This is a genomic window from Alteromonas sp. MmMcT2-5 (genome assembly GCF_022348315.1).
GTDB lineage: Bacteria > Pseudomonadota > Gammaproteobacteria > Enterobacterales > Alteromonadaceae > Alteromonas > Alteromonas macleodii.
This window is the reverse complement of record NZ_JAKRFB010000002.1, coordinates 173,014-230,684: the sequence shown is the minus strand read 5'-3', so window position 1 is coordinate 230,684 and position 57,671 is coordinate 173,014. Positions and strand designations below refer to the sequence as shown.

General features: G+C 46.2%; 56 protein-coding genes (2 of these 56 only partly in view). 34 read left to right on the top strand and 22 right to left on the bottom strand.

Translation table 11 applies throughout. The features are described from left to right. Positions 1-115, bottom strand: partial view of an amidase gene (locus tag MHN09_RS03035; RefSeq protein ID WP_239239076.1) — the beginning only. Its footprint begins 1,505 nt before the window's first position; the window shows 115 of its 1,620 coding nt (coding positions 1-115); it begins with the start codon at positions 113-115; the stop codon falls past the left edge of the window. Positions 116-244: 129 nt separating this feature from the next. Beyond that, positions 245-1,006 (bottom strand): transporter substrate-binding domain-containing protein, encoded by a 762-nt coding sequence (locus MHN09_RS03030; RefSeq protein ID WP_239239073.1) that lies wholly within the window; start codon positions 1,004-1,006, stop codon positions 245-247. 291 nt (positions 1,007-1,297) lie between these two features. Here MHN09_RS03030 and prmA point away from each other — a divergent pair, with 291 nt between their 5' ends. The 7 genes from prmA to MHN09_RS02995 all read left to right on the top strand — a co-directional run bounded on the left by prmA (position 1,298) and on the right by MHN09_RS02995 (position 9,218). Next, positions 1,298-2,176, top strand: a complete 879-nt coding sequence (gene prmA, locus MHN09_RS03025) for a 50S ribosomal protein L11 methyltransferase (RefSeq protein ID WP_239239071.1) — start codon at positions 1,298-1,300, stop codon at positions 2,174-2,176. Between the two features lie 370 nt (positions 2,177-2,546). Continuing rightward, a complete protein-coding gene (gene dusB, locus MHN09_RS03020) occupies positions 2,547-3,545 on the top strand; it encodes a tRNA dihydrouridine synthase DusB (RefSeq protein ID WP_239239068.1) in 999 nt (332 codons plus the stop codon). 30 nt (positions 3,546-3,575) lie between these two features. Continuing rightward, positions 3,576-3,869 (top strand): DNA-binding transcriptional regulator Fis, encoded by a 294-nt coding sequence (gene fis / locus MHN09_RS03015; protein WP_239239066.1) that lies wholly within the window; start codon positions 3,576-3,578, stop codon positions 3,867-3,869. 82 nt (positions 3,870-3,951) lie between these two features. Next, a complete protein-coding gene (gene purH, locus MHN09_RS03010) occupies positions 3,952-5,550 on the top strand; it encodes a bifunctional phosphoribosylaminoimidazolecarboxamide formyltransferase/IMP cyclohydrolase (protein ID WP_014977764.1) in 1,599 nt (532 codons plus the stop codon). Between the two features lie 311 nt (positions 5,551-5,861). Next, a complete protein-coding gene (locus MHN09_RS03005; RefSeq protein WP_049585484.1) occupies positions 5,862-6,677 on the top strand; it encodes a class I SAM-dependent methyltransferase in 816 nt (271 codons plus the stop codon). A 27-nt stretch (positions 6,678-6,704) separates the two neighbouring features. Next, complete coding sequence (purD, locus tag MHN09_RS03000) at positions 6,705-7,997, top strand: phosphoribosylamine--glycine ligase (protein WP_014951292.1); 1,293 nt, start codon at positions 6,705-6,707, stop codon at positions 7,995-7,997. 468 nt (positions 7,998-8,465) lie between these two features. After that, entirely contained in the window at positions 8,466-9,218 is a 753-nt protein-coding gene (locus MHN09_RS02995) for a glucosaminidase domain-containing protein (RefSeq protein WP_239239064.1), read from the top strand. A gap of 169 nt (positions 9,219-9,387) precedes the next feature. On the opposite strand, the gene MHN09_RS02990 is transcribed toward MHN09_RS02995, so the two are convergent. After that, the gene (locus tag MHN09_RS02990) at positions 9,388-10,149 is read right to left on the bottom strand and encodes a sugar-binding protein (RefSeq protein WP_101566374.1); all 762 of its coding nucleotides are present in this window, start codon (positions 10,147-10,149) and stop codon (positions 9,388-9,390) included. Between the two features lie 157 nt (positions 10,150-10,306). Between MHN09_RS02990 and MHN09_RS02985 the strand changes: the two genes are divergently transcribed. The 5 genes from MHN09_RS02985 to envZ all read left to right on the top strand — a co-directional run bounded on the left by MHN09_RS02985 (position 10,307) and on the right by envZ (position 16,059). After that, positions 10,307-11,242, top strand: coding sequence for an ion transporter (locus tag MHN09_RS02985; RefSeq protein ID WP_014977768.1), 936 nt, complete (start codon positions 10,307-10,309; stop codon positions 11,240-11,242). Positions 11,243-11,364: 122 nt separating this feature from the next. Next, positions 11,365-12,270: a phosphoribulokinase gene (locus MHN09_RS02980; RefSeq protein ID WP_014951296.1), complete on the top strand. Its 906-nt coding sequence runs from the start codon at positions 11,365-11,367 to the stop codon at positions 12,268-12,270. A 154-nt stretch (positions 12,271-12,424) separates the two neighbouring features. Beyond that, positions 12,425-13,570, top strand: a complete 1,146-nt coding sequence (locus MHN09_RS02975) for a DUF2855 family protein (protein WP_239239062.1) — start codon at positions 12,425-12,427, stop codon at positions 13,568-13,570. Between the two features lie 311 nt (positions 13,571-13,881). Beyond that, positions 13,882-14,604 (top strand): two-component system response regulator OmpR, encoded by a 723-nt coding sequence (gene ompR / locus MHN09_RS02970; protein ID WP_014951298.1) that lies wholly within the window; start codon positions 13,882-13,884, stop codon positions 14,602-14,604. Between the two features lie 135 nt (positions 14,605-14,739). Then, positions 14,740-16,059, top strand: coding sequence for a two-component system sensor histidine kinase EnvZ (envZ, locus tag MHN09_RS02965; RefSeq protein WP_014951299.1), 1,320 nt, complete (start codon positions 14,740-14,742; stop codon positions 16,057-16,059). A 26-nt stretch (positions 16,060-16,085) separates the two neighbouring features. Here the strand turns inward: envZ and MHN09_RS02960 are convergent, their stop codons facing one another. The 5 genes from MHN09_RS02960 to hslR all read right to left on the bottom strand — a co-directional run bounded on the left by MHN09_RS02960 (position 16,086) and on the right by hslR (position 23,413). Next, positions 16,086-17,258 carry an MFS transporter gene (locus MHN09_RS02960; RefSeq protein WP_049585472.1) on the bottom strand — a complete coding sequence of 391 codons (1,173 nt, stop codon included), beginning with the start codon at positions 17,256-17,258 and terminating at the stop codon, positions 16,086-16,088. A gap of 141 nt (positions 17,259-17,399) precedes the next feature. Beyond that, a complete protein-coding gene (locus tag MHN09_RS02955) occupies positions 17,400-19,823 on the bottom strand; it encodes a TIM-barrel domain-containing protein (protein WP_239239060.1) in 2,424 nt (807 codons plus the stop codon). A 253-nt stretch (positions 19,824-20,076) separates the two neighbouring features. Further along, positions 20,077-21,639 (bottom strand): phosphoenolpyruvate carboxykinase, encoded by a 1,563-nt coding sequence (locus tag MHN09_RS02950; RefSeq protein ID WP_239239058.1) that lies wholly within the window; start codon positions 21,637-21,639, stop codon positions 20,077-20,079. Between the two features lie 446 nt (positions 21,640-22,085). Next, the gene (gene hslO, locus MHN09_RS02945) at positions 22,086-22,985 is read right to left on the bottom strand and encodes an Hsp33 family molecular chaperone HslO (RefSeq protein WP_239239056.1); all 900 of its coding nucleotides are present in this window, start codon (positions 22,983-22,985) and stop codon (positions 22,086-22,088) included. A gap of 23 nt (positions 22,986-23,008) precedes the next feature. Continuing rightward, complete coding sequence (hslR, locus tag MHN09_RS02940; RefSeq protein WP_015000020.1) at positions 23,009-23,413, bottom strand: ribosome-associated heat shock protein Hsp15; 405 nt, start codon at positions 23,411-23,413, stop codon at positions 23,009-23,011. Between the two features lie 129 nt (positions 23,414-23,542). Here hslR and gspC point away from each other — a divergent pair, with 129 nt between their 5' ends. The 13 genes from gspC to MHN09_RS02875 all read left to right on the top strand — a co-directional run bounded on the left by gspC (position 23,543) and on the right by MHN09_RS02875 (position 36,526). Next, a complete protein-coding gene (gene gspC, locus MHN09_RS02935; RefSeq protein ID WP_049585461.1) occupies positions 23,543-24,460 on the top strand; it encodes a type II secretion system protein GspC in 918 nt (305 codons plus the stop codon). Between the two features lie 95 nt (positions 24,461-24,555). Further along, positions 24,556-26,607: a type II secretion system secretin GspD gene (gene gspD / locus MHN09_RS02930; protein ID WP_081106123.1), complete on the top strand. Its 2,052-nt coding sequence runs from the start codon at positions 24,556-24,558 to the stop codon at positions 26,605-26,607. Position 26,608: 1 nt separating this feature from the next. Beyond that, entirely contained in the window at positions 26,609-28,174 is a 1,566-nt protein-coding gene (gspE, locus tag MHN09_RS02925) for a type II secretion system ATPase GspE (RefSeq protein ID WP_275445276.1), read from the top strand. Continuing rightward, complete coding sequence (gene gspF / locus MHN09_RS02920; RefSeq protein WP_014977774.1) at positions 28,175-29,401, top strand: type II secretion system inner membrane protein GspF; 1,227 nt, start codon at positions 28,175-28,177, stop codon at positions 29,399-29,401. Next, complete coding sequence (gene gspG, locus MHN09_RS02915; protein WP_014951309.1) at positions 29,401-29,838, top strand: type II secretion system major pseudopilin GspG; 438 nt, start codon at positions 29,401-29,403, stop codon at positions 29,836-29,838. Before gspF ends, gspG begins: the two co-directional genes overlap by 1 nt. A 5-nt stretch (positions 29,839-29,843) precedes the next feature. Beyond that, on the top strand, positions 29,844-30,470 hold the full coding sequence (gspH, locus tag MHN09_RS02910) for a type II secretion system minor pseudopilin GspH (protein WP_187446234.1): 627 nt from the start codon (positions 29,844-29,846) through the stop codon (positions 30,468-30,470). Continuing rightward, positions 30,467-30,895, top strand: a complete 429-nt coding sequence (gene gspI / locus MHN09_RS02905) for a type II secretion system minor pseudopilin GspI (RefSeq protein WP_187446235.1) — start codon at positions 30,467-30,469, stop codon at positions 30,893-30,895. Before gspH ends, gspI begins: the two co-directional genes overlap by 4 nt. A gap of 1 nt (position 30,896) precedes the next feature. Further along, positions 30,897-31,523 (top strand): type II secretion system minor pseudopilin GspJ, encoded by a 627-nt coding sequence (gspJ, locus tag MHN09_RS02900; RefSeq protein ID WP_202941450.1) that lies wholly within the window; start codon positions 30,897-30,899, stop codon positions 31,521-31,523. Next, on the top strand, positions 31,520-32,566 hold the full coding sequence (gene gspK / locus MHN09_RS02895) for a type II secretion system minor pseudopilin GspK (RefSeq protein WP_239239054.1): 1,047 nt from the start codon (positions 31,520-31,522) through the stop codon (positions 32,564-32,566). The genes gspJ and gspK overlap by 4 nt, the downstream gene beginning before the upstream one ends. Then, positions 32,566-33,765, top strand: coding sequence for a type II secretion system protein GspL (gene gspL, locus MHN09_RS02890; RefSeq protein WP_039235770.1), 1,200 nt, complete (start codon positions 32,566-32,568; stop codon positions 33,763-33,765). Before gspK ends, gspL begins: the two co-directional genes overlap by 1 nt. After that, on the top strand, positions 33,762-34,241 hold the full coding sequence (locus tag MHN09_RS02885) for a type II secretion system protein M (protein WP_014977776.1): 480 nt from the start codon (positions 33,762-33,764) through the stop codon (positions 34,239-34,241). Before gspL ends, MHN09_RS02885 begins: the two co-directional genes overlap by 4 nt. Continuing rightward, positions 34,238-34,993, top strand: a complete 756-nt coding sequence (locus MHN09_RS02880; protein ID WP_239239052.1) for a type II secretion system protein N — start codon at positions 34,238-34,240, stop codon at positions 34,991-34,993. Before MHN09_RS02885 ends, MHN09_RS02880 begins: the two co-directional genes overlap by 4 nt. Before the next feature lie 99 nt (positions 34,994-35,092). Next, positions 35,093-36,526 carry a YdgA family protein gene (locus MHN09_RS02875; RefSeq protein WP_239239049.1) on the top strand — a complete coding sequence of 478 codons (1,434 nt, stop codon included), beginning with the start codon at positions 35,093-35,095 and terminating at the stop codon, positions 36,524-36,526. A gap of 58 nt (positions 36,527-36,584) precedes the next feature. On the opposite strand, the gene MHN09_RS02870 is transcribed toward MHN09_RS02875, so the two are convergent. The 4 genes from MHN09_RS02870 to yrfG form a co-directional block, all read right to left on the bottom strand. Next, the gene (locus tag MHN09_RS02870; RefSeq protein ID WP_239239046.1) at positions 36,585-37,640 is read right to left on the bottom strand and encodes an MBL fold metallo-hydrolase; all 1,056 of its coding nucleotides are present in this window, start codon (positions 37,638-37,640) and stop codon (positions 36,585-36,587) included. A 233-nt stretch (positions 37,641-37,873) separates the two neighbouring features. Next, positions 37,874-39,262, bottom strand: a complete 1,389-nt coding sequence (locus tag MHN09_RS02865) for an NAD-dependent succinate-semialdehyde dehydrogenase (protein WP_014951319.1) — start codon at positions 39,260-39,262, stop codon at positions 37,874-37,876. A gap of 280 nt (positions 39,263-39,542) precedes the next feature. Then, on the bottom strand, positions 39,543-40,088 hold the full coding sequence (gene yjjX, locus MHN09_RS02860; protein WP_239239043.1) for an inosine/xanthosine triphosphatase: 546 nt from the start codon (positions 40,086-40,088) through the stop codon (positions 39,543-39,545). A 13-nt stretch (positions 40,089-40,101) separates the two neighbouring features. Beyond that, entirely contained in the window at positions 40,102-40,815 is a 714-nt protein-coding gene (gene yrfG, locus MHN09_RS02855; RefSeq protein WP_239239040.1) for a GMP/IMP nucleotidase, read from the bottom strand. A 71-nt stretch (positions 40,816-40,886) separates the two neighbouring features. Between yrfG and nudE the strand changes: the two genes are divergently transcribed. The 3 genes from nudE (at position 40,887) to MHN09_RS02840 (ending at position 43,011) form a co-directional block, all read left to right on the top strand. Further along, positions 40,887-41,450: an ADP compounds hydrolase NudE gene (gene nudE / locus MHN09_RS02850; RefSeq protein WP_014951322.1), complete on the top strand. Its 564-nt coding sequence runs from the start codon at positions 40,887-40,889 to the stop codon at positions 41,448-41,450. A 3-nt stretch (positions 41,451-41,453) separates the two neighbouring features. Beyond that, complete coding sequence (gene cysQ, locus MHN09_RS02845; RefSeq protein ID WP_239239037.1) at positions 41,454-42,299, top strand: 3'(2'),5'-bisphosphate nucleotidase CysQ; 846 nt, start codon at positions 41,454-41,456, stop codon at positions 42,297-42,299. A 127-nt stretch (positions 42,300-42,426) separates the two neighbouring features. Further along, positions 42,427-43,011, top strand: a complete 585-nt coding sequence (locus MHN09_RS02840) for a YceI family protein (RefSeq protein ID WP_039228733.1) — start codon at positions 42,427-42,429, stop codon at positions 43,009-43,011. A 114-nt stretch (positions 43,012-43,125) separates the two neighbouring features. On the opposite strand, the gene mdoH is transcribed toward MHN09_RS02840, so the two are convergent. Further along, a complete protein-coding gene (gene mdoH, locus MHN09_RS02835; protein ID WP_239239034.1) occupies positions 43,126-45,117 on the bottom strand; it encodes a glucans biosynthesis glucosyltransferase MdoH in 1,992 nt (663 codons plus the stop codon). Further along, positions 45,098-46,723, bottom strand: coding sequence for a glucan biosynthesis protein G (locus MHN09_RS02830; protein WP_239239031.1), 1,626 nt, complete (start codon positions 46,721-46,723; stop codon positions 45,098-45,100). Before MHN09_RS02830 ends, mdoH begins: the two co-directional genes overlap by 20 nt. Positions 46,724-47,479: 756 nt before the next feature. Here MHN09_RS02830 and MHN09_RS02825 point away from each other — a divergent pair. Next, positions 47,480-48,034: an outer membrane beta-barrel protein gene (locus MHN09_RS02825; protein ID WP_239239028.1), complete on the top strand. Its 555-nt coding sequence runs from the start codon at positions 47,480-47,482 to the stop codon at positions 48,032-48,034. A gap of 53 nt (positions 48,035-48,087) precedes the next feature. Here the strand turns inward: MHN09_RS02825 and MHN09_RS02820 are convergent, their stop codons facing one another. Genes MHN09_RS02820 through MHN09_RS02805 form a run of 4 tightly spaced genes read right to left on the bottom strand, consistent with a single transcriptional unit; the run spans position 48,088 to position 51,870 of the window. After that, positions 48,088-48,324 (bottom strand): YheU family protein, encoded by a 237-nt coding sequence (locus MHN09_RS02820; RefSeq protein ID WP_239239025.1) that lies wholly within the window; start codon positions 48,322-48,324, stop codon positions 48,088-48,090. Between the two features lie 48 nt (positions 48,325-48,372). Further along, positions 48,373-49,407, bottom strand: coding sequence for a hydrolase (locus MHN09_RS02815; protein WP_014951329.1), 1,035 nt, complete (start codon positions 49,405-49,407; stop codon positions 48,373-48,375). A 20-nt stretch (positions 49,408-49,427) separates the two neighbouring features. Continuing rightward, complete coding sequence (locus MHN09_RS02810) at positions 49,428-49,937, bottom strand: TIGR02444 family protein (protein ID WP_231513130.1); 510 nt, start codon at positions 49,935-49,937, stop codon at positions 49,428-49,430. After that, positions 49,918-51,870, bottom strand: a complete 1,953-nt coding sequence (locus tag MHN09_RS02805) for an ATP-binding cassette domain-containing protein (RefSeq protein ID WP_069945207.1) — start codon at positions 51,868-51,870, stop codon at positions 49,918-49,920. Before MHN09_RS02805 ends, MHN09_RS02810 begins: the two co-directional genes overlap by 20 nt. 118 nt (positions 51,871-51,988) lie before the next feature. On the opposite strand from MHN09_RS02805, the gene MHN09_RS02800 reads away from it, so the two are divergent. Continuing rightward, positions 51,989-52,195 (top strand): YheV family putative zinc ribbon protein, encoded by a 207-nt coding sequence (locus MHN09_RS02800; protein ID WP_239239022.1) that lies wholly within the window; start codon positions 51,989-51,991, stop codon positions 52,193-52,195. A gap of 178 nt (positions 52,196-52,373) precedes the next feature. Further along, positions 52,374-53,486 carry a DUF748 domain-containing protein gene (locus tag MHN09_RS02795; RefSeq protein ID WP_239239019.1) on the top strand — a complete coding sequence of 371 codons (1,113 nt, stop codon included), beginning with the start codon at positions 52,374-52,376 and terminating at the stop codon, positions 53,484-53,486. Between the two features lie 22 nt (positions 53,487-53,508). On the opposite strand, the gene MHN09_RS02790 is transcribed toward MHN09_RS02795, so the two are convergent. The 3 genes from MHN09_RS02790 to MHN09_RS02780 all read right to left on the bottom strand — a co-directional run bounded on the left by MHN09_RS02790 (position 53,509) and on the right by MHN09_RS02780 (position 55,141). Beyond that, positions 53,509-53,667 carry a hypothetical protein gene (locus tag MHN09_RS02790; protein WP_012520154.1) on the bottom strand — a complete coding sequence of 53 codons (159 nt, stop codon included), beginning with the start codon at positions 53,665-53,667 and terminating at the stop codon, positions 53,509-53,511. Between the two features lie 283 nt (positions 53,668-53,950). Continuing rightward, positions 53,951-54,199 (bottom strand): SlyX family protein, encoded by a 249-nt coding sequence (locus MHN09_RS02785; RefSeq protein ID WP_156079025.1) that lies wholly within the window; start codon positions 54,197-54,199, stop codon positions 53,951-53,953. A 9-nt stretch (positions 54,200-54,208) separates the two neighbouring features. Further along, a complete protein-coding gene (locus tag MHN09_RS02780; RefSeq protein ID WP_014951334.1) occupies positions 54,209-55,141 on the bottom strand; it encodes a hypothetical protein in 933 nt (310 codons plus the stop codon). A gap of 197 nt (positions 55,142-55,338) precedes the next feature. Here MHN09_RS02780 and fkpA point away from each other — a divergent pair, with 197 nt between their 5' ends. Then, positions 55,339-56,124 carry an FKBP-type peptidyl-prolyl cis-trans isomerase gene (gene fkpA, locus MHN09_RS02775; RefSeq protein WP_014951335.1) on the top strand — a complete coding sequence of 262 codons (786 nt, stop codon included), beginning with the start codon at positions 55,339-55,341 and terminating at the stop codon, positions 56,122-56,124. Between the two features lie 266 nt (positions 56,125-56,390). On the opposite strand, the gene MHN09_RS02770 is transcribed toward fkpA, so the two are convergent. Beyond that, on the bottom strand, positions 56,391-56,660 hold the full coding sequence (locus MHN09_RS02770; protein ID WP_170826521.1) for a hypothetical protein: 270 nt from the start codon (positions 56,658-56,660) through the stop codon (positions 56,391-56,393). A gap of 174 nt (positions 56,661-56,834) precedes the next feature. Here MHN09_RS02770 and greB point away from each other — a divergent pair, with 174 nt between their 5' ends. Together greB and MHN09_RS02760 are read left to right on the top strand one after the other, a co-directional pair. Then, positions 56,835-57,320 (top strand): transcription elongation factor GreB, encoded by a 486-nt coding sequence (gene greB, locus MHN09_RS02765; RefSeq protein WP_014951337.1) that lies wholly within the window; start codon positions 56,835-56,837, stop codon positions 57,318-57,320. A gap of 178 nt (positions 57,321-57,498) precedes the next feature. Further along, positions 57,499-57,671: the beginning of a Tex family protein gene (locus MHN09_RS02760; RefSeq protein WP_239239016.1), read on the top strand. 2,176 nt of this gene lie beyond the right edge of the window; the window shows 173 of its 2,349 coding nt (coding positions 1-173); the start codon lies at positions 57,499-57,501; the stop codon falls past the right edge of the window.

The window sequence follows — 57,671 nt, the reverse complement described above, 5'->3', positions numbered from 1 at the left end:
CCTGAACGTGAGCAGGCTTATCTAACCATTGCTCAATCTTATCTGTATGATTTGCTTGAGAAACGCATGCAGTGCATAGCACGACTACGACCAGCAAAAAACCCTGTTTCGACATAAACCTTTCCTTAACGTATGATCCTAGCGCCTGTTACTCCTTCTTATTTTGCAGCTTTTGACGGCAATAGAAGGTAACGTAATGTTAGTTTCTTATACGTTGAATCAGAAATAGTTCACTGTCTAAGAATTATTTTGCCGTTTCCGCTACGGGAAGCTTATGAAGGAGGTTATCGAGCTTATATTCATCAAGCAGTAACTGATACCGCCCATCTTCAATAAATAGCCGAAGGGTGGCGTTAAACTTGGCTCTTAGCGCTGGGTCGGGGATTGCAGCACTGTAAGGCAATATAGGAAAAAGCTCATGAAAGACGATTGCGTCTTCGGCATAAGCACTGTTTGCAGATTTGAAGTAGTTGAAAATATTTCTATCGAGAATGGCAACATCGACACTGCCGCGCATCAGCATGTCCACTTGACGATCTTGTCGTGCCATTTCCATATAGGTAGTTTGCGATGCGATAGTTCGCCCAAAGTCCTCACCTAATACCGATTGAGCGGTTTGAAAAGCAATGACGCTTTTACCTTTCAAATCCTCGATACTGTCTATCGTCAGTTCTCTATCTGCTCGTGTTACCACGACGTTCTGATAGATAATATATGGCTCAGATAAAATGCTTTGATCGACCGTGTGTGCAGGATTAAGGGTAAGTCCAATGTCAACGGCGTCATCTTTTAATAACCTTGCCGTACGCCCGAAAGGAACATAAATAGGCGACAATCCATATCCCATTTCAGCTAGAATTGCTCGCACCAAGTCAACTTCAAAGCCTGTGTGTTCTTGTGAAATAACGTATGGAGGCTTGTTCCAGCCCACAACCACATCTAGCTCTTTCGCGCTAAGCGGTATGATAAAACACAGTAAACAAACAGCAGATAAAAGTGCGCGCATACAACAGATGAACCAAACTATAAATTAAACGATACCCTTCTCATAATATAAACTTATATTAGAATTTCACCAGTCGACAAAAGGTTAGTTTTTCTCGAGGCTTACGTAATCAATTGAGCAGCCAAGTTTTATTGGGTACTTGAGAGCCTGTTGAGAGCCAAAGTGGTTAGATTTGATCATGCCTCTGTAAGCATCGCATTCTCATTTACTGAAAGCTTTTCGCTTGCCTGCATTTTGTTTACTGCCAAGCAAAGGTACAATAATGCGCAAAGGTCTCAATGAACGATAACTATGGCTTGGCTACAACTTCGAATTAATACCTCCTCTGAACATGCAGAATCAATAGGCGACATGCTGACGGCCAACGGCTCACAAGCAGTGACCTATGTGGATGCGAAAGACACCCCTATGTACGAGCCCAAGCCGGGTGAGGTGTTACTGTGGCCCGATACACAAGTCGTCGGCTTATTTGAAGCTGATGCCGATATGAAAGGCATCCTTCAGCGCTTGGGTAAAGCCAAAGTCTTAGGCCCTGATTTTAAATATAAGCTTGAGCCACTTGAAGACAAAGACTGGGAGCGAGAGTGGATGGATAACTTCCATCCCATGCAATTTGGCGAGCGCTTGTGGATATGCCCAAGCTGGCGCGATGTTCCCGATCCAAACGCCGTTAACGTAATGCTAGATCCTGGGCTTGCCTTTGGTACTGGCACGCACCCTACCACTGCGCTTTGCTTGCGCTGGCTTGACGGCATAGAGATGACGGATAAAACCGTCGTCGATTTTGGCTGTGGTTCAGGAATTTTGGCGTTAGCTGCGCTGAAGTTGGGCGCTAAGCGCGTCATCGGCATTGATATCGACCCACAAGCGCTACAAGCAACAAAAGAAAATGCACGACGCAACGGCGTTGAAGACCGTTTGGATGTATACCTTCCTGAAGACCAGCCTGAGCTTGAAGCCGATGTCGTGATGGCGAACATCTTGTCAGGTCCATTACTAGAACTTCAAAGCGTTATTACAAATTACTGCAAATCAGGCGGTTTGTTAGTCCTTTCTGGCATTTTGGCGGAGCAAGTTACGCGCATAGAAGAAGCGTACGCTCAAGATATTACACTTGAACCCAGTGCCATTGATGGTGAATGGGCGAGAGTGTCGGGCAAAAAACACTAAGTTTGAGCGATAAACCGACCAGTCGGTGAAAATTACGCCCAGTTAGAATAGTGTGTTTTCGGTAAACCACCTCAAAATTGCGACGAAAATTTGTACGGCAAAGCACGTTGTAGACTAACTAATTGTTAATTTTTTTCACATTACAGCCCTTTCAAATCGGGGGCTGTAAGACTTTCGTACAATATTTAAACTAAAAATCGACGTTAGCTTACTAATGTGACAGATTTTTTTCACTGTCAAGACCACGTAGTGAAATTTTGTGCGATTTTTAGCCTTTTCAAGCCTTGCGAAAACACGTACACTTAGCGCCCCGTTTTAGCCGGGTGTATATTTTCTGTGCAGTTTTAGATGGTGAGCTATACATTTTACAATGCGAATTGGACCTTACGAGTTAGAAAACAATTTGATGTTGGCCCCCATGGCTGGCGTAACAGACAGACCGTTTCGCCAACTTTGTAAACGCTTAGGTGCAGGGCTTGTTGTTTCAGAAATGCTTTCGAGTAATCCGAAAGTTTGGAACACAGCTAAATCACAAGCGCGTATGAATCATGAGGGTGAAGAAGGCATTCGCTCTGTACAGATAGCTGGGGCTGATCCTGAGCTCATGGCTCAAGCAGCACAATTTAATGTTGAGAACGGTGCGCAAATCATCGACATCAACATGGGTTGTCCTGCTAAAAAGGTCAATAAGAAGCTGGCAGGTTCTGCATTGCTTCAATACCCAGACACAGTGGAAGCGATTATTAAAGCAGTAGTTAATGCTGTTGATGTACCCGTGACACTAAAAATTCGTACCGGCTGGAACCCAGAAAATCGCAATGGGGTAGAGATTGCCCGCATTGCAGAGCAAAACGGCATACAGTCGCTTGCTGTTCACGGCAGAACACGAGCTTGTATGTATAAAGGAGAAGCTGAATACAGCACCATACGCCAAATTAAGGCGGCAATTTCAATTCCTGTTATTGCAAATGGTGATATTACTTCTCCAGAGAAAGCACAAGAGGTGCTGAATTACACCGGTGCAGATGGCGTAATGATAGGTCGCGGCGCGCAAGGTAAACCTTGGATATTTAAGCAAATTCAACATTATCTTGAAACGGGCGAGAACCTACCAGCACCGCCGCTGTCAGAGTTATATGAACTCTTGCATGAGCACGTAGCCAATGTGCAGGACTTTTATGGCGACATAGCCGGTGTGAGAATTGCCCGTAAGCACGTGGGCTGGTATCTCGCGGAGCACGATACGGATCGTCAGTTTCGTAAAACGTTTAACGCTATCGATGATGCGAATGAGCAACTCGATGCACTAAATGCATATTTTCAACCGCTGCAGACACGAGAAACCCGACAGATTTCTCCCGCAGCATAGTGATGACTAACTTAAGAGCAACACAGTATTATGTTCGATCAAAACGTGACTTCACCTTTTACTACTACAGTAACTACGCCTTCACAAACGCAAGCTCAAAAGCCACTGCGTGACTCTGTAAAGCAAGCGGTTAATAAGTACCTTAAGCAATTGGATAACGAAAACATCGATAACCTGTACGAAATGGTACTGGCTGAAGTTGAAGCGCCGCTGCTAGAAGAAGTCATGACTTACACACGCGGCAATCAAACCCGCGCTGCCATCATGATGGGCATCAACCGTGGCACACTTCGCAAGAAGCTTAAGCAATACGGCATGAACTAAGATTCCAAGGGCTTTGCCCACCAAAGAGCACCAATCGGTGCTCTTTTTGTTTCAACACTACAACATTAGAAACTTAAAATTTATGCAAACACCAAAACCAATTAAACGTGCTCTCCTTAGTGTCTCTGATAAAACCGGTATCCTCGATTTCGCGACAGCGCTGCATAACGCTGGCGTAGAACTTCTGTCGACGGGCGGTACTGCTAAACTTCTCGCTGACGCTGGCTTGCCTGTTAAAGAAGTGTCTGATCACACAGGTCACCCAGAAATTATGGCTGGCCGCGTTAAAACCCTCCACCCGAAAATTCATGGCGGTATCCTTGGTCGTCGCGGTACCGATGAAGCAGTGATGGAAGAACACAGCATTGCGCCTATCGACCTTGTGGTGGTTAACCTTTACCCGTTTGCTGCTACCGTGGCAAACGAAGACTGTACGCTAGAAGATGCGATTGAAAATATTGATATCGGTGGGCCAACGATGGTTCGCGCAGCAGCGAAAAACCATAAAGATGTCACTATTGTTGTTAATGCGGCGGACTACTCTCGCGTGCTTGCAGAAATGAACGACAACAATGGCTCGTTAACGTACAACACCCGTTTTGACCTTGCGATTAAAGCGTTTGAACATACGGCCGAATACGACGGCATGATTGCAAACTACTTTGGTGCTCGTTTAGACAGCACAGGTTGTGAAGCAGACTGTGACCACCAGCACAGTGAATTCCCACGTACCTACAACATGCAGCTTACTAAGAAGCAAGACCTTCGCTATGGCGAAAATAGCCACCAAGAAGCGGCATTCTATGTTGAAAACAATGTTCAAGAAGCGTCTGTGGCTACCGCTACTCAGCTTCAGGGTAAAGAACTGTCATTCAACAACATTGCTGACACGGATGCGGCGCTTGAGTGCGTAAAAGAATTCGAAGAGCCAGCATGTGTAATCGTTAAGCACGCTAACCCATGTGGTGTGGCCATTGGCGATGATATTTTAAGTGCCTACGACCGTGCGTTTAAAACTGACCCAACGTCTGCATTTGGTGGCATTATCGCGTTTAACCGAGAGCTTGATGCGAAAACGGCGCAAGCGATTGTTGACCGTCAATTTGTGGAAGTCATTATTGCGCCGACAGTAAGCGATGAAGCGAAAGAAGTAGTAAGTGCGAAGAAAAACGTACGTCTTCTAGCGTGTGGTGACTGGGCTGGTCAGCTAACTGAAGGTTATGACTTTAAGCGCGTAAACGGCGGTTTATTAGTACAAGAGCGCGACTTCGGCATGGTTGAAATGGAAGACCTAGAAGTTGTGACTAAGCGTAAGCCAAGCGAAGATGAACTACGCGACCTTATGTTCTGCTGGAAGGTAGCAAAATACGTGAAGTCAAACGCGATTGTTTACTGCAAAGACGGTATGACGGTAGGCGTGGGCGCAGGCCAAATGAGCCGTGTTTACTCTGCAAAAATTGCGGGTATTAAAGCAGCTGATGAGAACCTTGAAGTTGCAGGCTCGGTAATGGCGTCTGATGCATTCTTCCCATTCCGCGACGGTATCGACGCTGCAGCTGAAGCAGGTATTAAAGCAGTCATTCAGCCAGGCGGCTCTATGCGCGACCAGGAAGTCATTGATGCCGCTGACGAGCACGGCATTGCGATGGTGTTCACGGGTATGCGCCACTTCCGTCACTAATAAGTATTTACGCAATACCTTTTAGTGCAGGCTTAGTGAGGGACACCAACACCTAAGTTGAACACGCAGTAAAGTGGCATTTGGTGGCTTTACTGTGTGTTTTTTATTTTTCCTTAACCCTTTTAAATACGCAGACTCGAGGTCATTTGCTTGGTTGTAGTGAAATCTCATCGAAGCGACAGAGTTGCGAATTATTCTGCTAAGGCGTAAGTGCAAATAGGGGTTAGCTGATAGGCTTGATCTGACCCGTGGTAATTTGTAGTAATAGTGTTATGTTATTCGCCTACCCTCGACAGAAAAAGGAAATAAGAATGAAAAAGTTAGCCCAATATGTGTTAGCCGCAACCCTAGGTGTAAGTGCTACTTATGCCAGCGCAGATGCGATTTCTGATGCCGCAATGAGCGATATCCGCTCTGCTAGTGCAAAAGTACGCGATGAGTACCGTAATCCTCAGCAAACACTGCGCTTTTTTGGCCTTACCCCAGACATGACTGTGGTAGAAATCTCTCCCGGTGGTGGTTGGTACGCCGACATCCTTTATTCTGTTGTAAAAGATAACGGTAAGTATGTAGCTGCTCACTTCTATGTTGACGATGAAACCAGCGGCTATTACAAAAAGTCGGTAGAAGGCTTCAAAGAAAAAATGAAGCCGGGCATGAAGTACGAAGGTGCTGAGCTTACTGCATTCGACCCAATCAAAGCGTTAGATATTAGCGACGCAGGTAGTGCCGATATGGTGCTGACGTTTCGCAACGTACACAACTGGTATATGCGTCACGGTGACGAGGGTATCGACAATGCATTTGGCGCATTTTTCAAAGCGCTTAAGCCAGGTGGCGTACTGGGCGTAGTGGAACATGAGCTTCCTGAAAGCGCAGATGATGAAGCAATGAAGAAAAGTGGCTACATGAAGCGTTCTTACGTTGTGGCTGCCGCCGAAAAAGCAGGCTTTGTGCTTGAAGCAAGCAGCGATGTCAACGCTAACCCAATGGATACTGCCGACCACCCGAAAGGTGTGTGGACGCTACCTCCACGTTTGGCGCTAGATGATCAAGATCGCGAAAAATACATGGCGATTGGCGAGAGCAATCGCATGACGCTAAAATTCACCAAACCAAAATCATAAAATTAAACACTCAAAACGGAACAGTTAATGAACGTACTTGTAATTGGCGGCGGTGGCCGCGAACACGCGCTAGCGTTTAAAGCAGCGCAGTCTTCTGATGTTTCAACAGTATTTGTAGCACCTGGCAATGCCGGCACAGCTACAGAACCTAAGCTTGAGAACGTAGCTATCGATGTAAATGATATTGCTGGCTTGGTTTCTTTTGCTCAGGGTAACGATGTTGAGCTTACTATTGTAGGCCCAGAAGCGCCGCTAGTTGCAGGTGTTGTTGATGCGTTCACAAACGCTGGTTTAATGATTTTTGGCCCCACTCAAGCTGCCGCGCAGCTTGAGGGCTCTAAAGCTTTTACCAAAGACTTTTTGGCTCGCCACAACATTCCAACGGCCGAGTATCAAAACTTCACAGAAATTGACCCAGCTATTGCCTATGTGCGTGAGAAAGGCGCGCCGATTGTAGTAAAGGCTGACGGTCTTGCTGCGGGTAAAGGTGTTATTGTTGCGATGACCCTTGAAGAAGCGGAAGACGCTATCCGCGACATGCTGGCAGGTAACGCGTTTGGCGAAGCCGGCAGCCGCGTAGTTATTGAAGAATTCCTAGACGGTGAAGAAGCGTCGTTCATTGTCATGGTAGACGGCAAAAACGTACTACCTTTTGCCACCAGCCAAGACCACAAGCGTGCTGCTGACGGTGACAAAGGGCCGAACACAGGCGGAATGGGTGCATATTCTCCGGCTCCGGTTGTAACGCAGGACATTCACGACCGTATTATGCAGGAAGTGATTATGCCAACAGTTAACGGCATGGCTGCTGAGGGCAACGACTACGTTGGCTTTTTATATGCTGGCCTTATGATTATGGCTGATGGCACTCCAAAGGTAATCGAATACAACTGTCGCTTTGGCGATCCGGAAACTCAGCCAATCATGTTGCGCTTAAAGTCTGACTTAGTTCCACTTTGCCAAGCAGCGTGCAAAGGCGAACTTGCTGGCGAAACGATTGAGTTTGATGAGCGCGCGTCGGTAGGTGTTGTGCTTGCCGCTGGCGGCTATCCAGGCAGCTATGATAAAGGCGACGTGATTACTGGTTTCGAAGAAGCCGCTAAGTTAGACGGAAAGGTTTTCCATGCAGGTACCGCCCTTCAAGATGGCGAAGTGGTAACCGCAGGTGGCCGCGTACTTTGCGCTACAGCTTTGGGTAACAACGTTACCGAAGCGCAGCAAAAAGCCTACGAGCTACTAAAAGCCATTCAGTTTAAAGATGTGTACTACCGCACTGATATCGCGCACCGTGCGATTGCGCGTGAAGCTGAAGCCAAGTAGCCGAAAGCCTCATAGAAAGTGCTAAATGAACGCAGCGTAATGCTGCGTTCTTACATAATTACATAAAACCAGGGTGTGAGTTCTACGCCCCCCACTTTTACTCTTACCTACTCTTACCACTTACTCACCATGCTAACGTGCAGCAAAAGCAGAAATCGTAGTTTCCCAGCGACATATCACTGCTTAACCTGATACTAACGCTCAACACAAAAGAAAACTCGCGCTCAGTACATAAGCAATAAGGTATTGAATTTCACATTGAGTCTGATTTGGTACTTGCCGATAGTACTGTATACATTATAAATCTTTAATTTACTGACCTTCTCCATATGTTGCAGCGCATACAAGAACCTGTATGGTATTGGTATCAATCCGCATAGATGATTAACCACTTGGCGAGATTTAATAAGCTCAGGTAGTCCGCTTAAAAAGCGTATTATTTCATTCTAATAAAAGAGGTATCACCTGATGTCAAACACTAAACTTATAGCTGTGTTGCTTGTAGCAGTAGTGGCGAGTACCGCAGCGTGGTTCGCCTTTTTTGCCAAAGAATCTGCTCCAGACTTTACTGCTTATGCCGCCGGCCCCGACCGAAAAGCGGCATTTTTTGAGTATTTCACTCCTATTGTAGTCGAGGTGAACAAAGAGCTAGCCACCGATAGAGTACAAATTCAAAGTTCTTGCGACGCGGATGAAGCAGACAATCTAGACCAGTTCCTGACAAAGTTTCGTGTTGACGATGCTGACCTTGAACAGGAGTCAGCCTGCGAGGTTTTGTTAAGGCGTGCCGACATTGTTCCTGCGTCGTTAGCAATTGCACAAGCAGCGAATGAAAGTGCATGGGGTACCTCTCGTTTTGCAAAATTAGGGAACAACTTTTTTGGTCAGTGGTGCTTCTCTAAGGGCTGCGGTATCGTTCCAAAATCGCGGGACGCTGATAAAAATCATGAAGTTGCTGATTTCCGTTCGCCTGCCGACTCAGTAGAAAGCTACATGCTAAATTTAAACACCCACGATGCTTACAAACCATTGCGTAACATTCGCCAATCCTTACGTGAAGACGACAAGGCTGTCACCGGGGTCGCGCTTAGCTATGGCTTAGGGAAGTATTCTGAGCGTGGCGATGAATATGGAAAAGAAATACGTGAGATGATCAGTTTTAATAAACTTGCAGTGCTGGACAAGTTAGATCTGAGTAAGCAGGAAGGCGAAGCCAATTAACTCAACCAGCTAGAGCGTGACGAGTTCTGTTGCGCATTTTTTTATCGCCAAATGGCATGGCTTTTAGTCAAGGTGAGTGATTGCAGGTTAAAAGGAGTGGCATTTCTGCGACTCCTTCCAATTACGCGCAGCAAGTCAATCAAGTAAAGTAGCGACAAATTATGGTTCACTACTTTGTCAGCTTCACCTTTCCAAACACCGACGCATCTTTATACCCCAAGTTTTTATCGCCGTTTACTGGGGTGATCTCATGAGAGCCTAAAAAGTGCTCTCTGTCGCCACCATCCGCATCGCAATAGGCAAGCATAAAGCCCAGCGTCATACCTTCTTTTAAGGTAACAGGCGAATTATCTTTTCCGTGTTGATAGCTATCATCAAATACACGTACCGCTGCTTCCCAATGAATTTTATGCGGCGCCAATATATCTCGCTGCCATTTGTTCTCTACGTGATCATTGTAAAGTTGTGGTACAGCCTCTCCTGCTTCGTTTGGACCTATATCAACAACCTGATTATCTAACGCCAAGTGATAGGCAAACGCATTGTAGTTATTAAGGTGATCGCCACCAGAGGCGTCTGCATCAATGAAAATTTCTAAACAGTCATCATCCCAATAACGTTCAAGGGGATTGGCATAGGTATCTGAGAGGTGATCGTCTTGTATTTCTGCCAACAGATACAGCGCATCCTTGTTCCATCGAAGTTTATATCGACCAGAAAAATCACCGGACTCAGGAGCCGAGCCCCACATAAGCGACGTCATTTCATGCCAATCGCCCCCTTTCCATGCAGCGTCATTGGCTACACCATCTATAACAGGTGGCGTTGATGAAAAAAGTACGCTGTCAGACTTGGCTTGTGCTGTGGGCACAGACATAGCCACAAGCAGTGCCGAGGTTAGTACTGCCCCTAAATGTTTTGCACTTTTCAATTGGATACGCTCTTTGTTTGCTTATTTGTATTTTAAACTACCATGTTTTGACTCCATTCGCGCTTGAAAATAGCGCCAAACACCCTCTTCTTTTTTAGAAGCATTACCAATTTGCAACGGTAATTGGTATAAAAAGGACATTCGTTCCCTCACTACCATGGCTATGTCATTTCAAAACGCGTGCTATCACATCCTTGCGCCTGCTAGCGAGGCTCACGAGTACAAAAAGCTCAGCAAAATATTTGATGTATTTCTTATCGCGTTAATTATCGTAAATGTTGTCGCTATGATGCTGGAAACAGTGCCGGGTATCCCTGCCATTTGGCAGTACGAACTTCATATAATCGAAGTGGTTTCAGTACTGATATTTACCGTCGAGTACTTTCTTCGTTTATACGGCAGCGCATCGGCCCCAAACCGCCCTAATCACGAACGTACAACGACATGGCAAAAGCGCTGGACCTATTTGAAAAGTCCCATGGCGCTCGTCGACCTAATGGCAATTCTGCCTTTTTACTTAAGCGTTTTCGTGGCGTTCGATTTACGTATTTTGCGAATATTTCGGGTAATGCGAATTCTAAAAATCGGGCGCTATTCGCGCTCTATGCAAACTCTCGTTACCGTGTTGCGCAACGAGTCTCACAGCCTTATTGCGGCATTAAGCGTACTTTTGTTGTTCACGATTATCGCCGCCACCTGTATTTACTACATTGAACATGCTGCTCAGCCCGATGTTTTTAGCAGTATTCCCGCTTCATTGTGGTGGGCACTCGTCACGCTGACCACAGTGGGCTATGGTGACGCCGTTCCTATAACTGCATTGGGTAAAATATTTGGCGGCCTCATAACTATTATGGGAATCTGTTTTTACGCCTTACCAGCGGGTATTTTGTCTTCTAGCTACACATCGCAGATGCAGCTAAAACGCGATAGGTTTAAAGACACAGTAAGAAGCGTTTTGGACGACGGAAAGTTGAGTGAGCACGATGTGCATCACCTAGAACATGTTCGCGCACTTCTTGATTTAGACGAAGAAGAGGCAAAGCTAATTGTGCGCCTATTGCAGCACCATCACAAACGGCTAGATGATTGATTATACGCAGGCTGGAGCGAAAGCAACTCCCAAGAATCGAGTGGTAAGCGCTTATACCTCCCCTTGATTCTTAGCTCACATCAGCTTATAACTAGTACCCGTCATTTCCAAAAAGAATTCCTATGTCTGTCAAACACCCTATTATTGCTATAACAGGTTCCTCTGGCGCGGGTACTACTACCACGACCAACGCTATACGCCATATTTTCAGGAACTTAAGTGTTAATGCTGCGGTTGTAGGAGGCGATAGTTTTCACCGTTTTACCCGCCCGGAAATGGAAGTAGAAATTCGCAAAGCCCAAGAACAAGGCAGACATATCAGCTACTTTGGCCCTAAAGCCAACGACTTTGAGCTACTGGAATCTCTGTTTAGGGAATACGGCAGCTCGGGTACAGGACAGTTTAGACAATACCTTCACACGTTCGATGAAGCCGTGCCTTTTAACCAAATGCCCGGCACCTTTACACCTTGGCAAGATTTACCCAAAAACACTGATTTGCTGTTCTATGAAGGTTTACATGGCGGTGTAAAAACGGAAGAAAATGACGTAGCAAAACATGTAGATTTACTGGTCGGCATGGTGCCGATTGTAAACTTAGAGTGGATCCAAAAAATTGTACGCGACACCACTGACCGAGGACATTCTCGTGAAGCGGTAATGAGCAGCATAGTACGAGGACTGGACGACTATTTCCACTACATCACGCCACAATTTTCACGCACCCACGTTAACTTCCAGCGCGTACCAACCGTTGATACCTCCAACCCCTTCAGTGCACGGGAAATTCCAACCCAAGATGAAAGCTTTGTGGTTGTGCGCTTTAGACGGGAAATGAAGACTGTGGACTACCCCTACCTCCTTCAAATGATCGACGGCGCGTTTATGTCTCGCATCAATACCTTGGTTGTGCCCGGAGGAAAGATGGGCTTAGCCATGGAACTCATTTTAACTCCGCTTCTTGAAGACATCTTAAATAAAAAGCGTAGAGCTGGTCATCAGATGGATTGGTTGAGCAGCGACGAGTAAGCCCAATATACATCGCTTCTATAGGCATATATTTAAAACAGTAAGTCGTAAAAGCTCATGCCCTGCGTCAATCTAGGTTCTATTCGGAATCTTTCTTGGTTTAGTTTCTTGATTTAGTTTCTCGACCTAGTTTTTGACACAGCAGGCTCCTATTATGATCACAATTAAAAGCCAACAAATTTGGGTAGACCAGCAAAACCTTGCCAACACTAACGTTGTTTCTCGCGATATAAACATCAGCGACTTACAGCAAGACGAAGTATTGCTTGAGACAGACAGCTTTGGCTTTTCTGCCAACAACATCACCTATGCTGCACTGGGTTTTAAAATGGGCTATTGGGGCTTTTTCCCTGCTAAGAGTGATAATGACGTTGATGAAGCACATGGCTTCGGTATTGTGCCCGTTTGGGGCTTTGCTACCGTTAAGGCGTCTTGTCATAGCGATATCAAAGTAGGTGAAAAGGTGTTCGGCTACCTGCCTATGGCTAGCCATTGGGTGATAAAAGCTGGAAAAGTTGCCTCTCACGGTTTTTCAGACATCCACGAAAAACGGAAGAGCATTAGCCCTGTTTACGATCAATATCTTCGCTGTGCCGCCGACCCCGGCTACGACAAAAACCGCGAAGCATGGCAGCTTAATTTTAGACCCCTTTATATGACATCGTTTGTTCTCGATGACTATGTGGCAGAGAAAGCAAACAATGAAACCTTACTACTGTCGAGCGCTTCAAGTAAAACCGCATTGGGTACGGCGCAACTACTTAAAGACCAGAAGGCCTCTCGAAACGCAAGCTATAAGGTGGTTGGGCTAACCTCGAAACAAAACGTGGACATGGTAAAAGCGTCCGGCTGCTACGATGAAGTGTATAGTTATGACGAACTCTCAGCCCTAAGTAGCGAAGACTATAGCAGTCAAAGCAGCGATGCGCGCTACTGGCTGCTTGATTTCGCTGCCAACGGTACGTTGATTAATGACCTTACCAAGCAGCTTGGCGACAGCCTGAGCGACGTTACACTCATTGGTGCGACAGATTGGAAAGCCCAAGAGAAGCCCAACCCCAAATTGCTCAATGCAGAGATATTCTTCGCGCCAGATCGCGTGAAACTGCGCCAACATGAATGGGGGCACGAGGCCTTTTTGGCAAAATACGCCAGTGCATGGAAACGCTTCGCAGAGAAAGTGAGCGATCAGTTTTATGAGCAGTCGCACCGCGGAGCCGATGCTATAACGCAGTTATATTTAGAAACGCTTAATGGAACGGCGCAAACAAAAGCCCTTAACGTCGTCACTTTTGATTAGCGCCCCTTAAGGATTACAACTTGAACAGCTGGTGTGTTGTTGCAGCGCCTACGTTTTTTACAGCTTGTAATCAACGGGCAGTTCTCAATAAGTTTAGGGAGGAGAAATGCTTAACGGCCTCCTTTTGTCTAAAGCTTGCTGGGTCTTTGCTGGGTCTTTACTGGGTCTTTACTAAATCTTGCTGTACATAAAAGAGCAACAGACCTAGACACTATTTGTAACAAACATCCCCTGCCTTTTACGATTTTCTCGCTTTTGTATTTCACATCTTGTGGTTATAGTGAAACAAAAGTAAAACGAAAGGTATGAGTATGGGTCAGGAAACCTCTAAAATTCTCGTTGTTGATGATGACATGCGTCTGCGCAGCCTATTAGAGCGCTATTTGCTTGAGCAGGGCTATCAAGTTCGCAGTGCGGCTAACGCAGAACAAATGGACAGACTGCTAGAGCGCGAGAATTTTCACCTTATGGTTTTGGACCTTATGCTACCTGGTGAAGACGGCTTATCTATATGCCGCAGATTGCGCCAGCAAGAAAACGACATGCCCATTATTATGCTTACTGCAAAAGGCGATGAAGTTGACCGCATTATCGGCCTTGAAATGGGTGCAGACGATTATTTGCCTAAGCCATTTAACCCACGCGAGCTACTAGCACGCGCTAAAGCGGTATTGCGCAGACGCAGCAGCGAAGCGCCGGGCGCGCCGTCTAAAGACGTGCAAATTGTGGAATTTGGCAATTACAAACTGAACCTTGCCACCCGAGAAATGACTGCAGGCGATACACCTTTAACCCTGACAAGCGGTGAGTTTGCGGTATTGAAATCTTTGGTTACTCATCCACGTGAGCCTTTGTCACGAGACAAACTGATGAACCTAGCGCGTGGTCGTGACTACAGTGCCTTAGAACGCAGTATTGACGTTCAGGTTTCACGCTTACGAAGAATGCTTGAAGAAGACCCTGCCAACCCTCGTTATATACAGACTGTATGGGGATTGGGCTACGTATTCGTGCCTGATGGCGAACAAGTTTAGCACCTATGACTGATACGGCGGGCTCTACCGTCCTGGCCAGTGCGCAAGTGAAGTATGTTTACTCATGACCCCTAATTATGCGTTTACCTACTGCCATTCCAAACACTGGCTTATGATTCAAAGCGACGGCATGTTATGCGTTTAATTCCCAAAAGTGCATTTGGCCAAACCGTCATGCTTATTGGCGTGCTGTTGCTTATTAATCAGATTGTGTCCTACATCTCTGTTACCTATTACTTTATTCAGCCCAGCTACCAACAAATTAACAGCTTATTGGCCACCCAAGTGAAATCTGTGCTCGCCAACGACTTGTTGGTGACTAACCAAGAAACCCGCGACCGCTATTTTCAAAAAACCCAGGTACAGGTCTTTGACGAAAGCGTTGCCAAACAGAATGGATTAGAGAGCGCCGTATACTATAGCTATATTTCTTCTCAGGTTAGCGAGCAGCTCCGGCAGCTTGCAGATGTGCGCATTAGCACCACCACGCAGGCCAGCGACGAAAATGCACCATACATTGTGTGGATATCCCTGAACCGCTACCCAGATACGTGGATCTCTATTCCTATTTCAGGACTTAACGAAGCGAATATATCCCCTCTGACTATGTACTTAATGGTAATTGGCATATTGAGTGTGGCCGGGGGCTGGTTGTTTGTAAGACGCATGACCCGTCCATTGTCAGCCCTGCAAAAAGCAGCAATAGCGGTGGGTAAAGGCGAGCACCCGGCGCCGCTTCGCGAACAAGGCAGCACCGAAATGATTCAGGTTACTCGGGCGTTTAACCGCATGAATCAGGGTATTAAGCAGCTTGAGAATGACCGAAATATTATGACAGCGGGTATTTCTCACGACTTGCGCACACCGCTTACCCGTATTCGTCTTGCCTCAGAAATGCTGCCAGAAGATCAAGATTGGATAAAAGACGGCATTGTAAATGACATAGAAGACATGAACGCCATCATCGATCAGTTCATTGACTATGCACGCTACGACACCGAAGAAGTCACTCAAGAAACCGATTTAAACGCGATTATTGCAGAGCTGGTACAAGCCAGACATTTAGACGACAAGCACCACATCGAACTCAAACTCAACGCCATTCCTCCGCTGTCACTTCGGCGAATTGCAATGAAACGCGTAATCGACAACCTCATCGAAAATGCTTTCAAGTACGGCTCGGACGATATTGCAATTAGCAGCTTTTATAATCGCCACGAAAAGCGTGTGTATTGCAAAGTACGCGACTTTGGCCCGGGAATACCGGAAGCGGAGCTCGACGGTGTATTTATGCCGTTTGCACAAGGCGACAAAGCCCGCAATTCGTCTGGTTCAGGCCTTGGCCTTGCCATAATAAGGCGAATTGTAGAAGCTCACGATGGTGAGGTGACGTTGCGAAATCATCCTCAGCAGGGCTTGGTCGCAGAGTTTTATTTACCCTATCAAACCCATTAAGCCCAAAAACACTACACGGATTGGTATTAGCTTCGGCGGTACTTAATTTTTCGGCTGTATCCATAAGATGCCAGCCACAGCACGCAGCCGCCAAGGGGAATTACCCAAAACGCCGTAGTAAGTGGCGCGAAGTTCGCCCATAGTCCGGTAGAAAACGATGCCACTTGTACGCCAGTAGAGTTACCGATAATAGAAATACCAGAAAGTACAGGGCCGTTGTCACTGTCGATATTCATTGCCGCAGAAAGTGCTAACGGGAAGAGCCCACCTAGCCCTAAGCCGAGCAATAAATTACCTGCGCCAATCCCGTAAAATGAAGGCATTAACTTCAGTGCGAATACACCCGCAAGCGATGCTGTCGCCATGATTACAATCATGCGGTGTACCGATACAAATCGCAGTAAAAATGGGAAGGTAAGGCGGCTTATCACCATACCAGCGGTAAAGAACGCCAGTAAGTTTCTCGACTGCTCGCCAGTAAAGCCTAAGCCGTTTTGCGCATAGCTTACAAACCAGTTCGCGTTACCGAACTCTACGGCACCATAGCCAAAGGTAAGCAACGTTAGAAATATGAAAACGGGCTGCTTGATAATGACCCCAAATGCCAAGGTCTTTTTAGGCGCTTTTGGCTGACCTTTAAGTACTTTTGCCTGAGAGCGCGCCGCAATAAATGCGTAGCACGAAAGCAAAATCATAACGCCTGCCAACACCTGAATAGGTAAGCGCCAGTTGTGCTCAACAAGGTATAACAGCGTTACAAAGAACGACGCCGCAAACGTTCCTAAGCTGAACATAAAGTCCATTAAGCCCATCATAGTAAAGCGCTTTTCTGCGTACATTCGTGCAATAAGCGTGTGGCCAATAGTAAATATTGTTGAGCTCACCACACCTATTAATACCGCTAACACCAAAAACCATTGCCAAGCGGTAAGTACTGACACAAGCAGCAACAGCGCCGTATTCATACTGAATAACGTGGCAAGTAGCGGCATATATTCGAAGCGACTGGCATACTTGCCACCAATCACAGCGCCTAACATCATGCCTACAGAGAAAAGCGAGAAAAGTGCGCCACTGACTACTTCAGACATTTGCAAATCGGCTGCAATATCTGGCAGTAATATTCCCCACAAGAGAAACAATTTACCAATTAGAAAAAAACCAGCGAAAATAACGATGGTGGCAGGAAGTCGGCTCATTTAGGCTCCATGGCTGATATCAGTAGAAAGACATCCGATTTAGGCGTGAGGGCACAGCGTAGTTATGCCCCTTGACCACAAAGTGAACCTTTTGAGGGCGCTGACCTTTACTGTGCAAGAAAGAACAGCAGCCCTTAATTATCACATAATCACTACCTTTACAGATTGCTGATAATCGCAAGAAATTGCAAGTGAAAGCGTTTTCCCTTTTTCATCCCACATTACAGGCACGCTCCTGCCATCAAGTGAAACACTCTGTGGTTTTTCGCTTAAACCGTGCACGACGTAAGTGATGTCTCGCTGCTTAGGCATACCTAAATAGCTGCCTTCGCTATCAAGCGTCAGGGTTAATGCGGCCTTATCGTCTACTGACGCATTAAGAAGTAGCTTTGTATATAAGCCTTTTTTGACAGACGCTGGATTTTTGCCGTCATCCTCGTAATAAGTATATGAAGATGAATTCACTGAATTGTCATGCCAGTAATGCATTTCTATTTTACGGGCATCAAACTGCTCTGTGCGGCTAAGCCCGTCTGCCATTGGCATAAAGCTTCCTGCTTTTACCCACACTGGAAAATTATCTTGGCTTAGCGGGTAGTTAACGGTTTGGTCACCTTGGTATTTCGTATCAGAGAAAAAATCAAACCATACGCCTTCAGGCAACTTGGTCGGCCACACCGTTTGGTTAGCGCTCGTCACAGGCGAAACTAACAGGCCATCGCCCCACAGATAACTGTCTGCATTTTCAAACCAATCGCTTTCACCGTAGGCCATAATTAACGGGCGCATTAATGGCGTACCGTAAAGCGCATTTTCAAAGGCCAATGAATAGTTATAAGGCAGCATGTCATAGCGAAGTTGGATAAACTTGCGCGCAATAGACTTTACGGGGTCGGCGTGGAAAATTGGCTCCGGCGCAATATTATCTTGAGCATGAGGCCTAAATACCGGTGAAAAGGTACCGAACTGAAGCCATCTTGTATAAAGCTCGGGATCAAAGGTTTCGCCTCCAGCAAACCCACCTAAGTCGGAATGGGTATACGCCATTCCAAAAACACTCATTTGGAGTGCCAACTCTACCTGAGGTTTAAGTCCGCCCCAGCTTCGACTCACATCGCCTGTCCACGGCACCATTCCGTACCGTTGACTGCCCAAAAAGCCTGAACGCATCAGCACAAAGGGGCGCGTATCAGGCTGAAGCTCTGTTAGGTTGTTATATACGGTTTTAGCCCACTGATGACCATAGGCATTGTGCACTTCTGCGCCGCTTACTTTTGTAGACTGCCACATGTGCTGAATATCATCAGGGTGCACTTCTGGCTCACCCAAGTCGCCCCACCAGCCGGCAACACCCTGTGCAGCAAGCTTTTCATAATATTGCCAAAACCAATCTTGACCCGCTTCACTGAACACATCGACAAGGCCGGTATTGCCAAAATAGAAATCGAAAGTATACGGCGCACCATCATCGTTTTGAGCAAGGGCATTACTGGCAACGGCACTATCCCACTGCTTTGACGTCGTAAGAATAAAAGGCTCGGTTATCAGCACGGTTTTCACGTCTTGAGCGCGTAGCTCACTAATCATTTTCTCAGGCTCAGGGAAAGCGGCGGTGTCCCAGCTTAAGTTCCCCATATGCCCTTTAATGTCTTTGCCAAACCAATATAAATCAAGCACTACGGCATCAACGGGAATATCTTGCGTGTTAAAGGCATCGACGACATCCATCACTTCATTTTGTGATTTATAGCCAAATCGAGATGCAAAGTTACCCAGCAGCCAGCGTGGAGGAAGCGGCTGTTTTCCCGTTACTGCAACGGTAGACCTTACTGTATCTTCTAAATTTTCACCCAACACCATGATGTAGCTTGCACGGCCGCCTTGTGCCTTAAATAGCAACTCGTCTCTGTTCGTTTTGCCAATATCTAGCTCACCAGAAGCAGTGTTATCGAACAATACGCTGTAATTTTTTGACGACATCACAGCCGACAAGCCAAAGTACATCTGATTTGAAGACGTGGTGTAACCATAGTGTGCTTTGTTATATAGCGGCATGCTATGACCACGACGATCCATACCTAAAACGCGCTGGCCGCCACCGTAGAGTTTTTCGTTTTCATCTAACGCAAACGACAGGCTGACGCCGTTATCAGAAATGTTTAGCCCATCTTGTTCTTTTGCTACTACTTTGCCGTTTACCGAGTAACTGATAACGTGCGTTGATTTATCGACATGTGCAGAAATATTATTGAGTTTTAAGATTAGGGTTGTCGCAGTTTCAACTAGCTCTACATCATTAGCTTTTTTGTTTGTAACATCAGTCAACGCGGGCTCGGGAAGCGCCATAGACGGTAGATTTGCGTAAGGCGTGCCATTATCATCAGTAAGATACGTTACTTGAAAGCCACTATCGTGCAACGCGCTTATCGTGAAGTCATTGGTATCCGTATCAATATTTAGCGTTGCTTTTTCGAGTGTCGCTGTTTGAACTTCGGCTACCGTATTTACCGAGAAAAATGCCAAACCAGCACATGCAAGTGCTATACGCTGTTTCCTGTCTATCATGCTCAAAACCTTCTTTATGCTTCAAAGCGAAGCGCACCTAATTAGCGAACCGCACTTAATTAACGAAGCGCGCTTAATTAAAGCCTTCTTGTGTACGGTGAATGATAGCTAGTGCCTTGCTCAACTTAAATAAACATACGTATTCATAATGTTAAATTTGTTAACAACAACACAAAAAAAGCCCGCAACACGGTGCGGGCAAAACATCAATCACGTTGAGTGTGATGAACGTTGGGAAGGGGCGGACCGAGTGTTAGTTACCCGGTCCGGCTTTAACGATAGCGTCGCTAACGTCATATTTTTCAAAGTTCTGTTTAAAGTCGTTAACTAAGTTAGCGGCGTATTCGTTGTACTTCTCTTTGTCTGCCCACGTGTTTTGTGGCACAAGCAAATTGCTGTCTACACCGTCTATTGCCACTGGCACATCTAGGTTTAACGCGTCAATGTGCTGAGTTTCAACATCAGCTAAGTTACCCGATACAATCGCATCGATGATGGCGCGCGTAGTAGGGATATCAAAACGGCTACCTGTGCCGTAAGGGCCGCCTGTCCAACCGGTATTAACCAAGTAAACCTTAGCGCCAAACGCTTTAACACGCTTAATCAGAAGCTCTGCATACACGCCTGCTGGACGTGGGAAGAAAGGCGCACCAAAACAAGTTGAGAAGGTTGATTCAATATCGCTAGTAGAGCCAATTTCTGTAGAGCCTACTTTCGCTGTGTAACCGCTTAGGAAGTGATACGCCGCAGCTTCTTCACTTAACACTGAAACAGGAGGCAATACGCCACTTACGTCACAGGTCAAAAATACAACCGAGCGAGGTTCACCACCTCGGTTTTCAGCAACGCGCTTTTCAATGTGCGAAAGCGGGTAGGCCGCACGTGAGTTTTGGGTTAACGACGTGTCGGTATAATCAGGCGTGCGTGTTTCATCAAGCACTACGTTTTCTAGGATGGTACCAAACTTGATGGCATTCCAAATTACTGGCTCGTTCTTTTGAGAAAGATCGATACATTTAGCGTAACAACCACCTTCGATATTAAATACGCTACCTGGTGCCCAGCCGTGCTCGTCATCACCGATCAAGAAACGGTTAGGATCGGCTGAAAGCGTAGTTTTGCCAGTACCTGAAAGACCAAAGAACAAGGTCACATCGCCTTCTTCACCCACGTTGGCTGAACAGTGCATAGGTAGCACGTCTTTTGCCGGAAGTAGGAAGTTTTGCACTGAGAACATGGCTTTTTTCATTTCACCAGCGTAACGCATGCCCGCAAGCAATACGCGTTTTTTCGCGAAGTTGATGATAACCGTACCATCGCTGTTTGTACCGTCGCGCTCTGGATCGCAAGTAAAGCCAGGCACGTTTAGAATTTGCCAAGGCTGGTCGCCTTTCACATTCCACTGTTCTGGAATAATAAATAAATTACGAGCAAAAACATGCTGCCACGCAGTTTGCGTTCTTACTTCTAGCCACAAGGCATGTTCAGGGTCTGAGCCCACTTGAAGGTGTGAAAGAAAGTGTTCTTGGGTAGACAGGTAAGCTTCAACGCGATCCCACAGCGCATCGAATTTATCAGAATCAAAAGGCTTGTTTACCTTGCCCCAATCAATGTCGTTTTCTGTCGTAGGCTCTTTAACGATGAATCTATCGTTTGGAGAGCGACCTGTACGTTTTCCGGTTTCAACGACTAGCGCACCGTTTTTATCGAGGACACCTTCGCCGCGCTTTACGGCGCGCTCGATAAGTTCTGCATTTGGCAGGTCGGTGAGTGGCGTTACTTTCAGATCCGTTTGAATTGAGGCTGCTGCGGTCATGGCTGTTACCCTATATGTAATTTTTCAAAAGCACTTTCAAAAAAGTATCACCTCTTAGAGTGTAATGTAAACAAGGCCTAGCAAGCATTTATAAAACACATACTCACTATTTATTACAACGGAATTTCATAAATATTGTAAATTAATTACAAGGAAAGCCTTTTCCTTGGATATAAATGCAAAAATAAGGCGTAGAAAACCTATATTGATCGATGAATTTCAAAATAAAACATGACAGTTTTCTTTCGAAAGAGGAGATGAAAACTTTCACTAGTACAGGAATAAAAGAAAGATTGGACTGTGTAGAAAAGTTAAACACTTACAGATGAGTAATTTTTAACCATAAGTGAAGTGTTGAACAAACGAGTCGATGTATGTTTGTCGGAGCTCAGATTCAAAAAAGCACCTTCGAATGAAGGCGCTTTAATAAAGCAGTAAATATGTAGTTACTGATTTGAAGACGGTGCCTCGAAGTTGCCGCTGTGAATGGCCTCTACGTCGATACTATCGAAGCAATATTCGGTATGACAATACTGACAATTCATTTTGATCGCGCCTTCTTCTGCAATAATTGCATGAAGTTCAGACTTCTCAACATGACGAAGCGCTTCTGCGCTGCGCTCCTTTGAGCATGAGCAAGCAAAGGTTACGTCTTTAGCTGGGTACACTTCCACATCTTCTTGGTGGTAAAGACGATATAAAATGTCTTCAACCGACAACGTAAACATTTCTTCTTTGGTCAATGTTTGAGTAAGCTTAGTGATATGAGCAAACTCATTGGCTTGCGACACATCGGTAGCGCTAGCATCGGTAGGTAATACCTGGAGCAACACACCCGACGCTTTCGCGTTTTTAGGGTCGCTCATGTCGGTCATTAGGTGCACGCTGGTCGCTAGCTGCTCTGACTGAGCAAAGTAACTCTCAATACATTCAGCTAGAGAAGGCTTATCTAATGCAACAACGCCTTGATAACGCTCGCCTTCATCTGGTGTGATAGTAATGACCAATACCGCTTGAGACAATAACTCTGAAAACGTTTCTGGCAATGTTTCTAATGTCTCGTCCCAGCGAGCTACACCGCGAAGCGTTTGTTCGTGAGTGGCGTTTAATACCGCGTAACTTACCGGGCCTTTGCTTTGAATTTGAAGTGAAATTTCACCCTTAAACTTAAGCGTTGCCGTTAGCAATGACGTCGCTGCCGCCATTTCACTTAACAATGCTTGAATTTGCACAGGGTATTCATAGCTGTGCACAATTTGCGTTAAGCTCTCATCAAGACGAACTAATTCGCCACGGACGTTAGCTTGCGTAAATAAGAAGCGGTGTAATTTATCGAAATCGCTCATAAGTAATCCTGTTGAGCAGCTCACTATTGCTGCTTAAATTTAATAATCTGTCGTCGCTGCTTTTTATCAGGTCTATGATCTGGTTTAGGGCTGTGAAATGCGTTCATTTTGCGCGCAGCTTGGTTTTCTTCACGTTTTGTTACACTTTCAACCGTCTCTTCGAACAGCGCTTGCGCCAAAGGTGCGCTCAATCGCTTATCGCTTAAGCCTAGCACCTTAATTTCACGATTATCCCATCCTGAGGGAACTTTAATCATGGCGCCAAGCTCTACATGCTTGCCAGGTTTGGCCCTTTGCCCGTTGTACTGGACTTTGCCCGACTGCACCATGTCTCTTGCTATTGCGCGGGTCTTAAAGAACCTTGCAGCCCATAGCCACTTGTCCAGCCTGACATTTTGTGTTGTATTGTTGCTATCCGATTGGCTCATGTAATATTTTCGTAATGGTGTGGCTTTAGTGTTGTGACCCTCACCTTTACTAGGCTATTATGGGTTTGCTAAAGCGCGGTTAACCAAAAATTCACTATATTATAATAAAGCAGTACCATCAGTGGCAGCATGACATTCAATAAACCCAACCCACAATCTCTGGTTGTTTATCTGAACCAGCATCAAAAACAGCTACATACCATCGTAGTGGTTCTGCTCAGCCTGTATTTAATTGCATTTGCTGCCAAACTCGTGTGGCGAATTATACCCGAACCTCAACTATCTGCGACACCCACAGTAAGCCGTGCTCCGGTTATTTCTTCGTCGTCAGGCCAAAATGGGGTCAACATTGCCAAAATACAACAGTTGAATCTGTTTGGTAATGCAGCGGCTAAACCCGCTGAACCGGTAGCCGAAGTTACTGACGCGCCAGAGACACGCTTAAATTTGACCCTGACCGGCGTTGTGGCCAGTTCAGAGCAGGAAGCGGGCACCGCTATTATAGAAAATCGCGGCAGCCAAGCAGTATATGGTTTAGGTGAAAAGATTGAAGGCACCAACGCCACGTTGCAAAAGGTGTACAACGATCGCGTTATTATTAAGAACGGGGTAAGAAACGAAACCCTGATGCTTGACGGAATTGATTACGATGAAGCTAATCGTCGCCGTGAAATGCAAGCGAGAAACCGACCTGAGCCGCAGGAAGAGGAAGAAGATACAGTTGAGCTTAGCGAAGAAGCGTTAGAAGCAACCGCTGCTCTGCGAGAACGCCCCGCTAACTTCACAGACTTTATTTCAATATCGCCAAAAACCGAAGAAGGCCAGCTTATTGGTTATCAAGTAAGTCCTGGCAAAGAACCTGAATTATTTAAATCGGCAGGGCTTCAGGCTGGCGATGTCATTACACAAATTAACGGGCTAGACCTTACCGACTTGCAGCAATCGCAAGAGGCACTGTCTGAGCTACGCAATGCACAAACAATAGAATTAACGATTATTCGAGATGGCAGCTTAACCACGCTTTACCTAGATTTACCTGAATCGTGACAGCAGCGGTAACAGCGCTATTTTGTTGCTAGGTAAGCAGAAGAACAATTAAAGCAAATCGGTCATCGACAAGTTAGGAAATGAAGGACGTTAGAATGAAAAGGCGCACTAGCCAAAAACTATTATCTCGCTTGAGCACAGCCATGTGCACGGCGCTTCTGTGTTTCTCGGTGACAGCCGCTGAGTACATGCCTAATTTCAAAGATACCGACATTAACGAGTTCATTAATATCGTTGGTAAAAATCTAGAGCGCACTATTATTGTCGACCCCAACGTACGTGGGAAAATAAGCGTACGCAGCTACGACATGCTCGATGAAGATCAGTATTACCAGTTTTTCCTAAACGTACTTCAAGTGTATGACTTCGCCGTTGTAGAAATGCCTAGCGGTATTTTGAAAGTGGTTCGCTCTAAAGACGCCAAAACATCGAACATTCCAGTAGTGGAAGGCGCTAACCGCGACGGCGACGAAATGATCACTCGCGTTGTTCCTGTGTATAACGTACCGGTACGTGAACTTGCGCCTATTTTACGCCAGCTAAATGACCAAGCGGGCGGCGGTAACGTAGTTAGCCACGACCCATCAAATGTGATGATGCTAACCGGCCGTGCAGCGGTAGTGAACCGACTGGTAGAAATTATCGAGCGCGTGGACCGTGCCGGTGACGAAGAAGTTGAAATCGTTAAACTTCGCTATGCGTCAGCATCAGAAATGGTGCGCATTATTGACAGTATTAATAAGTCACAAGGTAAAGCCAATACTGGTACTAAGTCTGAGCCTCGCGTAGTGGCAGACGACAGAACTAACTCAGTTATTGTAAGCGGTGATATTAAAGCGCGTCAGCGTCTTATTAACCTTATTCAGCGCATGGACCAAGAGCTTGAGTCAAACGGCAATACCCGCGTGCTGTTTCTTAACTACGCTAAAGCGGAAGATTTAGTAAAAGTATTACAGGGCGTATCTGCAAGCATTCAAGCTGAAGAGCAAGGTGGTGGCACTACGTCACGTCGAGCTGGCTCTAACCGTGAAATCAGCATTGATGCGCACGAAGATTCTAATGCCATTGTTATAACTGCAGAGCCAGACATGATGCGCTCGCTAGAAGAAGTGGTGCGTCAACTGGATATTCGCCGTGCACAGGTACAAGTTGAAGCCATTATCGTTGAAGTTTTTGAAGGCGACGGCAACACATTAGGTGTGCAATGGGTGTCAGAAGAGGGCGGTGGTACACAGTTCAATAATGGTGTTATAGGCGTCGGTTCATTAGCTGTGGCACTACGACAGGCCGAAGATAGAGAGACCACGCAAACCAACATCACTGCCAACGGTGAAGTGGTAGAAACAACGGACACGATAGAAGGCGACTTCACTGCTCTTGCAAGCTTACTTGGCGGTGCAAACGGCCTGATTGCTGGCGTTATCGAAAATGGCTGGGGCGCAGTGGTACAGGCGGTAAGCACTGATACCAATTCAAATATTCTTGCCACACCTCACCTAACTACCATGGATAACGAAGAAGCGTTTTTCATTGTGGGTCAGGAAGTACCGATTATTACCGGTACGACAACCGGCTCGAACAACTCTAACCCGTTCCAAACGGTGGATCGTCAAGAAGTGGGCATTAAACTTAAAGTTACGCCGCAAATTAACGAAGGCGATGCCGTTCAGCTTCTTATTGAACAAGAAGTGTCTAGCGTTAGCGGTGCGACATCAGTAGACATCTCTATCAACAAGCGCGAAATCAAAACCACAGTGATTGTTGACGATGGTGGTACTATCGTACTAGGCGGCTTGATTGACGAAGACGTACAAGAAAGTGTGTCTAAAGTGCCACTTTTAGGCGATATCCCTGTTCTTGGTCATCTTTTCAAGACGACGTCTACAAGCAAGCGTAAGCGTAACTTGATGGTGTTCTTGAAACCGACCATTGTCCGTGACGGTGCAACCATGAACACAATCAGCCATCGCAAATACAATTACATTCGTGCACTGCAGCTAAAACGCCAGCAAGAAGGTGTATCGCTAATGCCTTACGAAGAAACCCCGACTATTCCACAATGGGATGATGCGCTAGCGTTGCCACCTTCATTCGAAGAGTACCTTTCTGAGAAAGAGAAGCAGAAACAAGAAGAAGGTAACGACTAGCATGGCAGGGCAGGACGAACAAATTACTCAGGCATTAGAGGCGCAAGAAGAAGCCTTAGAAGCCATGGGTAAAGACGCAGGTTTGCCTGAAGAGGAGGCCGGTTCAAGACAGCTTTCTTTTAGCTTTGCGAAGCGCAATCAGGTATTGCTGGAAACCAATGAAACCCCTGCGGTTTTATATTTTACAGAGAATACGCCGTTTGATGTATTCGCTGAAGTGCGACGTTTCTACGGCGAGCCCTTTGTGCCGAAAACTATTCCTGCCAATGAATTTGAAAGCCTGCTTACCAGTGCGTTTCAACGCGATAGCTCTGCGGCTAAACAGCTAATGGAAGACCTTGGCAACGAGAGTGATTTGTTCGCTCTTGCTGAAGACTTGCCTGACACTGAAGACCTGTTAGACAGTGAAGACGATGCGCCTATTATTAAGCTTATCAACGCCATGTTGGGCGAGGCGATTAAAGAAGGTGCATCAGATATTCACATTGAAACCTTTGAAAACCAGCTTGTGGTTCGCTTCAGGGTAGACGGCGTGTTACGCGAAATTTTGCGCCCGAATCGCAAACTTTCTTCCATGCTGGTATCGCGTATTAAAGTTATGGCGAAGTTAGATATCGCCGAGAAACGCGTGCCTCAAGATGGCCGTATTACATTGCGTATTGCTGGGCGAGCAGTAGACGTGCGTGTTTCGACCATGCCTTCAAGCCACGGCGAGCGTGTGGTATTGCGTCTACTGGATAAAAACAATGCGCGCTTAAATCTAGAAGATTTAGGCATGACGCTGCAAAACCGTAATCACTTTTCGTCTCTTATTCGAAAACCTCACGGCATTATTTTGGTTACCGGCCCAACGGGCTCGGGTAAAAGTACCACCTTGTATGCAGGGTTAACCGAGATAAACTCGCGAGACAGAAACATTTTAACCGTTGAAGATCCTATTGAGTTCGATCTTCCGGGCATCGGACAAACACAGGTTAATCCCCGTGTAGATATGACTTTTGCCAGAGGCCTTCGCGCTATTTTGCGTCAAGACCCCGATGTAGTGATGGTGGGTGAGATTCGTGATATCGAAACGGCGCAAATTGCTGTTCAAGCCAGTTTAACCGGTCACTTAGTACTCTCTACTCTGCATACCAATACGGCAGCGGGCGCGATCACCCGTTTAGAAGACATGGGTATTGAGCCATTCCTGTTGTCTTCGAGCTTATTGGCCGTCTTGTCACAGCGACTCGTTCGTACCCTGTGCCCAGATTGCAAAAAGCCACATACGCCTGACGCTTCTGAGCTTGAAGTATTAGGGCAAAACGCCACAAGCGAGACCACTATCTACAAGCCTCATGGCTGCGCCGCGTGTAATCAAACCGGATATCGCGGTCGTACCGGTATTCACGAGCTATTGTTGGTAGATGAAAAAGTGCGCGAGATGATGCACGAAGGTGTAGGTGAGCAAGCCATTGAACGCTACATCAGAAAGACGACACCAAGCATTCGTGAAGATGGCTGTAGTAAAGTGCTGGCGGGCGCTACCTCACTTGAAGAAGTGCTTCGAGTAACGAGGGAAGACTAAATGGCGGCATTCGCTTTTAAGGCGGTTAATGCCCGCGGTAAAAATACAAATGGCGTACTTGAAGGTGATAATGCACGCCAGGTTCGCCAACAACTGCGCGAAAAAGGGTTAATTCCCTTAGAAGTAGAGCAGGTCGCAGAGCGCGCACAAAGCGAAGGCAAAGGCCTGTCGTTTTCTTTATTTAAACCCCGTATTTCAGCATCAGATTTAGCGCTACTCACGCGTCAGCTCGCCACTCTTGTCGAATCGGCCCTTCCCGTTGAAGAAGCACTGCTTGCCGTAGCCGAGCAGTGTGAAAAGCCTCGTCAGAAAAACATGATGATGGCAGTACGCAGTAAAGTGGTAGAAGGTCACGGACTTGCCGATGCATTGGGTCAATTTCCCAGTGTGTTTGACGAGCTATACCGTGCGATGGTCGCAGCAGGGGAAAAATCCGGTCACCTTGATACCGTGCTTAACCGCCTTGCTGACTACACAGAACGCAGACAACAAACCCGCAGCCAAATTACTCAGGCGATGATTTATCCATCGCTAATGCTGTTTTTTGCAATGGGTATCGTGCTGCTATTGTTAACGGTGGTAGTGCCCAAAATTGTGGGGCAGTTCGATCACATGGGGCAAGACCTCCCGGCCATTACCCAGTTTCTAATTTCTGTCAGTACCTGGCTGCAAAATTACGGCTTATTTATGCTTATTGGTATTGCCGTGCTTGTTGTCATTATTCAGCGCGTGCTGCAGCAAAAGCACATGAAGCTACGCTACCACAGAGCGCTGTTAACCTTGCCGTTAATTGGCCGGGTGTCTCGCGGGCTCAATACCGCGCGTTTTGCACGTACCTTAAGTATTTTAAGTGCCAGTGCGGTTCCACTACTAGAAGCTATGCGTATTTCAGGTGATGTGCTGGAAAATCAGCATATTAAAAACCAAGTGGCAGATGCAGCCATTAACGTTAAAGAAGGCAGCAGCCTGCGGGCGGCACTAGATAACACAAAAATGTTTCCACCAATGATGATGCATATGATTGCGTCTGGTGAAAAATCGGGTGAGCTACAGCAAATGCTAGCTCGCGCCGCAGATAATCAAGATAGGGAATTTGAAGCGCTTATTGGTGTCTCACTTAAGGTATTTGAACCCTTACTTATTGTATCGATGGCAGGCATTGTTCTGTTTATCGTTATGGCAATATTGCAACCAATTTTAGCATTGAACAACATGGTGAATATTTAATGAAAACACTTAATCGCAGTTCTGGTTTCAGTTTGATTGAAGTCATGGTCGTACTTCTAATCATCGGTATTATGGCGTCTATGGTGGCACCGCAAATCTTGGGTAACCAAGAAGAAGCGCAGCTTAAAAAAGCGGCGGTAGACATCCAGCAAATGGAAAGCGCGCTTGAGATGTATAAGCTGCGTAACAACCGCTTTCCAACCACAGAACAGGGACTAGAAGCGCTAGTTACCGCACCAACTATCGACCCAATTCCACGTAATTACCCTGAAGGTGGTTTCATTAAACGCCTGCCTGAAGATCCGTGGGGCAATCCATATGCACTAATTAGCCCGGGAGAACTTGGCGTAGTTGATATTTTCTCTAATGGTCCAGACGGCGAACCGGGTACTGATGATGACATTGGTAACTGGAACATTAACGAATACCTGAACTAACCTTTATGCGCAACCGCGGCAGTACATCTTTGAAAAAAGCAGGCTTTACCCTATTAGAAGTCATGCTGGTACTGCTGCTTATGGGATTGGCGGCGGGTTACGTTATGTTTAACGCATTCGGTGCGAGTAAATCTGACCTGCTAAAAACCCAAGCGCAACGCCTGCAGGTGATTGTTGATATGGCCAGCGATTTTGCGGTGTTAAATCAACAACAGCTTGGAGTGCGGTTTGAAGCCGATAAAAATGAATACTACTTTGTCTACTTAGACGACGATGATGAGTGGCAGCGTATCGAAGGCGAAAAAACCTACGAACCTTATACGTTGCCTGAGCCTTTCACCTTCACTTTAGATTTAGACGACTTACCATGGGATGTTGAAGACAGGCTCTTTGACAGGGAGCTGTTCGACGAGAATTTAAGTGTTTCTGATGAAGGGGTTGAAATAGGTAACGAAGAAGAGAAAAAGCTGCCTCCGCCTCAAGTGCTTATAATGTCGAGTGGCGAAATTACGCCTTTTACCTTGTCGTTTAATTACGAAGGTGATGACGGCGACAATCCCGTCTATTACAGCCTGCAAAACCAAGATCTTCCGCCTTTAGTGCTTGAAGGGCCTCTGGAGAGACCACTATGATTGCGTTCAACGTTGATGCATCGACAAAGAACGCTGCACCTGCCACGCCACGCCAGCAAAGTGGCTTGACGCTACTGGAGGTTATGGTTGCCCTGCTTATTTTTGCGCTAACCGGTACAGCAGTACTTAAAGCTGCAGGCGAGCATTTATCAAGCGTTGGGCAAATAGAATCTGTCACCTTTGCCAACTGGGTGGCAAGCAATCGCTTAAACCAGCTTCAATTAGATACCACGTGGCCGCCCAAGAACAATTTAAAAGGCACGATGGAGATGGCCGATCGCACGTGGTACTGGCAGCAAACGGTGACAAAAACCAACGACAACGACTTGCGATCGGTAACCGTTTCGGTGGGTGAAGACGAAAGCTACGGCAGTTCAGTTACATCAGTAACCACTTTCGTTGCTAAACCGACGGCGGGAAATTAGCATGCAGCGCGGATTCACGCTTATCGAAATACTGATTGCTATGGCCATATTCACCCTAATTGGGCTTGCATCAACAGGTCTACTTACCACAGTTATCGACAGCAATGATATTTCAGAAGAGCGTTTTGCAAAACTTCAATTATTGCAGCGTGCCATGATCACGATTGAGCGAGACCTTCAGCAAGCAGTGCCTCGCGCTATTCGTTATAACGGTGAGAAACAAAGCGTGGTTATGGCTGGTGGTAAAACGGATGGTAGCGACGAAGACGGCATAGGCTTTGTACGCGGTGGCTGGCATAACCCACAACTCATGTTGCCAAGAAGTACACTTCAATATGTCGCCTACCGCCTCAAAGAGAACAGAATTGAGCGAATATACACCAACTATGTAGATAACGTCATAGGTTACGAGCCCAAAGTCCGTGTGCTGTTAGAGGATGTAGAAAGCTTAAAAATTGAATTTCTTGCCACCGCTAACAGTAGTTCCTTAGATGAAGACGAAGACCTGTCGTGGAGCGAAAGTTATAAAGGAGCTGCACTGCCGCGCGCGGTGGCCATTGAGTTTGTCAGTAAAGACTTCGGAAAAATACGCAGAGAATTTACCTTAACTACGGGTGAATCGTCATGACAATCAAGAGTACTCAGCGCAAGTCGATTACTCCACCCGCTAAGCAGCAAGGCGTGGCATTAATGATTGTGCTCATGATAGTAGCCTTGGTTGCGGTATTAGCCACAGAGATGGGTACACGCTTGCAGCTTCAGGTGCAGCGTACGATGAACTTAAAAGACAACAATCAAGCCTACTGGTACGCCATGGGAGCCGAGGCTTTTGCGCGTAAGTCTATCCAGTCTTTAATAGAAGAAAGCCCGAATGTGATTTCTATAGATCAGCCTTGGGCACAAGAATTCAGCTATCCTTTAGAAAACGGTGGGTTAACCGCTAACTTAGACGATTTGCAAGCGTGTTTTAATTTAAACGCGATTACCTCTGGCAGTGCAGGAGGCGCGGGCAGTAACAGCGGTAATGGCAGCAGTGGGGCGAGTAACACCACGGAAGCCATGGACGCTTTTCACACTATGTTGCTATCACTTAGCGTTGACGGACTAGACAACTACACCGCAGATACCTTACGCGACAGTTTAGCCGACTGGGTCGACGAAGATGACAGAATGCGCCCTTACGGTGCAGAAGACAGCGAATACGAGTCCAGAGAGTTTCCTTACCTAGCAGCTAACGGACCACTGGCATCAAAAAGTGAATTGCGTATTATTAACGGTGTATCACCACAATGGCTAGACGCATTACTGCCATTAGTTTGCGTGATCCCGGATTACAATGAGTTGAAAATTAACGTCAACACATTAGAAGAAGAAGATGCACCATTACTTGCAGGCCTAACGGGATTAGACATTCAGCAGGCCGCAAGTTTGATTAGCAGTCGCCCGCAAAACGGCTGGGACGATACCAATGCATTTTTAAGCGAGCCCTCTATTCAAGCGCTTAATTTAACAAGCACTCGACAAGATTGGTTTTCGGTTAAAACTGAATATTTTATGTTGCATACAAAAACACAATACAACAAAGCAACCTTTAAGCTTTCCACCGTGTTTCACGTTAATGCTGATACCGGCGTTAGCATTGTGAATCGCGAGTTTGGGGGAACCTATTGATGGAACAACTCTTGGTGCGTTTAGGCGCCAACCATACAGACCCAATTAGCTGGCTCGTTTATTCGCGAACCGAAGATGAAATTATTGCATCGGGCGAGCTGCCTAATGCAGAAGCCTTATCTTCGCTGACCGAACGCGCGGGACAACGAAGTGTTATTGCCTTAGCGCCTAGCAGCGAAATTTTACTCAAATGGGTTGAGCTGCCGCCTAAAGCTGGCCGCAAGATCATTTCTGCCATCCCGTTTATGCTAGAAGACGAGCTTGCCACTGACATTAGCCAGCAGTTTTTTGCGATCGGCCCTAAGCGAGGCGATGAGCAGGCCGTTGCAGTAGTTAGCCATGAAAAGATGGAGCTGTGGCAGTCCTGGCTTAGCGAAGCAGGGTTATTCTGCGACACCATTATTCCTGATGTACTCGCAGTGCCAGTCACCGAAAACGGTTGGTCAGTGCTTACATTAGGTGAACAGCTTCTCGTTCGACAAGACACATTCAAAGGCGTGCAGGGCGAGGCAACATGGTTACTGCCAACTCTCGTCCATTTTACAGCACAACAAGAAAGCCCCATAACCATTACCAATTATGCCGGTATCGATTTAAGCACTTTGCCAAATATTGAGGAAGCGCAGGCACCCTTAGAGCTGCCTATGCAAGTATTGGCAAAAGAGGCGATGCAAAGCAGTTTTAACCTATGCCAAGGCGATTACAAAGTAAAACGCAAACGCAGCGGTGTTCTGAATCAGTGGCGTGTTGCGGCAGTATTAGCAGTGTTAGCGCTATGCACCAGCCTTATCGACAAAGGTTTTTCTCTTTACCAGCTTAAAGCCCAAAATCAGGCGTTAAGCAGTGAGATTAATACCGCTGTTAAAGCGGGTTTCCCCAATATTGGTACCTATCGCAACGTGCGATTGAAGCTACAAAGCGAGCTTGCCAAGTTAGAACAAGGCGGTGGCAGTGCCTCTATGCTAATAATGCTAGACCAGCTCGCTCCGGCTTTTTCAGCCACTGATGTAAAACCGCAAACACTGCGCTTCGATGCCACCCGCACTGAGATTCGCATTCAGGCGCAAGGTAAAAACTTTGAAGCGCTAGAGCAGTTTAAACGTACAGCAGAAAACGCAGGCTTTGTGGTTGAACAAGGGGCTATAAATAATCGTGACAATGGCGTTGTAGGTACAGTATCAGTAAGGAGTACCTCATGAATGCACTCTTAGAAAAGTACAAAGCGCTGACCGAGCGCGAACAAAAGTTAGTACTGGTTTCAGCTGTGCTATTAATAATTGCGCTATTTTATTTTGCGGTATGGTCGCCGCTTAATGCTGCTTTAGATAAACAGAAACAGCTTCTCGACAATCAGCAATCCTTGTTGGTTTGGGTAAAAGACAGTGCAGCAAGAGCACAGCAGTTGCGCCGCAGCAGCGGGGGTAAACGAACATTCTCTGGCTCGTTACCGCAAGCGGTAAACCGCACTACTGCTCAGCACGACATTGCTATATCTCGTATGCAGCCACAAGGCGACGAGCTTCAGGTGTGGGTTGATCAGGCGCCGTTTAACAGTGTTTTAGAATGGCTCAAAGCCATGGAAAATATGGGCGTGATTATTCTTCAAGCGGATATTGCCGAGGCCGATGCGCCAGGCTATATCAAAATTCGCCGATTACAATTAGGTAAAGCATGAAGTCGAAAGTTAGTTGGATTATAGGCGGCATTATTGCCTTCTTATTGTTTGCCATTGCTTACATGCCTGCTGTTCACGTTATTGGCCGTATTGCGTTACCTAGCAATGTTGCCGTTAGTGGTGTTAGCGGCACCTTGTTTTCAGGCAAGGCGCAAACTGTAGTGGTTAATGGCCTGCCCATCAACAATGTAAAATGGGAGCTTAGTCCCTTACATATGTTGATAGGTAAAATTAAATTAAACCTTAAAGCAGGTAATATTCGCGATAAAAACGACATTGCATTCGAAGGGCCTATTACCACGGGGCTTTTCAGCCAAAACAGTATAAATACCGAAAACTTCACGCTGTATTTACCGGTAGACCGAGTACTTGCACAAGTTCGCCTTCCGCTGCCAGTAAATGCCGGCGGGCGCTTCAAAGTGTCGCTCAGTGACTTAACGTTTGGGCCTGCGTGTCAATCGCTAAACGGCACCGGAGATTGGCTCAACGCGACAGTTGCCGGTACACAGGGTCCTATTGATTTTGGCACTTATTCCGCAAAGCTGCGTTGTGAAGGCGATGACATTGGAATACTAGTAAGCGAGCCTAACTTACTAAGCTTGTCGATGGATGCGGTTATCCCTATTACGATGAAAAATATTCGAGTAAGTGGTAAATTTAAGCCTGACGACAGCTTACCGCAAGAAGTCCATCAGGCCGCACGCTTGTTTGGTGCGCCGGATAGTAGCGGCTACATTGCGATTAAGCTGTGATGCATAGCACAACCTATGCGTAGAATTTCTAGGCCACCAACGTACTTCACGTTTGCGGCCAGAGGAACTGGGAACACTTTTTAACAAAGGATTGTAATCATGAACAAACCTCTTCTAGCTGGCGCGGGCGTAACTTTGGTTGCACTTGGCGTTGCCCCTTATTTTATTGGCACTAGCGTTCACGAAAATGTTAACGCCGCCGTAAACGAAATTAACCAACAAGCCGTTTATTCTGCCGAGGTACTTTCGTATGACAAAGGCTGGTTTTCGACAACAGCAGAAATCAAGCTTGCTGTCGATTTTCAAGCGCTAATTAATGCACAGAATGTTGACTCCACTGATATACCAATGGAAGAAAACCCTAGTATTACCGCTACGCTAGTAGCTCATCACGGACCGGTGTACTTTGGCGATGGCTTAGGGTTAGGCCGCGTTCACTATACGGTGTCTATTGATGGAGATGAGTTAAGAGAATACGTTCAGTGGGATGGCCAACAGCCAATTTATCGCAACGAAGGCGTGGTTGGTTTGTTTGGTGGACTAAGCTACGCAGACGTTATTCCAGCGCTTAGCGCGACGGCCGAAGAAGAGGGGTTCACGCTACTTTTCTCTGGTTATGCGGGTGAAGCTGAGCCTGATGGTGACAAAACTTTGTATACGTCGTCGGGTGAATCGCTAAGCATAAGTGCAGATGAATTTTCGTTAGAGATGAAAAATCTGTCTATGGATATGAGCTATGATGGCGATATGGTAGCGGCGTTCAAGGGCGACTTATTTGAATCGCAAGGTAAGGCGCGTATAGAAAGCATAGAAATTTCTAACATTGAGCCTGGTGCGGCAGTTAAAATAGAGAACCTAGCTTTTGCGACCGACGTCAAGATTAACGAAGACAATAACACCGCCAATATCTACGTTGAATACGCTGTCGACAAAGCCGTGGGCCCTGAACTTGATGCTACAGACATGGTGTTAGGCGTAGCCATCAATAACTTAGATATCGACTTCATTAAGGCCTATCAAGACTTTAGCAACAATTCATTACTGGTGCCTTCTGAAGAAGTGCCAGCCAAAATGATGGAGTTCGTTGAAGCTAACTTGCTAACACAGCTTAAAGCTGAGCCAGAGATTAATATAACGAAGCTGAAAGCAACGTTGCCTGAAGGGTCGTTTAACGCTTACGCAAATACGAAACTAGTGGGTATAGATGCTCTTCCCGGTACGTTGGAAGACGCCGCTTATTGGGTCACGCATTTGCTGGCTGATGCACAAATCACGGCCGATAAAGCGCTTGCACAGAGTATGGCATCTGGCTATATGATGGGCCAACTAATGGCGACGCCACAAGCACAAAATATGACGGCTGAAGAGCTTCAAGCCGCTGTAGAACAACAGACACCTATGATGCTAAGTACCTTTGCTCAACAAGGCTTAATAAAAGAAACCGAGAAAGGTTACGAGACAAAGCTAACACTTAAAGATGGCGAAGCCAGTGTGAACGGTACGCCTATTCCGCTGCCTTTTGCCCCTCAATAATAGTTAGAGAACCTCTATAAAAGCGTAAACCGTGTATCGCAGACGGTTTACGCTTATTTTACTCCTGTTCAGACAGGGTAATGTTCATTAAATCTTCAGCGGCATATACTCGACCTTCAGCTACAACAGTAATCGCCTCAGTAAGTGCATCAAGACCCGGTTCGCTACGTTTCATAATATGAGACAACACTATTTGCTTAGCGTTTGACTGCGCGGCAATGTCGATAATCTGAGTCGGCGTCATATGCAAGTTCTTAGCAACCTGACCCGCGTCATCACCAATGGCGTTGTGCAGCACCAAAAGGTCCGCGTTTTTAGCAAAACGAGCAAGGTTTCCTTGTTTATCATTGGTATCGCCTGAAAATACAGCCTCGCAGCCATTGGCCTTGACCTTCCACGCTAATGCTGGGATAGGCCCGTGGTTCACCGTCATTGCCTCAACACTGACGCTATCGTTTACATTGCGTTTAAACGATTGCTCAAAAGTTGTGGTCCCGATGCTTTTTGTGGATATCGTATAGTCATCTTGTCCTTCTATGGTGTAAGAAGACAGATACTTAAATGCGCCGTTTTTCCCTATTAGCGACGACACAAAGGCGTTTGTGGACGGCATAATATCGTTGCCCTCTGGCCCCATTATGATTAAATCCTTCTTGCGATCGGTGAAATACCCACCTTTCACAAAGCTTGGCAAATCGGCGGAGTGATCGGTGTGCAAGTGGGAAAGCAAGATAACTTCTAACGATTCAAACGTCGCCCCCGCGGCGCCAAACTGAACGCTGCTTCCGCTTCCAGCGTCTACCAACACGCTGGCGCTGTCATTTATCCAAACCACATAGGCACTAGATGTTCTGCCGTCATCCAATTCAGGTCCACCCGACCCTAATATTTGCACTGAAACGTTATGGCAACCCATAGGACTGGTGCTTAGGCCGGCATCGTCTGATGTAGTTGATGGTTGAGACAGCGGCTGCGCAAAAGCCGAGAACGACAGAATAGCAGTGGTTGCCATAGCGCAAAAAAACGCAGTTTGTTTTCTACCGCGCTGTTTGTCCTGCCTTGTAAGCCCAATGCCTGATCTTACATTGCTTAACCGTTTATTTATAACCGTCATAACCATCGCCTTATGTTATTCCCTACTCATTAATACACAGATATTTGATTAAAAGACCGTTTGCCCGGACGAAACTATTCAGCCTAGTTGACTGCGCACTGTTTTTTCGCCTGATTGTTTTCAATTACATGGGCTTTACTGTGCGACTACTTTAACGAATCGGGCGTACGGCAAAACAAAAAAGGCGAACCCTGAAGTTCGCCTTTCTTCTCATTGCTTCTTACCGAAGTGCACTACTCGGCCGATTTCTCAGCGACCATGATAGTTTTGATATTGACGAATTCCCGCATACCATAACCTCCGTGCTCACGACCGTAACCGCTGTCTTTCACACCACCAAAAGGTAAGTTTGGTTGCGCCAAAGAGTACCCATTGATATTAACCATACCGGTATCAAATTCATCTTTCGCCAATGCTATTGCTTTGTCGGTATCTGTACTGAAGATACCGCCGCCCAAGCCATAACGTGAATCATTTGCTACTTCCATGGCTTGCTTGTCGTCGCGTACGCGAATGAGCGACGCAACTGGTCCAAATAGCTCATCATCATAAGCGGGCATACCTGGCGATACATCTTCCAGCACCGTAATTGGGTAGAAATAACCATCAGAGTCTGGAATTTCTCCACCCAGTGATAGCGTAGCGCCGTTTTCTAGCGACTTTTTCACTTGCTCATGAAGTTCATCGCGCAAGTCTTCTCTCGCCATTGGGCCCAAATCCGTGTTTTCGTTTGTGGGGTCGCCAACTTTTAGCTTTTTACACTGCGCCACAAATTTGTCTCGGAATTCTTCATAGACGCTATCCACAATAACAAAGCGTTTAGCCGCCACACAGGTTTCACCGTTATTAATAACGCGTCCTTGGATACACATTTCTACAGCATGGTCGATGTCAGCATCCTCTAACACCAAAAAGGCGTCGTTACTTCCAAGCTCCATTACGGTTTTCTTAGACAAGCTTGCAGCTTCCTTAGCCACTTCTTTACCTACTTCGTCACTCCCGGTAAAAGTAACGCCGCGAACGTATTTGTGCTTGATTAAGTCACTTGCCGTGCTGCCATCAATTAGCAGCGACTGGTAAACATTTTTAGGAAAGCCAGCATCTTCGTACATTTGCTGAATGGCTTGCGCCATACCAAACACGTTTTTAGCATGTTTCAGTACCGTGGTGTTACCCGCCATTATGTTTGAGGCGCTGTAACGAATAACTTGGTACAACGGAAAATTCCACGGTTGGATGCCAAGAATAACGCCAATGGGCTGGTACGTAATGATTGCTCGACCGCCTTCGAAAATGCGGTGTTCGTCTTCCAAAATTGAAGCGCCGTGTTCGGCCGTATAGCGGCATATTTCAGCGCATAGCTGCACTTCTTGCTTTCCTTGCGCGGTAACCTTACCCATTTCCCGTGTCATCAGGCTGGCGAGATCGTCAATTCGCTCTTCCATCAGGTTTGCAAGGTTATTAAATAAATCTGCGCGGGTCTCAAATGACGTACGGCGCCAGTTCAAATAGGCTTCTTGTGAACGGGTAACTGCTTGCTCGGCGTCCTCGGCTGACATCAAATGATAATGATCGATCTTTTCACCTGTAGCAGGGTTGTAGGTATTGATTGTCTCACTCATTGTCACTCTCCTTATTCCGTTTGGTCTGAAGGAAGTGCAACTAAAAAGCCAAGGTGTCAAAAAATATTTTTTAACCTATTTTCAATAACATAGAAGTAACTTGAAGCCTAAGTAATGGATAGTGTCAGAAAGGATCCAGAAAAGATTACCTATCGCAGTAAAGATTTCAGGGCGACCGTTGCGATCGCCTTATCATTTTTCCTAAGTAAGGATAACCTTGCGGCGCTCTGTTTGATTAACGGTGTAATGCGCCTTGTTGCACAGCACTAGAGGTTCAACACTAGTCAGTGTATAAGTCGGGGAAATGGAACTTTGCCATAGCAAGCGTTAACGCCACCTCATAAACACTTTGTCGCGAGGCGTGATTAAGAGTAAGCAAACCAATAGCCCCCCCTTTTTGCTTTATGTTTACTGTATCAAAGAGCTTGTCCATAACCGGCCCAAGTTCTTCGCCACGCTGTAGCGCCTGATATACGCTTACAGGAAGAGGCAAGCTTGCACTTCGCGTTACCGACCAGTGACCTTCATGGTATATCGCCACATAGGCAAAGGTAGCAGGGCCATCTTCAAATACATCCACACCACCTTCAATTGCCACATACCACGCATCTGTGAGTCCGCCTTGATGATGAGCAAGCATGGCCTTCACGCGATTAATGGCGCCCAAGCGCGTTTCATCTTCAATCATTGGCTGGTCAGGCACGCCGCTTGGTACAGCCATACCCTGAGCGTCGAAATCGTGCTCTAGTGTGTCAGAGAGTGTATTGAGCGCAGCATTAATTTTTACCGGATTCAGCGACCCTACATAAATTGTGTCAGAAACCATGTGCTTTCGTCCTTTAAAAACGTCCTTTCGAAACAGTCCCAACAGGGTTCTGCTTAATATCTTCTAGCATTAAACGGTAATCGCGCACCGCTGGAAACTCACTAATATTGCGATTTGGCAAGGTACTATCAGGGTTATCGACAGCAAGTAAATGTTTAATACCGTATGTCTTTGCCGCATTTAAAATTGGCAGTGAGTCATCGACAAATAGAGTGCGATGGGCATCGAACTTTACCCGTGCCCGTAATCTTTCCCATAGCAGCTGAGACTCTTTGGTTACGCCGAACTCATGGGTAGAGATGAGGTTGTCGATATGTGCGTCAAGCTGGGTATGCTCTATCTTTAGCGCCAAACTGTTTGGGTGCGCATTGGTCACTAATACCACCTGCCTGCCTGAGTCATGAAGCGCATCAAGGAACGGAATTGTATCGTCACGAAGGGCGAGCAAATGTGCCAGCTCACGCTTCAGCGGCATAAACTCATTTTCTAAGTCCATTTCAAGAGATTCAGCCCAGTAATCTAAGCAATACCATTGAATTTGCCCGAATACTGACTCATATCGCGCAGTCATTTCACGTTGACTCTGCGCCTCTGAAATTCCTCTTATTTGTGCTAATCGTTTAGGCAAATGATGTTGCCAGAACTGGTTGTCGTAATGAAGGTCCAGCAAAGTGCCGTCCATGTCTAACAGTACAGTTTCTATTTCATTCCAGGGCAGAAAGGGCAAGCGATTTTCCTTATAATGAAGTAAGCTAAGAAATTGTATACAAGTATGATAACAAAGTTGTAGCGATAGACATGCCAAAAATTGATCCGAACAAACCGTTACCACAAATTCATTCTCGTGAAATCGTTGCGCAAAGCAAACTCTTTAGGGTAGAACGCTTAGACCTTGAGTTTTCGAACGGCGCCACCCGTGAATTCGAGCGGATGGCTGGCGGAAACAGGGGCGCGGTAATGATAGTGCCTATGCTTGATGAAAACACCATGGTGTTAATTCGCGAATATGCAGCCGGCACACATTCGTATCAACTAGGCTTCCCAAAAGGTTTAATAGACCCTGGCGAAACTGCCATTGAAGCTGCTAATCGCGAACTACAAGAAGAGGCAGGCTTCGCGGCCAATGATCTTGTGGAGCTTCATAAGGTCAGCATGGCGCCCACTTTCTTTAACGCCAATATGACCATTGTTTTGGCTCGAGACTTGTATCCAAAGCAACTTGAAGGCGATGAACCTGAGCCTCTTGAGGTGATTCACTGGCCTTTAGATGAAGCAGATGCTTTACTTGCACGAGAAGACTTTGTAGAAGCACGCTGTATAGCCGCGCTGTTTTTAGCTCAAAAGTGGTTTAAGGAACAATAAACAATGCCCGATGACGCCCATGCCGACCTACTAGAACTTGCGAAAGAAATTGCCATCGAAGCCGGTGAAGCCGTATTAGAAGTATACGATAAAGGGGAGTTTGACGCTTATCAAAAAGACGATGAGTCTCCCGTTACCAGCGCAGATTATTTGGCAAATGATATCATCAACAAGCGCTTACAAGCCGCAACGCCTGATATCCCAATCCTCTCAGAGGAAAACAAACACGCAAGTTTAGAAGAGCGAAAGTATTGGCCTCGATACTGGTTAATCGATCCCATCGACGGAACCCAAGAATTCATTGCTAGAAGCGGTGATTTCGCAGTAAACATTGCGCTAATAGAGAATAATGAGCCGACAATAGGCGTTATCTTTTGGCCGCCAGGGCAGTCGTTATATTACGCCCAGAAAGGCAAAGGCGCGTTTAAGTCATCACCTGATGGCGAGCACCCAATAAGCGTACGTAAGCTAGACGACCCTAAAAATAGTGTGGTGATGATTGCAATAAGCCGTCGTCAGTCGAGAGAAAAAGTGCTCAGCAGAATGTGCGCTAAGCGCGTATACCAAACGCTTCCATTGGGAAGCTGTTCCCTGAAAGCCTGCTTTATTGCCGAAGGAAAAGCTGATGTGTTTATGCGCATCGGTATTACCGGCGAATGGGACACTGGCGCATCGCAATGCATTGTCTCTGAAGCGGGTGGGAGTATTGCCGCCGCTAACTTCGAACCTCTTACCTACAATCAGCGTCATTCGCTAGAGAACCCAGATTTTGTGGTAATGGGCGATCAAAGGGTGCCATGGCAAGATGTAGTCCAGTATGATGACTTCGTAAACCCACATCAGCACTAGCGCGTAATAATTTACTTAGCGCAGCGTGTTAACCTACGTATAATAGCGTAGTAATGTTGCTGGGCCACATTACTCTGGTAGTGGTTAAATCAAGCCAGATGGAACCAAAAAGTAAAAGGAGTAACCTATGATGACTACACGTATTCGCACGTTGTCTGCAGCATTGCTCGCATGTGGGCTAGCATTTCCCGCCGCAGCCGATTGGTCAATAGACGGCGAAACAAGTGCACTACACTTCTTATCGACGAAGAATGCACAAGTCACCGAAGTACATAAGTTTGATAGCTTTGATGGTACGCTGTCTGACGGTGGCAAACTTAACGTGGCGGTTGACTTATCGTCAGTGAATACAGCCATTGATATTCGCAACAAGCGAATGCAAGAGATGCTGTTCAACGTGACCAAGTTTGCACAAGCGACATTTGAGGCCAACTTGCCTGAGTCAATGATGAACCTGAAATCGGGCCAAGTTGTTAACGGGAAGGTAGACGGTATTTTGATGTTGCACGGAAAAGCCGTTCCTACGTCATTTTCTGTTAAAGCAAGTAAAGTAGACGACGATACGCTTACCGTATCAACCACGTCACCAACGTTAATTAAAGCAGAGTCTTTTGGACTTGCTGAAGGCGTAGCTGCACTTCAAAAAATTGCAGGGCTTAAGAGCATAACAACAACGGTACCCGTAACGTTTTCAGTTACGTTTACTCAATAAAACATTGTTATTGCCGCCACCTATCGATAAAAAGCTAGGTGGCACGTAAACAAACGCAATAAAAAACCGCACACATGTGCGGTTTTTTTTGTTTTGATATCTACTGTGAGTCTATTATGCGCTGTTAGGAAGCCTGTGGCGCATAGGCAATGGCTTTTGACTTAGTACTTGCTCTGGCATGCTCTGCCACACGTTATCAGGAAGCGCAGGTACTTCTGCCTTGTGCTGTGATATAGCGAAATACCCCATTGCAACGCGTAAACGCTTAAGTGCTTTACACTCATTCACTTCCTGGTCAATGACACACACGCCCCACTTACGCATGGCTATGCCTAGTTTATCGCTGCTTGTTAAGCGGATAACCGGCGCCGCTAACACCATGCCTACTAATACGGGTAACAACCACATAAATAGCGACGGGGTGAAGTAGAAAGTAGTTACGCCCCACGCTACCGCTAAACAGCTCATAATTTGCGTGTGTTTAATTGCAACTTTCCATGGCACTTTGCGCCCTTCACGCTCTTGCGCTTCCCATTTAACAGAGTGGCCAACAAAAACGCTAATCACAAAATAACTGTGATAGAACATCATTAGCGGCGCAATAAGCACGGCCATAGTTAATTCAATTGCTGCCCCTTTAAGCAAAGACCACGCGCCACCAAATTCGCCACGACGTTTTATTAAAGCTAAAGTAATACCGAGAAGTTTAGGCAAGAATAATAAGGCCGCCGTACCCCACATGGTTACCATCATCATGTCTTGGCGCGCTACCTGCCAGCTAGGGAACAGCTGGTATTCAGACACGAAGAATTCTGGCACTGACGTGGCGCGAATTAACGCATCTGCTGTACCTAGCGCCAACATGCAAAATAGTATGAGTGAAGAGATGTACGCAAACGCACCAAATAAGAAGTGCAGGCGGTTTGCCATTTTAAGACCTTTAACGTTCAATAACCCTAAATGCTGTATGTTGCCCTGCACCCAACGACGGTCGCGAATCGCGTAGTCAACAATGTTACTTGGCACTTCTTCATAGCTGCCCGTGGTGTCGGTAAGCAAGTAGGCCTGCCAGCCAGCACGGCGCAGTAGCGCAGCCTCAACAAAGTCATGACTTAAAATTTCACCACCAAAAGGCGCGCGTCCTTCGAGGGTAGGTAGCCCGCAATGCTGCATAAATGGTGCAATACGAATAATGGCATTGTGCCCCCAATAGTTTGCACTGTCTGTTTGCCAAAACGATAGACCTGTCGCCAACATTGGGCTGTAAAGGTGAGCAGCAAACTGCACAAAACGACCAAAGAAGGTGTTTTGACGTACCGGCATTGGAATGGTCTGCACTAACGCCGTATCAGGGTTTTGCTCAATACGACGCGCCAAGTCTTGCATGCGCTCACCGCTCATCACGCTATCAGCATCTAACACAATCATTGACTCGTAATTTGCACCCCAGCGTTCACAAAACTCTTTAAGGTTGCCCACTTTTCTGTGCAGGTTTTGTTCGCGACGACGATAAAACACTTGACTAGAGAACGCACCTAAACGCTTTTTCAAACGGGTAAAGGCACGTAGCTCTGCATCCGCTTTTTCCATATCGCGGGTGTCGCTGAGCATGAAAAAGTCGAATTTAGAACTGTTGTCACTTTCCATTAATTCGCGAATACAAGCTTCAAACCCCACCATAATACGGCGGGTATCTTCGTTATAAACCGGCATGACGACAGCGTGCTTTTGCGTTAATGACACAGAAGTATCAGGAGGCGTTTGATTTCTGCGCAAGCTCAACGGGTCGATGTTAAAAAGCTGTAGAAAGAAACCGATAATGCCCGTCCAAAACGCCATACACAACCAGGCGAATAGGGTTAGCCCCAACCCCAACTGTGCAATCTCTAGGTTGGTAAGGCCGTTAGGTAAAAAGATTTCGTACAAACTCCAACCGGCCAGTGCCGTGCTTGGAATAACTAGCATTGCCATGATAAACAAACGCATATGCTCTCCTTTTAAGATGAAATGTGAAGCACGTGCAGTGCCATCACTTTTAACCTGAGGCACGGCTTTAGCCTCGTCCGATACCGCTGCGCAAGCGCGATTACTTTGGTTGGTAGACATAATTCCAAACCTCACTCACACGTTTACCGTCTTTCTCAATGTAAGCGCGCATATCTACCGTCTGCTTCTCTTTCGGCTTAACAAAGAAGGTGGCCCGCCACTCTTGTCCGTCAGCTACGGGGTAAAGTCGCTGCTGAGAGATCGTGCCGTTGGTACCCTGTACCACCAGCTTCATCGACGCGTCATCAAAAGCAACGGCAGAAGGCGCGCTAAAGTCCACGCTGAACTGTCGTGTCGTATTTAGACTGTCGTTTTTAAACTCGTCACCCGGCAACACAGCCTTGCCTTGGCGGCTACGTACTACTGAGGCCAGTTCACTGACAAACGGATTTTGTTCTACGGTTTTAAGCTCGTAAGCGAAATACAGTGATTCGCCCGAATTGAATGGCTTTTCAGGCGTCCAAAATGCCACGATATTGTCGTGAATTTCGGATTTAGTCGGAATTTCGACGACTTCTAATCGGCCTTTCTCAAAACCAGCTTCTGGCGTCACCCATAGCCCTGGGCGTATATGGTAATTGGCCTCTGCGTCGAGGTAATTATCCCATTCGCCGTCGCGTTGAAGCATGCCGAATCCTTTAGGATTTGCGTCGCTAAGTGACGTGACTTGAAGGCGTGCAGGGTTAGTCAGCGGGCGCCAAATTTCTTCACCAGCGTGAGTTACCATGAGTACACCGTCACTATCATGCACCTCTGGACGATAGTCGTCATGACGCTTTTCTGTGTTCTCGCCATACAAGAACATACTGGTAAACGGTGCAATGCCTAGCTTGCTCACGTCATCTCTGGCAAATAACCAACTCTCTACCTTAACGCTGGTATCAATATCAGGCTGTATAACAAATTTATACGCGCCCGCTACAGAAGGGCTTTCAAGACGCGCATAAACAGTAATAGGCTTACCTTCACTCGGTTCTATGACCCAGAACTCAGTGAAGTGGGGGAACTCTTCGCCTTTGGCTAGCGCCGTATCAATCGCAAGACCTCGTGCAGAGATACCGTACACTTGATTTTTACCTACAAGACGGAAGTACGATGCCCCCAAAAATACAGCAAATTCGTCTTTGTACTCTTCGTTCTTGATAGGGTAGTGAACGCGAAATCCAGCAAACCCTGACTTTTCGTCCGTTAGCCCAGCTAACCCCGACGCAGACCCGTCGTAGTTGAACATGTCACTGTTGAACGCTAGGCGTTCAGGCTTATTGCTTTCACCAATAGTGTGGATAGTGACGGGGTATTCATATAAAAAACCCGGGTGAAAAAACTGCAGTTCGTAGTCATTCTCGCCATGCCAAAGACTCTGCTCGGGCTTGAAGCGAATTGAACGATACGTGGTGTAGTCAATTTCTTTAAGCTTGCTGTTTAACCCGTGATCGTCCTGCTCGTAGCTCTCTGTCGCTGACTGGCGTGCAGCATCAATAATTGACTGAAGAACCGGCGATGCTTTTTGAGGCTGATTATCGTTGTTAACCTCAACTGCACCGGCTTGATGAAACGCAAATAATGCGATGACACTGCTCATCGCTAAAAGAAGGTGTGACAGCTTATTGCGCTGACGCACATTCGTTTGTAAATCTTTACCGAAAATCGAAACTGGCTTAGCCATTTGTCCTCTCCTTATGAAAGCAATGGTTATCCAGATGACCATCAATAACTCGTTACACGCCTTACTTACTGAAAAGCGTCTTTTACAAAAACGGTATTGATTGAAGCCACGCGAGAAAGGCGCTCTCTTCCTTTCTTTATCCACTAATATCGTGAAAAACCGAATTCCTTGCCGAAGGGCTAAAGTGAATGTTGGATAACACACAGAGACTTGAGCAAAAGCTGTTCCAACACGAAATAGTCGCCGTTATTTTTTATATTTCTCATAATTTACAATGCCTTACAAACACACGCATTGTGGATTATTGGAGAACACTGGCTTGTAAAAATGTCCGATGAGTTAGACAAAAGGATAACTGTTGTTTTTTAGAGACAGTTTTGTGTGCCAACGTTTTACTAGGAATACATCAAACTTTGATTTTGAACATTTCAAATGTGTAGCCTCTAAAAAGCCAGACGTATTTTATCTATAAATATTAGCGACATAGATAAATTAAGACATAACAAAGTAGTGATTTAGTACGAAGTTGGCAAACGCTTTGCTATTCATCATGTTGATAAATAAATCGGACACTATTTCTTAACGGAAATAACAAAGATGGCATGAAGACAAGTACGGCTTTGTGTTCATCAACCAAGTAGCCTTTTGTAGCGCGCTGTTAAGCGCTGACTTGCAATTGGGTTTGCACATTTACAGCAAATCGAGAACATTCGCGATGAACAAGGTGGGTTACTTAACATACTAAGGAGTTATCACATGCGTAAATCATTCACACTTATTGCAGCAGCACTAACTGCGGCAACACTTCCTCTTACAGCTATGGCCGACAAGCCTGACTGGCGTTACGTAGAAGGTGGTTACACCAAAATGGACTTTGACGACAATGAGTCTTTTGAACCAGACGGTTTAACCGTTAACGGTAAATACCTATTGAACAGCAACTGGTACCTAAACGGCGAGTATAGCTTCTTTGAAGAGGGCAACTTTGACTTTGATATGCTGACACTAGGTGCGGGTTACCGTTTACCTGTTAACGCGACAACAGACGCGTATTTTGGTGCCAACTTAGAGCGTATTGACGGTGACGTAAACGACGAAACAGGTTACAGCATTAATGCTGGCCTTCGCTCGATGATCACAGAGCAGGTAGAGCTGGCGGGTGAAGTTGGCTACTACGATGTAGACGATGGTGAAGCGATATTTAGAGTAGGCGCTAACTATTACATCACGCCACAATGGGCTGTGGGTGCAAACTACAGAATCATTGATGATTTAGACATTATGCAGGTAACTGCACGGTACGCGTTTTAAGCCTTCCTCTCCTCAGGTAGGTAGCCGGGTTGCTCGACCCGGCTTTTTTGTGTCTATTGTTCTTCAGATTCGCTTGGCTCAATATCTTCTTTTCTTTTGATATCTACACTTTCATGAAGCTCTGAATAGATCAGCACCGCCTCACCCGACTTGAGTCTGTTTAACACTTGCTGCACTTTCACATCTAGCGCAACTTCTTCAGCGCCGTAGTCCGTGCCCTCTCGCAGAACAAAAGACTCAGCCAAGCTATAAAGCGTATCGGCTTCTAGCGCGTCAATGGGGATTATCATTCACACTCCTGATAAAAAGCGTTTGGGTAAATTATTAGGACATCAACATTAGCGGCTGACGTAACGACACGTAGTATTTACAGGTAAGGCTTCACTTACAAAACGTTTCACCCGTTCGTGCAGCCATACTTTAGGATTTAATATAGAACCCTGCATGAACCCAACGTGACCGCCTCGTTCACTTAGCTCCACGGTAACGTTGCGCGCAAGCTCTTCTTCCTTAGGCACAATTAAGTGATTCATAAAGGGGTCATCAATGCTATGCAATACCAGTGTAGGACAGTGGATCGCGCTTAAAAAGTGATACGCACTACACTTTTCATAGTAGTCTTGAGCGTCTGCAAAGCCGTGAAGCGGCGCTGTGATCTTCTCGTCGAATTGGGTAAAGCTGGTGATCTCTTCCACATCAGTTTTTGTTAGCTGTATAAGCTTGCGATAATCGATGTACTCCATCTTCTTACGCAGCGTATCCTTCATGCTAGTAAGTAAATACTTTTGATATACGCGAGAAAAACCCTGGTTAATTGATTTAGCGCATTCAGAAAGTTTAAGAGGTGAAGAAATGGCAATCGCTGCCTTAAGCCACTTTTGCGCAGGGTTTTCGCCCAACAGTTTCAATAGCATGTTGCCGCCAAGGGAAAAGCCGATGGCCACTTTAGGAATTCGTGGAAATTTATCGTGAAGCCACTCTAAGAAAAAGCTGGGGTCTTCTGTTTCTCCACTGTGATACGCCCGCGCTTTTAAATTTGGCACGCCGCTACAGCCGCGATAGTGCATCATCACCACCTGCCAACCATTCACTGACAATTGAGCCATCATATCGTTCGCGTAATGCGACTTAATGCTGCCTTCTAAACCATGAAACATCACCACGATACCCGATGTTTCCTGCGGTTTTGGCCCCCACGCCACATCGACGAAGTCGTCATCGGGTAATGTGAGACGCTCCATGTCGTAAGACAAAGGCAACCGCTTTTGAATAAAACGCGGCCATATGGTTTGCACATGACGGTTCTTCGCCCACCCTGGCACCTTAAAGCTGCTTTTTATTATCTTTCCATGCGATAGCGCTGATTTACTCATTTTGTTTTCTTATTGTGTTTTTACGATAGTTGGTTAACCACTAGGCTCACTAGTTGGCGCGCCTCGTTGTTGTCTCGCAGTCCGTATGCATTTATAAACGCTGCGATGGACGCGTTAAATACGTTAGACGATACAGATTGCCCTTGACCCAGATGCGTGACTGGCTGCTCATTGAACGACGCAACAATATCGTGCTGCTGCTGCCTTTCAAGCTCTAGTTCTTGTGCTTTGAGTGCGTCATATTCTGCTTGGTCTCCGCCTTTTTCGGGGCTCGCAGCCTTTCGCCTTGCACGGTGATACTGTAACTTTTCTTCGGTCGCATTTGATGCCGCAATCACTGCTTTAAGCTGTGGCAAATTAATGATGACATTATTCTCTAAACACCAGCAAATCAGCAAGAGAACGTTTACATTAACCTTGTGGTTGTCTTGCAGTAAAAGCGCAAGGGGAGCCATATCACCTTTGGTATAGCGAGAAACGCTATACTCCCAAAACGCGCGGTTTTCGATATTAGGCGTTGGCATTGTCATACTCTTCTCGTTTTAGCTCAATTTGCTCTTGGGCATCTAGCCATGCCATCTCTTCTTCTTCAAGCTGTTGCTTAAGTTGAGTTTGCTTGTCGAGTAGGCCCATAAGCTGCGCCTTTTTGTCTTCGCTGTAAAGCGAAGTATCGGCAAGTGACGCTTCCACCTCAGCCAAAGCAGCACCACATTTTTCCATGGCTTTTTCGTGTTTTTCAATGGCTTTTTTAAGTGGCGCAACCCTTTGCCTAAACTCGGCTTCACGGCGTTTTTCTTCTTTACGATCTAATTTGCGTTCCGGCTTACTCTGCGCGCCAGCCTCTTGTTGCTCTTCGTTTTTGGCGTCGCTGTTGGCCTTGGCTTTTTCCGCTGCCTGCTGTTTTAAAATCCAGTCGCGATAGTCATCCAAGTCGCCTTTAAATGGTTCAACTTCGCCACTGTCTACCAAATAGAAATCTTCACATACCGAGGAGAGTAAGAAGCGGTCGTGCGAGACCAGTACCATGGCGCCTTCAAAACCTTGAAGCGCGATATTTAGCGCATGGCGCATTTCCAAATCTAAGTGGTTGGTAGGCTCATCCAGCAGCAATAAGTTAGGCTTCTGATAAACAATTAACGCCAATACTAAGCGCGCCTTTTCACCGCCCGACATAGGTGCCACAGGCGCTAACGCTTCATCGCCATTAAATCCAAATCCGCCCAGATAGTCGCGAAGTTGCTGCTCGGTGGCTTTTTCGTCAATGCGTTGCAAATGAAGAAGCGGAGTAGCGTTAGCATCTAATGTTTCTAACTGATGCTGAGCAAAGTAACCAATCTTAAGGCCTTTAGCCGTATTAAAAATACCTTGTTTTGGCGCATGCACACCCGCCAATAGTTTGATTAGCGTAGACTTACCCTGCCCGTTTCGACCTAGAAGACCTATTCTGCTGCCAGGTACTAAATTGAGTTTCACCTGTTGCAGCACAATATGGTCGTCGTAACCCAGCTGTATCTTTTCCATTTGCACAAGCGGGTTTGGCAGTGCCGACGGCGGCGCAAAAGAAAAGCTAAATGGGCTTGCCATATGGGCTGGCAACAAGGTTTCCATTTTCTCCAACTGCTTAATACGACTTTGCGCTTGCTTAGCTTTACTCGCTTTAGCTTTAAATCGGGTAATAAACGAATTGAGGTGCGCTACTTTTTGCTGCTGCTTTTCATATTCAATGTTTTGCAAGCGAATACGTTCAGCGCGCTGGGTTTCGTAAGACGAGTAGTTACCGGTGTAGGTGATAAGCTTCTGTTGTTCAACACTGATAATTTGCGCAACCGTGTTGTCGATAAAAGCTTTATCGTGAGAAATCAGCAATAGCGTTCCCGCATAGCGTTGAAGCCATTTCTCTAGCCAAATAACGGCGTCTAAGTCTAAGTGGTTAGTAGGTTCATCAAGCAGCAGTAAGTCTGAAGGACAAAGCAGTGCTTGAGCTAGGTTTAGGCGCATACGCCAGCCACCTGAAAAATCGCTAACTGGTGCGCTTAACTGCACATTGGTAAACCCAAGACCCGACAGAATGGTCGCTGCGCGAGCTTCCACGTCGTATGCTCCCGCTTGCTCGAGCTGCCCGTGAATTTGGCCAATCTTTACACCGTCGCCGCTTTTTTCAGCGGCTTCTAATTGCGCCTGTAGATTACGTAAATGTTTGTCACCGTCCACCACATAGTCTATCGCAGTTCGGTCAGTTGCTGGCGTTTCCTGTGCCACGCTTACAATTCGCCAGTCATTCGGTACGCTGCAGTCGCCAGCATCGACACTTAACTCACTTCTCAGCAGTGCAAAAAGCGTGGACTTTCCGCAGCCGTTGCTGCCAATCAGCGCTACTTTGTGGCCTGGAAAAACCTGCGCCGACGCCTCTTCTAGCAACATTTTGCGACCGCGAAGTAGCGATACATTTGAAAGCTTTATCATGAGTAACCTGTGATGGAACAAACTAGGGCGCGTATAATATCAAAAACTTAAGGTAAAAGCTGATCAACACTTACCATTTCAAGGTATAATAATCGCGAAATTCTCCAAAGGTGTATGTATGTCAAAACGTGTAAAACGCCGCTTTGTTGCAGGGGCTACGTGCCCAAAATGCCAAGAGCTAGATACGATTTCGTTATATTTTGAAAATAACGTAGAAAAGTTGGAGTGCGTTGCGTGTGGATACAATGAAGCGCAAACTGATGAAAAGGTGAGTGCCGCCACACGCGCAAACGAAAATGTGATTGGCATCTTTAAACCGCACTAACATTCCTACCCACGTCTCAGTAAATCTTACCGTTAAGCCTGTGTAACACCTTACAACGCTGTGCTCAGGCTTTTTGCAAACGTCTCTTCATGCCACGCCAACGCTGGGTATCCTCGTTACCTAACGAAAGAGGTCGCTCAGGCATAATTTTTGTATTTCCTTCGCAAAGGAGTGAAATATGAAACATGCTAAAAAACGTGTCTGCTATGTCCTTATAGCCTTGTTGCTTACGCTTATTGCCATAAGACTTTACTTGCCTTACGCCGCAGCGTCATACATCAACACGACGCTGAGTCAGTCAAAAGCGTATAACGGCCGCGTGGGCGATGTAGATTTAATGCTATGGCGCGGCGCATACAGTTTAGAACATGTTTTGCTTTATAAGGCGAACGGGCAAGTAGATAGACCGCTATTTAAAGCTGACTATGTGGAGTTTACGCTTTCATGGTCACAGCTTTTCAAAGGTGCAGCGGTGGGAAAAGTCATTGTTAATTCCCCCGAGATTAATTTTGTAGACGGCAACACGGAGGAGAGAAGCCAGTCTGGTAAGGATGAAAACTGGTTATCTATCGCCGACCAACTCTTCCCGTTACGCATCGACAAGCTAACTATTAACCAAGGAAAAGTCGCTTTCCACAACCCCGATACTTCTCCGGCTATCGACATTGCGCTTCATGATATTCAGCTTGAAGTGAATAACTTGGTGAATAGCGATAACTTGTCAGACTCACGTGTAGCCACGGCCAAAGCGCAAGGACAAACGGCACAGCAGGGCACGATATCCTTAAACGCTAAACTCAACCCCGCAACAACAGCCCCCACATTTGACGTTGATATTCAAGCTGACAACGTTGGACTAGTGAACTTTAAGAACCTGCTTGATACCTACGCACCGTTTGATCTGGAAGCCGGCACCCTCACACTTGCGGCTGAAGTGGCGTCTAATGAAGGGAAAGTAAAAGGCTATATCAAACCCATTTTGCATAATGTGGAGGTATTTTCTTGGAAGGGTGACATTGAACGTGACGGCGATGGTTTTATTGAAGGCAGTATCGAAGCCATTTCCGCGTTTGTCACCGAACTGTTTGAAAATCAAAGCGAAGACCAAATTGCCACACGCATTCCTGTTGAAGGCGATTTATCAAGCCCTGACACCCAAACATGGGAGGCATTTACCGCGATTTTAAAAAATGCATTTATCGAAGCTTTTAACGGCGATGTGGAGAAAAGTATAGAGTTGGATAGACTCGAGCTGGATAAGTTGAAAGCGCCGGAAGGCTCTGAAAATTAAGAGCCCTCGCCGCTGAGCGCGCTTAAATAGTACAGCTATCGCCACAGTCGTTGGCGCCGTCGCGCATACCTTCAATCTCTTGACTCTCTTGCTTGTCTTTTTCAGCCTGTTTCTCTGCTACTGACTGCTCAACAGAGTCAAAATCGATGCTATCAAACGCATCCATATCAAAATCGCTCATAACTCACTCTCTTAAATAGTAAAAAAGGCTTCTTTTTGCTGAAGCCTTTGTATCGGGGCGCAAGTGTAATTCAAATGTATATCCTGGCTAAATGAAGACTTCGCCTAACTCATAACAAGATGAACTAGCGTGATGTTTTTTCAACACTACTGCACATCAACGAAGCGCCTTTGATGTCTTCACAGGCCTCTTCCCACGATGAGCGCCCCGCAATAAGTGTCATCGCCAATGGACGTGATCCAAATGAATACCGCGCTGCAATTATTAGTGCGCTTCAATTATTCTAGTAATGCGGAGGCGGGGTTTCTTCTGACTGCTTAGCAATATTAGACGGCTCGATAGACTTAACGCGGTCAACGACATGGCGTACTTTAAAGGCTAAATCGTCAAGCTGCTTTTGTTGCGAAGACAGCGCATCGTTTAGCGCCTCAATGGTGTGCTCCTGAAACGCAACTTTAGTTTGAAGCTCTTCGATATAGCTATTCGCGCTATCTATTTGCTGTTGTAGATGCTCAGCGCTTTTCTCTGTCATGTAAATTCTCTATCTCTCTCGTTGCCATTCTTCGGCAAGGCCACTACTGCTTATGGACAATATATTATCATTGGGGAGGAAGGCGACGCCATACACAACTGCGGTTGGTGGTGAAACTGACTCTCGTGATGCAACCTGTATGGACTGCACTTGCTCGCCAGTTTTCAAATCCCACAGGTATACTTTTCTGGCGGGAGAGCCTGTTAGTAAAAACTGACCATCTTTGGAAAACTCAACGTCTGTGAAGATTTTCTGACGCGCTGCATATTTGAGGGATGCCACAGGCTGCCCGGTTTGCACATTCCACACTTGCGACTTGCTCTGGCTGTCCGCAGTAAAAGCAAAGCGGCCTTCATCATCAAGCGCTACTTTTGTTACTCGCGTGGGGTGGGTGAATGTATGAATTATTTGCCCAGTGTCAGTGCTCCATAAATACGCTATGTAATCGTTGCCCCCCGTCAATGCGAACTTACCGTTAGGGGAAATATCAATGGAGTTAACCTTTTCTTGATGCCCTAAAAACTCCAGTCGACGCGAAGTACGAGGTTCAAAGTACATAACTTTGCCATTTGAGCGCGCCACCAATATGCCGTTACCATTATTGGTAACCACCACATCTCTAATTGATGACTCGTCAATGCGCCAAAAACCTTCAGGCTCGCCGGTCTCCAGACTCCATAAGGCAAACGCCTCTCGGTCAGCGGTCACAACATAGCTTTTGTCGGCGCTAATGTGCACTGACATGACCAGGTTGTCACCTTCACCTTGGTGGCTCCAGTGATAAAGGGGATCACTTTGTCCAATTCGCCATACGTTTACCCCATTATTCACGCCAGAAACCACCGCTAACGTGCCGTCGGTAGAAATATCTGCGGCATAGGCGCCTTCTTCTACATGACGCCACTGCTGTATTGGCGTAGTATCAGGGACAGAGCATCCCATGGAATTACCTATAAGTACGATGAGTAACGCTATTCTATGGAACATTTGAGGCCTAAACATAATCAAATGGGTTTCGCTTTGTAAACGCTAGGTTTAACATAGCATGGATCACGCATCTTTAACTATCGTGCACACTGCCTTGGATGCAGCAGTATAGACATAGACGCATGATGATAAAAATTTATGGAGACGTTTTTATGCAGAAGTCGCTCGTTGCCTTATCTACTATCGCTGCGCTAGGCCTTTTCGCTTGCCAGCCAAATACATCTGATGAGGCCGCTTCTACAAGCGCTGATAGTGCAAAAACAACTTCTGTTTCAGCAGAAGAAATGACAGATACGCAAAAGCAAGCTTACGCCATGGGCGCAAGCATGGGTTTGTTCGTTAGCAACCGTGCCGAACAACAAGAGCAACTGGGTTTAACATTAGACCAAGATGCGCTACAACAAGGCTTTAAAGACGGTCTAAACGACACCCTTAAGTTTACGCCAGAGCAGATTCAGCAAATCGCTCAACAAGGCGAAGAAGTACTTCGCGCTAAGCAGCAAGAAATGGCGGAACAAGCCGCTGAAAAAAATATTGAAGCAGGCCTAGCTTACCTAGAAGAAAACGGTAAGAAAGAAGGCGTGGTAACTACCGAGTCTGGTCTTCAGTACGAAGTACTTGAAGAAGGCGAGGGTGCAAGCCCAGAAGCGACTGACATGGTTAAAGTTCACTACCGTGGCACCTTGCTAGATGGCACAGAGTTCGACTCATCTTACAAGCGTGGCGAGCCAGCAGAGTTTCCACTTAATCGCGTTATTTCTGGTTGGACTGAAGGCGTTCAATTGATGAAAGAAGGCGCAAAGTATCGCTTCCATATCCCATCTGAACTTGCTTATGGTGCGCGTTCTACTGGCGCAATCACGCCAAACTCGACGCTTATCTTTGACGTTGAGTTGCTAGAAGTGGTCAAGCCTGAAGCAGAAGCGCCAACGGAATAAGTTAGTGCTTTAAGAAAAAGAGAAAGCCGACGCATAGCGTCGGCTTTTTTGTTTTAGTGAGTCAGCGTGATCCTTGCTTACCTTTTCCCTACGAGCCAGTGGGTTTTCACCACGCGCGTACCCAAATAGTAAAGTGGGTTATTCAATATGCTTGGTGCCTCGAATTACACTGATAAGCTTAGTCTAAATCGACCAAATTTCACGGTCTATTCCAAGCCTTTTTGGAACAATTTCGCCTTAAAACTTGGTGCTTAAAACAAAAGGTTTTAACGCTGAGGGGCGCGCCGTCTTTCTGTGTGTACCTTAAACGTAGCAAAATGATTTAACAGAGACTGACCCACCTTATACATAGCACAACCTAAAATAAGATATATCACGGTTTGCATACTATTTAAGCGAACAACGATATCAAGCAAGGCATACAACAATAACAGCGCGCCACTTAAAAACAGCATAAAACCGATGATAGTACCGCTGGTTTGGAACGGATCGTTCCCCGACCTTCGACGGTTCAACATTGGTATCCTGTTACGCATTCATTTCCCCTAATGGTTTGACTATTATTTATACTACGACACTAAACGAAAGGTTTATGTTCAATAATTATTCAATCTGGCTCTTTTGTCACTTTTTGACGTACAGAAAGATTGCGTTTTGCCTTATTACCCACATAAAGTAGGGGTAATTAGCTGGATTATTTATAGGACATTGTGAAAACACCGCTTATCACTCGAAAGGGCTACTTAAAGCTTAAACAAGAACTGGATTTCTTGTGGCGTGAAGAACGACCTGAAATTACTCGCAAGGTAACCTGGGCAGCGAGCCTTGGTGACAGAAGCGAGAATGCCGACTACCAGTACAATAAGAAGAAGTTACGGGAAATTGATCGCCGCGTACGCTACCTTCGCAAGTGCTTGGAAAACCTAAAGGTTGTGGACTACGATTCACAGCAAGAGGGTAAGGTCTTCTTTGGTGCCTGGGTTGAAATTGAAAACGAAGCGGGCAAGGTGATGGAACTTAGGCTCGTGGGCTACGACGAAATTTTCGGCCGAAAGGATTACATTTCTATCGACTCTCCGATGGCGCGAGCGCTGCTTGGCAAAGAAGAAGACGATGAGTTTGTTGTAAAAACCGAAACGGGCACGAAAGAGTGGTGGATAAACCGTATTTGGTACGACGCAACAGACAAACTGTGAGCACTAATATGCCCTATTTAATCACCCATTTGTAACACAATGATCAGACGACTTCCCCTACACCGCGGTGATATACTCACCGCTCCTATTTTCACTACCGACGCTGTGTATATAAGCCTTTCACACACCGTTTATTCGCCATTGCCTGACGCGAATTTTTAGTATCTTAGAGCGACTTATGATTATCAATAAAATTGCAGATGAACTTAGCGTTCAACCTTCGCAAGTAACTGCCGCTGTTAAACTTCTTGATGAAGGGTCTACCGTACCTTTTATCGCGCGCTACCGAAAAGAAGTGACACAAGGCCTTGATGACACACAGCTGCGTACCTTGGAGCAGCGCTTAACCTA

Excerpts from the sequence above, each read along its gene's own strand:
- MHN09_RS02960 (WP_049585472.1), bottom strand. The coding sequence starts at position 17,258 with ATGAGCCGACTTCCTGCCACCATCGTTATTTTCGCTGGTTTTTTTCTA.
- purH (WP_014977764.1), top strand. The coding sequence starts at position 3,952 with ATGCAAACACCAAAACCAATTAAACGTGCTCTCCTTAGTGTCTCTGAT.
- envZ (WP_014951299.1), top strand. The coding sequence starts at position 14,740 with ATGCGTTTAATTCCCAAAAGTGCATTTGGCCAAACCGTCATGCTTATT.
- MHN09_RS02980 (WP_014951296.1), top strand. The coding sequence starts at position 11,365 with ATGTCTGTCAAACACCCTATTATTGCTATAACAGGTTCCTCTGGCGCG.
- ompR (WP_014951298.1), top strand. The coding sequence starts at position 13,882 with ATGGGTCAGGAAACCTCTAAAATTCTCGTTGTTGATGATGACATGCGT.
- gspK (WP_239239054.1), top strand. The coding sequence starts at position 31,520 with ATGACAATCAAGAGTACTCAGCGCAAGTCGATTACTCCACCCGCTAAG.
- MHN09_RS03005 (WP_049585484.1), top strand. The coding sequence starts at position 5,862 with ATGAAAAAGTTAGCCCAATATGTGTTAGCCGCAACCCTAGGTGTAAGT.
- gspE (WP_275445276.1), top strand. The coding sequence starts at position 26,609 with ATGGCAGGGCAGGACGAACAAATTACTCAGGCATTAGAGGCGCAAGAA.
- MHN09_RS02865 (WP_014951319.1), bottom strand. The coding sequence starts at position 39,262 with ATGAGTGAGACAATCAATACCTACAACCCTGCTACAGGTGAAAAGATC.
- MHN09_RS03030 (WP_239239073.1), bottom strand. The coding sequence starts at position 1,006 with ATGCGCGCACTTTTATCTGCTGTTTGTTTACTGTGTTTTATCATACCG.
- prmA (WP_239239071.1), top strand. The coding sequence starts at position 1,298 with ATGGCTTGGCTACAACTTCGAATTAATACCTCCTCTGAACATGCAGAA.
- MHN09_RS02885 (WP_014977776.1), top strand. The coding sequence starts at position 33,762 with ATGAATGCACTCTTAGAAAAGTACAAAGCGCTGACCGAGCGCGAACAA.
- fis (WP_239239066.1), top strand. The coding sequence starts at position 3,576 with ATGTTCGATCAAAACGTGACTTCACCTTTTACTACTACAGTAACTACG.
- MHN09_RS02995 (WP_239239064.1), top strand. The coding sequence starts at position 8,466 with ATGTCAAACACTAAACTTATAGCTGTGTTGCTTGTAGCAGTAGTGGCG.
- MHN09_RS02815 (WP_014951329.1), bottom strand. The coding sequence starts at position 49,407 with ATGAGTAAATCAGCGCTATCGCATGGAAAGATAATAAAAAGCAGCTTT.
- MHN09_RS02800 (WP_239239022.1), top strand. The coding sequence starts at position 51,989 with ATGTCAAAACGTGTAAAACGCCGCTTTGTTGCAGGGGCTACGTGCCCA.
- MHN09_RS02830 (WP_239239031.1), bottom strand. The coding sequence starts at position 46,723 with ATGGCTAAGCCAGTTTCGATTTTCGGTAAAGATTTACAAACGAATGTG.
- MHN09_RS02780 (WP_014951334.1), bottom strand. The coding sequence starts at position 55,141 with ATGGGATGCTCTGTCCCTGATACTACGCCAATACAGCAGTGGCGTCAT.
- MHN09_RS02870 (WP_239239046.1), bottom strand. The coding sequence starts at position 37,640 with ATGACGGTTATAAATAAACGGTTAAGCAATGTAAGATCAGGCATTGGG.
- hslO (WP_239239056.1), bottom strand. The coding sequence starts at position 22,985 with ATGAGCGATTTCGATAAATTACACCGCTTCTTATTTACGCAAGCTAAC.
- cysQ (WP_239239037.1), top strand. The coding sequence starts at position 41,454 with ATGCCCGATGACGCCCATGCCGACCTACTAGAACTTGCGAAAGAAATT.
- MHN09_RS02820 (WP_239239025.1), bottom strand. The coding sequence starts at position 48,324 with ATGATAATCCCCATTGACGCGCTAGAAGCCGATACGCTTTATAGCTTG.
- gspF (WP_014977774.1), top strand. The coding sequence starts at position 28,175 with ATGGCGGCATTCGCTTTTAAGGCGGTTAATGCCCGCGGTAAAAATACA.
- gspD (WP_081106123.1), top strand. The coding sequence starts at position 24,556 with ATGAAAAGGCGCACTAGCCAAAAACTATTATCTCGCTTGAGCACAGCC.
- mdoH (WP_239239034.1), bottom strand. The coding sequence starts at position 45,117 with ATGTCTACCAACCAAAGTAATCGCGCTTGCGCAGCGGTATCGGACGAG.
- MHN09_RS02805 (WP_069945207.1), bottom strand. The coding sequence starts at position 51,870 with ATGATAAAGCTTTCAAATGTATCGCTACTTCGCGGTCGCAAAATGTTG.
- gspH (WP_187446234.1), top strand. The coding sequence starts at position 29,844 with ATGCGCAACCGCGGCAGTACATCTTTGAAAAAAGCAGGCTTTACCCTA.
- MHN09_RS02790 (WP_012520154.1), bottom strand. The coding sequence starts at position 53,667 with ATGAGCGATTTTGATATGGATGCGTTTGATAGCATCGATTTTGACTCT.
- MHN09_RS02770 (WP_170826521.1), bottom strand. The coding sequence starts at position 56,660 with ATGCGTAACAGGATACCAATGTTGAACCGTCGAAGGTCGGGGAACGAT.
- gspL (WP_039235770.1), top strand. The coding sequence starts at position 32,566 with ATGGAACAACTCTTGGTGCGTTTAGGCGCCAACCATACAGACCCAATT.
- MHN09_RS02985 (WP_014977768.1), top strand. The coding sequence starts at position 10,307 with ATGGCTATGTCATTTCAAAACGCGTGCTATCACATCCTTGCGCCTGCT.
- purD (WP_014951292.1), top strand. The coding sequence starts at position 6,705 with ATGAACGTACTTGTAATTGGCGGCGGTGGCCGCGAACACGCGCTAGCG.
- gspG (WP_014951309.1), top strand. The coding sequence starts at position 29,401 with ATGAAAACACTTAATCGCAGTTCTGGTTTCAGTTTGATTGAAGTCATG.
- yjjX (WP_239239043.1), bottom strand. The coding sequence starts at position 40,088 with ATGGTTTCTGACACAATTTATGTAGGGTCGCTGAATCCGGTAAAAATT.
- hslR (WP_015000020.1), bottom strand. The coding sequence starts at position 23,413 with ATGAGCCAATCGGATAGCAACAATACAACACAAAATGTCAGGCTGGAC.
- MHN09_RS02810 (WP_231513130.1), bottom strand. The coding sequence starts at position 49,937 with ATGACAATGCCAACGCCTAATATCGAAAACCGCGCGTTTTGGGAGTAT.
- gspC (WP_049585461.1), top strand. The coding sequence starts at position 23,543 with ATGACATTCAATAAACCCAACCCACAATCTCTGGTTGTTTATCTGAAC.
- MHN09_RS02950 (WP_239239058.1), bottom strand. The coding sequence starts at position 21,639 with ATGACCGCAGCAGCCTCAATTCAAACGGATCTGAAAGTAACGCCACTC.
- MHN09_RS02785 (WP_156079025.1), bottom strand. The coding sequence starts at position 54,199 with ATGACAGAGAAAAGCGCTGAGCATCTACAACAGCAAATAGATAGCGCG.
- gspI (WP_187446235.1), top strand. The coding sequence starts at position 30,467 with ATGATTGCGTTCAACGTTGATGCATCGACAAAGAACGCTGCACCTGCC.
- MHN09_RS02840 (WP_039228733.1), top strand. The coding sequence starts at position 42,427 with ATGATGACTACACGTATTCGCACGTTGTCTGCAGCATTGCTCGCATGT.
- MHN09_RS02880 (WP_239239052.1), top strand. The coding sequence starts at position 34,238 with ATGAAGTCGAAAGTTAGTTGGATTATAGGCGGCATTATTGCCTTCTTA.
- MHN09_RS02825 (WP_239239028.1), top strand. The coding sequence starts at position 47,480 with ATGCGTAAATCATTCACACTTATTGCAGCAGCACTAACTGCGGCAACA.
- fkpA (WP_014951335.1), top strand. The coding sequence starts at position 55,339 with ATGCAGAAGTCGCTCGTTGCCTTATCTACTATCGCTGCGCTAGGCCTT.
- MHN09_RS02975 (WP_239239062.1), top strand. The coding sequence starts at position 12,425 with ATGATCACAATTAAAAGCCAACAAATTTGGGTAGACCAGCAAAACCTT.
- MHN09_RS02795 (WP_239239019.1), top strand. The coding sequence starts at position 52,374 with ATGAAACATGCTAAAAAACGTGTCTGCTATGTCCTTATAGCCTTGTTG.
- gspJ (WP_202941450.1), top strand. The coding sequence starts at position 30,897 with ATGCAGCGCGGATTCACGCTTATCGAAATACTGATTGCTATGGCCATA.
- nudE (WP_014951322.1), top strand. The coding sequence starts at position 40,887 with ATGCCAAAAATTGATCCGAACAAACCGTTACCACAAATTCATTCTCGT.
- MHN09_RS02955 (WP_239239060.1), bottom strand. The coding sequence starts at position 19,823 with ATGATAGACAGGAAACAGCGTATAGCACTTGCATGTGCTGGTTTGGCA.
- MHN09_RS02875 (WP_239239049.1), top strand. The coding sequence starts at position 35,093 with ATGAACAAACCTCTTCTAGCTGGCGCGGGCGTAACTTTGGTTGCACTT.
- dusB (WP_239239068.1), top strand. The coding sequence starts at position 2,547 with ATGCGAATTGGACCTTACGAGTTAGAAAACAATTTGATGTTGGCCCCC.